Annotated in this window: 45 protein-coding genes and 5 pseudogenes (1 of these 50 only partly in view); 26 read left to right on the plus strand and 24 right to left on the minus strand. The window is 71.0% G+C overall.

Annotated elements, in window-relative coordinates:
- Window positions 1–334: 334 nt before the first annotated feature.
- The 3 genes from ABZ576_RS19255 to ABZ576_RS19265 all read left to right on the plus strand — a co-directional run bounded on the left by ABZ576_RS19255 (window position 335) and on the right by ABZ576_RS19265 (window position 4,449).
- Window positions 335–1,252, plus strand: coding sequence for a hypothetical protein (locus ABZ576_RS19255; protein ID WP_360741637.1), 918 nt, complete (start codon window positions 335–337; stop codon window positions 1,250–1,252).
- Between the two features lie 317 nt (window positions 1,253–1,569).
- Window positions 1,570–4,041 (plus strand): SpoIIE family protein phosphatase, encoded by a 2,472-nt coding sequence (locus tag ABZ576_RS19260; RefSeq protein ID WP_360741639.1) that lies wholly within the window; start codon window positions 1,570–1,572, stop codon window positions 4,039–4,041.
- Between the two features lie 129 nt (window positions 4,042–4,170).
- Window positions 4,171–4,449, plus strand: coding sequence for a GlsB/YeaQ/YmgE family stress response membrane protein (locus ABZ576_RS19265; RefSeq protein ID WP_360741642.1), 279 nt, complete (start codon window positions 4,171–4,173; stop codon window positions 4,447–4,449).
- Window positions 4,450–4,806: 357 nt separating this feature from the next.
- Here ABZ576_RS19265 and ABZ576_RS19270 read toward each other — a convergent pair whose 3' ends face one another.
- Entirely contained in the window at window positions 4,807–6,141 is a 1,335-nt protein-coding gene (locus tag ABZ576_RS19270; protein ID WP_360741644.1) for an MFS transporter, read from the minus strand.
- Window positions 6,142–6,404: 263 nt separating this feature from the next.
- Window positions 6,405–7,187, minus strand: a complete 783-nt coding sequence (locus ABZ576_RS19275; protein ID WP_360742103.1) for a DeoR/GlpR family DNA-binding transcription regulator — start codon at window positions 7,185–7,187, stop codon at window positions 6,405–6,407.
- A 336-nt stretch (window positions 7,188–7,523) separates the two neighbouring features.
- On the opposite strand from ABZ576_RS19275, the gene ABZ576_RS19280 reads away from it, so the two are divergent.
- From ABZ576_RS19280 to ABZ576_RS19295, 4 genes are read left to right on the plus strand one after another with little or no spacing between them, the layout of a single operon-like run.
- Entirely contained in the window at window positions 7,524–9,095 is a 1,572-nt protein-coding gene (locus ABZ576_RS19280; protein WP_360741647.1) for an FGGY-family carbohydrate kinase, read from the plus strand.
- A complete protein-coding gene (locus tag ABZ576_RS19285) occupies window positions 9,088–10,593 on the plus strand; it encodes an FGGY family carbohydrate kinase (RefSeq protein ID WP_360741649.1) in 1,506 nt (501 codons plus the stop codon). The genes ABZ576_RS19280 and ABZ576_RS19285 overlap by 8 nt, the downstream gene beginning before the upstream one ends.
- Window positions 10,590–11,195 (plus strand): histidine phosphatase family protein, encoded by a 606-nt coding sequence (locus ABZ576_RS19290; protein WP_360741652.1) that lies wholly within the window; start codon window positions 10,590–10,592, stop codon window positions 11,193–11,195. The genes ABZ576_RS19285 and ABZ576_RS19290 overlap by 4 nt, the downstream gene beginning before the upstream one ends.
- A gap of 25 nt (window positions 11,196–11,220) precedes the next feature.
- Window positions 11,221–12,270 (plus strand): 2-hydroxyacid dehydrogenase, encoded by a 1,050-nt coding sequence (locus ABZ576_RS19295; protein ID WP_360741655.1) that lies wholly within the window; start codon window positions 11,221–11,223, stop codon window positions 12,268–12,270.
- Here the strand turns inward: ABZ576_RS19295 and ABZ576_RS19300 are convergent.
- Entirely contained in the window at window positions 12,267–12,830 is a 564-nt protein-coding gene (locus tag ABZ576_RS19300; protein ID WP_360741658.1) for a GNAT family N-acetyltransferase, read from the minus strand. The genes ABZ576_RS19295 and ABZ576_RS19300 overlap by 4 nt on opposite strands.
- Window positions 12,831–13,521: 691 nt before the next feature.
- Between ABZ576_RS19300 and ABZ576_RS19305 the strand changes: the two genes are divergently transcribed.
- Window positions 13,522–14,046, plus strand: a complete 525-nt coding sequence (locus ABZ576_RS19305) for a DUF4396 domain-containing protein (protein ID WP_360741661.1) — start codon at window positions 13,522–13,524, stop codon at window positions 14,044–14,046.
- A gap of 211 nt (window positions 14,047–14,257) precedes the next feature.
- Here ABZ576_RS19305 and ABZ576_RS19310 read toward each other — a convergent pair whose 3' ends face one another.
- The 3 genes from ABZ576_RS19310 to ABZ576_RS19320 form a co-directional block, all read right to left on the minus strand.
- Window positions 14,258–15,643: a cellulase family glycosylhydrolase gene (locus tag ABZ576_RS19310; RefSeq protein ID WP_360741663.1), complete on the minus strand. Its 1,386-nt coding sequence runs from the start codon at window positions 15,641–15,643 to the stop codon at window positions 14,258–14,260.
- Window positions 15,644–16,021: 378 nt separating this feature from the next.
- Complete coding sequence (locus ABZ576_RS19315; protein WP_360741666.1) at window positions 16,022–16,441, minus strand: SRPBCC family protein; 420 nt, start codon at window positions 16,439–16,441, stop codon at window positions 16,022–16,024.
- A gap of 54 nt (window positions 16,442–16,495) precedes the next feature.
- A complete protein-coding gene (locus ABZ576_RS19320) occupies window positions 16,496–17,506 on the minus strand; it encodes an aldo/keto reductase (protein ID WP_360741669.1) in 1,011 nt (336 codons plus the stop codon).
- 317 nt (window positions 17,507–17,823) lie between these two features.
- On the opposite strand from ABZ576_RS19320, the gene ABZ576_RS19325 reads away from it, so the two are divergent.
- On the plus strand, window positions 17,824–18,408 hold the full coding sequence (locus ABZ576_RS19325; RefSeq protein WP_360741672.1) for an SMI1/KNR4 family protein: 585 nt from the start codon (window positions 17,824–17,826) through the stop codon (window positions 18,406–18,408).
- Window positions 18,409–18,633: 225 nt separating this feature from the next.
- A complete protein-coding gene (locus tag ABZ576_RS19330; RefSeq protein ID WP_360741674.1) occupies window positions 18,634–19,278 on the plus strand; it encodes a dihydrofolate reductase family protein in 645 nt (214 codons plus the stop codon).
- A 19-nt stretch (window positions 19,279–19,297) separates the two neighbouring features.
- On the opposite strand, the pseudogene ABZ576_RS19335 reads toward ABZ576_RS19330, so the two are convergent.
- Both ABZ576_RS19335 and ABZ576_RS19340 read right to left on the minus strand, forming a co-directional pair.
- A pseudogene (locus ABZ576_RS19335) lies at window positions 19,298–19,438 on the minus strand (IS630 family transposase); the annotation flags it as partial.
- A gap of 173 nt (window positions 19,439–19,611) precedes the next feature.
- Window positions 19,612–20,586, minus strand: coding sequence for a hypothetical protein (locus tag ABZ576_RS19340; RefSeq protein ID WP_360742106.1), 975 nt, complete (start codon window positions 20,584–20,586; stop codon window positions 19,612–19,614).
- Between the two features lie 368 nt (window positions 20,587–20,954).
- Between ABZ576_RS19340 and ABZ576_RS19345 the strand changes: the two genes are divergently transcribed.
- Together ABZ576_RS19345 and ABZ576_RS19350 are read left to right on the plus strand one after the other, a co-directional pair.
- A complete protein-coding gene (locus ABZ576_RS19345; RefSeq protein ID WP_360741677.1) occupies window positions 20,955–23,195 on the plus strand; it encodes a glycoside hydrolase family 9 protein in 2,241 nt (746 codons plus the stop codon).
- Between the two features lie 85 nt (window positions 23,196–23,280).
- Window positions 23,281–23,490, plus strand: a pseudogene (locus tag ABZ576_RS19350) (hypothetical protein); the annotation flags it as partial.
- A gap of 65 nt (window positions 23,491–23,555) precedes the next feature.
- Here ABZ576_RS19350 and ABZ576_RS19355 read toward each other — a convergent pair.
- Window positions 23,556–23,777, minus strand: a pseudogene (locus ABZ576_RS19355) (transcriptional regulator); the annotation flags it as partial.
- Between the two features lie 57 nt (window positions 23,778–23,834).
- Between ABZ576_RS19355 and ABZ576_RS19360 the strand changes: the two are divergent.
- The 6 genes from ABZ576_RS19360 to ABZ576_RS19385 all read left to right on the plus strand — a co-directional run bounded on the left by ABZ576_RS19360 (window position 23,835) and on the right by ABZ576_RS19385 (window position 32,341).
- On the plus strand, window positions 23,835–24,551 hold the full coding sequence (locus ABZ576_RS19360; RefSeq protein WP_360741680.1) for a hypothetical protein: 717 nt from the start codon (window positions 23,835–23,837) through the stop codon (window positions 24,549–24,551).
- 97 nt (window positions 24,552–24,648) lie between these two features.
- Window positions 24,649–25,452, plus strand: a complete 804-nt coding sequence (locus tag ABZ576_RS19365; RefSeq protein WP_360741683.1) for an alpha/beta hydrolase — start codon at window positions 24,649–24,651, stop codon at window positions 25,450–25,452.
- Complete coding sequence (locus tag ABZ576_RS19370; protein WP_360741686.1) at window positions 25,452–26,741, plus strand: SpoIIE family protein phosphatase; 1,290 nt, start codon at window positions 25,452–25,454, stop codon at window positions 26,739–26,741. Before ABZ576_RS19365 ends, ABZ576_RS19370 begins: the two co-directional genes overlap by 1 nt.
- Entirely contained in the window at window positions 26,738–27,076 is a 339-nt protein-coding gene (locus ABZ576_RS19375) for an STAS domain-containing protein (protein ID WP_360741689.1), read from the plus strand. The genes ABZ576_RS19370 and ABZ576_RS19375 overlap by 4 nt, the downstream gene beginning before the upstream one ends.
- Before the next feature lie 210 nt (window positions 27,077–27,286).
- Window positions 27,287–27,775 (plus strand): hypothetical protein, encoded by a 489-nt coding sequence (locus tag ABZ576_RS19380; protein WP_360741692.1) that lies wholly within the window; start codon window positions 27,287–27,289, stop codon window positions 27,773–27,775.
- 3 nt (window positions 27,776–27,778) lie between these two features.
- Entirely contained in the window at window positions 27,779–32,341 is a 4,563-nt protein-coding gene (locus ABZ576_RS19385) for a caspase family protein (protein WP_360741695.1), read from the plus strand.
- Window positions 32,342–32,380: 39 nt separating this feature from the next.
- On the opposite strand, the gene ABZ576_RS19390 is transcribed toward ABZ576_RS19385, so the two are convergent.
- The gene (locus ABZ576_RS19390) at window positions 32,381–33,988 is read right to left on the minus strand and encodes an alpha/beta hydrolase (protein ID WP_360741698.1); all 1,608 of its coding nucleotides are present in this window, start codon (window positions 33,986–33,988) and stop codon (window positions 32,381–32,383) included.
- 497 nt (window positions 33,989–34,485) lie between these two features.
- Here ABZ576_RS19390 and ABZ576_RS19395 point away from each other — a divergent pair, with 497 nt between their 5' ends.
- Complete coding sequence (locus ABZ576_RS19395) at window positions 34,486–35,028, plus strand: sigma-70 family RNA polymerase sigma factor (RefSeq protein ID WP_360741701.1); 543 nt, start codon at window positions 34,486–34,488, stop codon at window positions 35,026–35,028.
- 325 nt (window positions 35,029–35,353) lie between these two features.
- A complete protein-coding gene (locus ABZ576_RS19400) occupies window positions 35,354–35,905 on the plus strand; it encodes an ATP/GTP-binding protein (RefSeq protein WP_360742109.1) in 552 nt (183 codons plus the stop codon).
- A 62-nt stretch (window positions 35,906–35,967) separates the two neighbouring features.
- On the opposite strand, the gene ABZ576_RS19405 is transcribed toward ABZ576_RS19400, so the two are convergent.
- Entirely contained in the window at window positions 35,968–36,315 is a 348-nt protein-coding gene (locus tag ABZ576_RS19405; protein WP_360741704.1) for a 2'-5' RNA ligase family protein, read from the minus strand.
- A gap of 273 nt (window positions 36,316–36,588) precedes the next feature.
- The gene (locus ABZ576_RS19410) at window positions 36,589–37,050 is read right to left on the minus strand and encodes a pyridoxamine 5'-phosphate oxidase family protein (RefSeq protein WP_360741707.1); all 462 of its coding nucleotides are present in this window, start codon (window positions 37,048–37,050) and stop codon (window positions 36,589–36,591) included.
- A gap of 177 nt (window positions 37,051–37,227) precedes the next feature.
- Here ABZ576_RS19410 and ABZ576_RS19415 point away from each other — a divergent pair, with 177 nt between their 5' ends.
- On the plus strand, window positions 37,228–38,412 hold the full coding sequence (locus ABZ576_RS19415) for a cytochrome P450 (protein ID WP_360741710.1): 1,185 nt from the start codon (window positions 37,228–37,230) through the stop codon (window positions 38,410–38,412).
- A 165-nt stretch (window positions 38,413–38,577) separates the two neighbouring features.
- On the opposite strand, the gene lanL is transcribed toward ABZ576_RS19415, so the two are convergent.
- From lanL to ABZ576_RS19445, 6 genes and pseudogenes are all read right to left on the minus strand, one after another.
- A complete protein-coding gene (lanL, locus tag ABZ576_RS19420; RefSeq protein ID WP_360741713.1) occupies window positions 38,578–41,109 on the minus strand; it encodes a class IV lanthionine synthetase LanL in 2,532 nt (843 codons plus the stop codon).
- 14 nt (window positions 41,110–41,123) lie between these two features.
- Complete coding sequence (locus tag ABZ576_RS19425; protein ID WP_360741716.1) at window positions 41,124–41,306, minus strand: SflA family class IV lanthipeptide; 183 nt, start codon at window positions 41,304–41,306, stop codon at window positions 41,124–41,126.
- A gap of 331 nt (window positions 41,307–41,637) precedes the next feature.
- Window positions 41,638–41,952, minus strand: coding sequence for a DUF4235 domain-containing protein (locus ABZ576_RS19430; RefSeq protein WP_360741719.1), 315 nt, complete (start codon window positions 41,950–41,952; stop codon window positions 41,638–41,640).
- Entirely contained in the window at window positions 41,906–42,442 is a 537-nt protein-coding gene (locus ABZ576_RS19435) for a DUF3618 domain-containing protein (RefSeq protein ID WP_360741721.1), read from the minus strand. The genes ABZ576_RS19430 and ABZ576_RS19435 overlap by 47 nt, the downstream gene beginning before the upstream one ends.
- Window positions 42,439–42,810, minus strand: a complete 372-nt coding sequence (locus ABZ576_RS19440; protein WP_360742113.1) for a phage holin family protein — start codon at window positions 42,808–42,810, stop codon at window positions 42,439–42,441. The genes ABZ576_RS19435 and ABZ576_RS19440 overlap by 4 nt, the downstream gene beginning before the upstream one ends.
- Before the next feature lie 207 nt (window positions 42,811–43,017).
- Window positions 43,018–43,151 (minus strand): annotated as a pseudogene (locus ABZ576_RS19445) (ATP-binding cassette domain-containing protein); the annotation flags it as partial.
- Between the two features lie 253 nt (window positions 43,152–43,404).
- On the opposite strand from ABZ576_RS19445, the gene ABZ576_RS19450 reads away from it, so the two are divergent.
- Window positions 43,405–43,752, plus strand: coding sequence for an STAS domain-containing protein (locus tag ABZ576_RS19450; protein WP_360741723.1), 348 nt, complete (start codon window positions 43,405–43,407; stop codon window positions 43,750–43,752).
- Between the two features lie 138 nt (window positions 43,753–43,890).
- Here the strand turns inward: ABZ576_RS19450 and ABZ576_RS19455 are convergent, their stop codons facing one another.
- A complete protein-coding gene (locus ABZ576_RS19455) occupies window positions 43,891–46,935 on the minus strand; it encodes a CHAT domain-containing protein (protein WP_360741726.1) in 3,045 nt (1,014 codons plus the stop codon).
- A 445-nt stretch (window positions 46,936–47,380) separates the two neighbouring features.
- Between ABZ576_RS19455 and ABZ576_RS19460 the strand changes: the two genes are divergently transcribed.
- Together ABZ576_RS19460 and ABZ576_RS19465 are read left to right on the plus strand one after the other, a co-directional pair.
- Complete coding sequence (locus ABZ576_RS19460; RefSeq protein WP_360741729.1) at window positions 47,381–48,238, plus strand: hypothetical protein; 858 nt, start codon at window positions 47,381–47,383, stop codon at window positions 48,236–48,238.
- Between the two features lie 526 nt (window positions 48,239–48,764).
- Window positions 48,765–50,321: a pectate lyase gene (locus ABZ576_RS19465; RefSeq protein WP_360741732.1), complete on the plus strand. Its 1,557-nt coding sequence runs from the start codon at window positions 48,765–48,767 to the stop codon at window positions 50,319–50,321.
- A 283-nt stretch (window positions 50,322–50,604) separates the two neighbouring features.
- On the opposite strand, the gene ABZ576_RS19470 is transcribed toward ABZ576_RS19465, so the two are convergent.
- Window positions 50,605–52,743, minus strand: a complete 2,139-nt coding sequence (locus ABZ576_RS19470; protein WP_360741735.1) for a cellulose binding domain-containing protein — start codon at window positions 52,741–52,743, stop codon at window positions 50,605–50,607.
- A 417-nt stretch (window positions 52,744–53,160) separates the two neighbouring features.
- On the opposite strand from ABZ576_RS19470, the gene ABZ576_RS19475 reads away from it, so the two are divergent.
- On the plus strand, window positions 53,161–53,493 hold the full coding sequence (locus tag ABZ576_RS19475) for a putative quinol monooxygenase (RefSeq protein ID WP_360741738.1): 333 nt from the start codon (window positions 53,161–53,163) through the stop codon (window positions 53,491–53,493).
- Window positions 53,494–53,880: 387 nt separating this feature from the next.
- On the opposite strand, the pseudogene ABZ576_RS19480 reads toward ABZ576_RS19475, so the two are convergent.
- Window positions 53,881–54,156 (minus strand): annotated as a pseudogene (locus tag ABZ576_RS19480) (LysE family transporter); the annotation flags it as partial.
- A gap of 85 nt (window positions 54,157–54,241) precedes the next feature.
- The gene (locus ABZ576_RS19485) at window positions 54,242–55,132 is read right to left on the minus strand and encodes an alpha/beta hydrolase (RefSeq protein ID WP_360741741.1); all 891 of its coding nucleotides are present in this window, start codon (window positions 55,130–55,132) and stop codon (window positions 54,242–54,244) included.
- A gap of 421 nt (window positions 55,133–55,553) precedes the next feature.
- Between ABZ576_RS19485 and ABZ576_RS19490 the strand changes: the two genes are divergently transcribed.
- Complete coding sequence (locus ABZ576_RS19490) at window positions 55,554–56,105, plus strand: hypothetical protein (RefSeq protein ID WP_360741745.1); 552 nt, start codon at window positions 55,554–55,556, stop codon at window positions 56,103–56,105.
- A 72-nt stretch (window positions 56,106–56,177) separates the two neighbouring features.
- Here the strand turns inward: ABZ576_RS19490 and ABZ576_RS19495 are convergent, their stop codons facing one another.
- Together ABZ576_RS19495 and ABZ576_RS19500 are read right to left on the minus strand one after the other, a co-directional pair.
- Window positions 56,178–56,903: a hypothetical protein gene (locus ABZ576_RS19495; protein ID WP_360741748.1), complete on the minus strand. Its 726-nt coding sequence runs from the start codon at window positions 56,901–56,903 to the stop codon at window positions 56,178–56,180.
- Between the two features lie 104 nt (window positions 56,904–57,007).
- A protein-coding gene (locus ABZ576_RS19500) for a LuxR C-terminal-related transcriptional regulator (RefSeq protein ID WP_360741751.1) crosses the window boundary here: on the minus strand, window positions 57,008–57,671 show its end. Its footprint extends 2,387 nt past the window's final position; the window shows 664 of its 3,051 coding nt (coding positions 2,388–3,051); its start codon lies off the right edge, out of view; the stop codon is at window positions 57,008–57,010.

Genomic DNA, 57,671 nt, shown 5'->3' on the forward strand with positions numbered 1-57,671 from the left:
TCCTGCACCGTCGACTCGGCCATCGTGTCGATCTCCATCCCGCACACCGCTGAGGACGTTGCCGCCGCCGGCCCGGATGTCACCCGGCCCTGTCGCCGCCGACGAGAAGTCATCGGCCTCTGCGGCGACGCGACTTGCCGCGACCAGCGGCACGACCAGCCCTGGCCGGCCACGACTGCGCGTCCTGGTCTCGGCGTTGCCGCACGTTCTCTTGTGCATGCCCGGCTGCTCACTTCTCCCGGCTGGTCTGCCGGCTGGTCTCCCGGCGGGGAGACGGCGTCGGTGGCCGGCCCCAGCAGATCGAGCTCGTACAGCCCCGATTGGACTCCTCGCGATGACCGAGTACCACGTCGCCACAGACCATCTGGACCCCGACACCTGCGAGGTCACCACCACCTACCTCGGCACCTGCACACAGGAGCGCGCCGACGAGGTCCGCGCCATCGCCCTCCTGCCGGACACCGGCCGCTGGGTCAAGGACCACCCGCGCCAGGCCGGCGCCTTCGTCGTCCTCCGCGACGACGGCGATCTGGACGTGTTCGTGCCGACCGACGCGCCCGAGTTCCGTATCGACGAGCCCGGCCCGGGCGCGGACACCGGCGATCCCGAGAGCATGCCGCGCGGTGCCGCCGGACCGGCCTACATATCGGGTGCCGTGAAGTTCGGCTCGCAGTCCATCGGGGGCGCCATGGACCATCCGGAGTCCGGGCCGCGGATCACCTGGCACACCACCGAGTCCCCGGCCGGCGCCTCGTACTTCAGCTCGGTCGCCCTGTACCTGATCCGCGTCGCATCCGAGCCGCAGGTCATCTACGACCCGAAAACCGACAGGATCGGCCAGTTCGGCCCGCTGAACAGGTCCGCCCGAGCGCTGAGGAACGACGGCGGCCGCCGCACGAACCGTGAGGGCAAGGTCAACATCCAGGTGGAGGTCCTCGGGCGCGCGGCCAGCCCGTGGACGAAGGGGTTCGACGCTTCGAAGAAGCCCAACTTCCGGAAGGTGCTGGCCGCGGGCCGCGCCTGGGGTGTCCCCGACAGCTGGCCGGCCGGGAAGCCGCCCGCCTACCCCTCCGGACAGTCGCCCCGGTCCCGCACGGTCTGGCAGTCCAAGCCCGGGCACTATGCCCACGCACAGGTCCCTGGCAACGATCACGGCGATCCGGGCTCCATCGACATCAGCGTCGTCCCGGGCAAGGCACCGGCGACCCCGCCGGTGGGCTCGCCTGCGGAGGTGTCGCGTGTGCGGAGCTGACGTCGGCAGCGCCATGACGCTGGGTGAGCCGCCGGGGCGGTCGATCGCGGTGGGGGTGATCGGGTGGTGAGTGGTACGAGCGTGTCGGCCGGGGAGGCCGTTGCGCCGGATGTCGTGGCGGGCCGACTGTCCGCGTTCCGATGCCGTCTCACGCCAGTCGGCGGTCAGCTGGAAACGGCGCCCGCAACGGCCACCACCCGGTCGGGTGACACCGCCGCCGTCGCTCTTCTCCGCTGATGCCCTTCTCAAGGATGGATCCGCTTCAGATCACCGCGCCGAGCTGGGCATCCGTGCTCTGACCTGCGCACACTGGAGGTATGCGCGGGTTGCCCGCAGACGGGGTGGCGGAGCGTGAGGACGTGCTCGCGGCCGCCGTGGTGGAGGCCGTCCAGGGCACGAGCGCGTACGCGGGAAGCATCTTCCTGCGTTCCCGCGACCGCCGGTCGATCGTGCTCGCCGCGACGTTCGGCGTGCCGCCCTCGTTGCTGGGTGGCTGGCGCCTCATCGCGGCGAGCAGTCCCATCCCGGTCGCCGTGGCCTACGCGTCCGGGCGCACGGTCCACCTGGCGAACGCCGAGGAGACGGTGCGGCGCTATCCGCAGCTCGCTGTGGCCCTGCCGTACGCCTTCGGCTCCTGCTCGGTGCCGGTGCGGGCGGGTGGCGGGGAGCTCTTCGGCTCGCTGGCGATCGTGTGGCCCGCTTCACCGGGCAGCGAGGGACTGTCCAAGGCGCAGCGTCGCCAGCTGCGGAACGTCGCCTGCCGACTCGGTGCTTTCCTGGCCGAGCACAGCACCCGTACCGGTGTTCCGGTCGAGTGTGAACCGGGGACGCCGGCCGTCGAGGTTCCCCCTCACTCGGCGGCGGCCGTGCGCGTGGGCCTGTTCGACTGGAACCTCGGCTCCGGCATCCTCGACGTGGACGACGCGTTCTGCGCGATTTTCGGTCTGGATCCCGGCGCTTTCGACGGACGCCCCGAGACACTCGCCTCGTGCCTGCACCCTGGTGATCGTGCCGCCTTCCGGGCCTGTGCGCGCGAGGCGGGCGGGGGTGGGATCACCGCGCGGCGCCTGCGCGTACGGAAGGGCGGCGACGGCGGCGACAGGTACCGCCCGGTCGAGTTGTGGGGCCGTGTGCCGGAAGGGGACGGCGTAGGCGCGGCCGCTCATCTGGTGGGCGCGGTCGTGGATGCCGGAGCGGGGGTCGCGGCCGTGGCGGCAGTCGAACGGCTGCGGGACGGACTGTTCTCCCTCGCCCCCGACGGGCGTGTCACCTACGTCAACCGCCGTGCGCTGCGGCTGCTGGACGTTTCCGCCGACGAGGTGATCGGCCACTGCCTGTGGGACGTACTGCCGTGGCTGTCCGACCCCAGCGTCGAGTACCGGCACCGCTCCGCGATGATTTCGCAGGCGCCGTCCTCGTTCCTGATGGGCCGGCCGCCAGACCAGTGGCTCGCGTTCTTCCTGCACCCGCAGCCTGACGGGGTGACCGGCCGGGTGGTTCCCACCGCCCCTCCCCCCTCGGCCGGGACGGCCCCCGCGCTCCCGCCGGCGTCCGCGCCCGCCACCGCTCCGGCGCGCCTGGGGGCGATGTACCACGTGCTCCAGCTCAGCAGCGCACTGACCGAGGCGGTCACCACACACCAGGTCTGCGAAGTCGTCTCCGACCAGCTCCTGCCCGCTTTCGGGGGCCAGCAGATGGCGATCTATGTGGTCCGCAACAACGCGATGCACCTTCTGCACCACACCGGCCACCACGAGACGTTCCTCGACTGGCTCGAGGGTTTCCCCCTGCATGCCCGTATGCCCGGGACGGAGACCCTCACCTCCGGCGCTCCTCTCTTCATCGAATCCCAGAGGGATCTCGTCAGGGGCTACCCAGGCATCCCCACAGGAGAGGTGAACTCCTGGGTGTACCTGCCCCTGATCGCCTCCGGCCGCCCGGTCGGCACCTGCGTCCTCGGCTTCGACGCGCCTCATCACTTCACGGAAAAGGACCGCGGCATCCTGACCGCACTCGCCGGGCTGATCGCCCAGGCACTGGAACGAGCACGGCTGTACGACTCGGAGTTCGCCGTCGCGCACGGCCTGCAGCAGGCGCTCCTGCCGCACCGCCTGCCAAGAGTTCCGGGCATCCGGACCGTCGCACGGTACCTGCCCGCCACCAGCGGTATGGACATCGGCGGGGACTGGTACGACGTCATCCCCACCGGCAGCGGGGTCCGTCTCGTGATCGGTGACGTGGAGGGGCACAGCATCGCCGCAGCAGCCACCATGGCGCAGTTGCGCAGTGCGGTACGCGCCTTCGCGGCCGCCGACCACGCACCCGGCGACGTGATGTCGGGCGTCAACCGCACCCTCATCGACCTCGACAGCGACCTGCTGGCCAGTTGCTGCTACATCCAGCTCGAAGCCCACCGCGAGTACGGCTGCGCGGTCACCGCCGGCCACCCCGCTCCCCTGCTCCGCCTCCCCGACGGTACGACGACCGCCCTCGGCCTTGACGTCGGAACGGTTCTCGGCGTGGACCACGCGAGCGTCTACGTCCCCACCCGTATCGCTTTCCCGCCGGGAGCCGTCCTCGTCCTCTACACCGACGGCCTGGTGGAGAAACCCGGAACCGACATCGGCGTGGGGATCGACCGCCTGCGCGTGTCACTGGCCCACGCCCTCGCGGACTCACTGGACGAACTCGCCGACCGGCTCCTGCACCACGCGCGCGGCTCCGCGTACCGGGCCGACGACATCGCCCTGCTGGTCACCGAGCACAGCTCCAGCCCGCCGGCGCCGTAGCAGGCGCGGGGTCGCCGCGCGCCGCTCTCGCCGGTGACGAGGGTTCATCCAAAGAAGACGTTTGTTCCGCGGCAATCGGTATAGACGGTGAACTAACACAGCCTTTATGCGACGGGATGGAGAGACACTATGGGCATCATCGCGTGGATCATCATCGGTCTGCTCGCCGGCGCCATCGCCAAGGCCATCATGCCGGGCAAGGACCCGGGCGGCATCATCATCACCATGCTCATCGGCGTCGCCGGCGGCCTGCTCGGCGGCTGGCTCGGCAAGGTGATCTTCGGCGTCGACTCCGTCGACGGGTTCTTCGAAATTTCCACCTGGATCGCCGCGATAGTCGGCTCCCTCATCCTGCTCGCCCTCTACCGCCTCATCACCGGAAACCGGCACACGCACCGTCACGCGTGACCCGCTGGACGCCATACGCGTCCAGTCCTTCCCGGACGGCTCCCCCCTGGTTCCCAGGTCGGGAGCCGTCCGCGTGTCCGGACCGGGGGGCCCGGGGGGCGGGCCCCGCGTGCTCGGGAGCGCCGGCACGTGGCGGTATGGCCAAGCCGGCCGCTTTCACTGTCCGAAGCGTCGAATTCCGGCGAGTTCGTTCGTACACATACGGCTTTTGACCGGCCCCGGCAGGTGAGCGCTGGCCTCGCTTTCACCGGTCACACGACCTCGGCTCGCGAATGAACAGACAGCGTTGGGCCGCGTGTTCCGGTCGCGCAACGGCAAAGCGCGCGGAGAGCCCGGGGGCGGTGTGGGACGTGGCGGTTACACCGTTTCCGCGCTCGCCTCGACAGGCGTCGACGCGGGGCCGTCGGGGGTGGGGGCCGGCTCGGGCAGGGTGAGGAAGAGAGTCAGGAAGGCGCTCGCCAGGTAGAGCCCGGCGAAGATCCACATCACGCCCTGGACGCCGACCGGTCCGAGGAAGACGCCGACCACGGCGGGGCCTACGAACGTGCTGGCCCCGGCCCCGAGGTTGAGCGCCGACATGGCCTGGCCCTTGTGTTCCGGTGCCAGGGAGGGCATGAGCGCGGAGAGCGGTACGTAACCGGCGAGGGTGGCACCGAAGAGACTCACCAGCACCATCGCCAGGAGGAAGTTGTCGCCCGCGGCCACCGTCCCGTAGTAGAGCAGCAGCGTGGTGACGGCACAGCCGACTCCGCCGAACCAGGCGACGGTCCGCTGCCAGCCGAGGTGGTCGCCGACGAGGCCGAAGATCAGGTTGAAGAAGATGTTGGTGGCGAACATCGCCGACAGGAGCTGGAGCCACTCGGTGAGTGAGAAGCCCAGCGTGTCGGTGAAGAAGACGGGGAGGAAGACGAGGAAGCCGAACTGCGCCGCGGTGTTGACGGTGCGGACCACCGCGCCGGTGCCGATGCGGGGGTTGCGCCAGACGATGGAGAGCGAGCCGAGCAGTGTGGCCACCGGGCGTTCGCCGGCGGGCGCGAGGCGCTTGCGGCCCGTGGGCTCGCGTACCAGGAGCAGAGCGATCACACCGCCGGCCACCACCAGGGCCAGTGAGAACCACAGGGTGCGGTAGGTGCCCCACCACGGCACGGTGAAGCTGGCGACCAGAGAGCCCAGGGTGGGAAGCCCGCCGGTGAAGGCGAACCAGAACCAGCCCACGGCCGAGCCGAGCCGGTGCCGGGGCGTCACCGCCGTCACCCAGACCAGGAAGCCGTAGGCGAAGAGTGGATAGCCGAAGCCGCGTGCGCCGTAGCTGATCAGCAGCAGCCAGTAGTGGTGTGCCGGTACGGCGAGGCCGAGGAAGACGATCTGCAGTGCGGTCCAGATACCGAGGCCCAGCATCATCACGCGGCGCGGGCCCCACAGGTCGGACAGCGCCCCGGAGAACCAGGCGGAGACGCTCGCCGCCACGCCGTACACGGTGAACAGCAGCGCCACGCGTTCCTTGGAGACTCCTTCGTCGAGCAGGTAGGGAGAGAGGAATCCCGATTCGACACCGTCACCGATCATGAAGATCAGGACGCCGAGGAAACCCCAGCAAAGGGCCTTCGGAATACCGGCACGATCCAGCAGATTCCGCGGCTTTGTTCTGTCGGACGGTGGAGTGGAATTCAGGGGGACGGACACGGCGGCCACCTTCTTGCGTATATGAGGAGAGCGGAGTGCCGTAAGGCGTGGGAAAGATGAAAAGACCGCTCTCGGGCGGGGTCAATCCGTGTGGGAGAAGACCACGCGATGCTCGTACGCAGTGGCGTGAAATCGCCGTTCCCCGAAGCCGTGACTGATCCGGCCGCGGAGCGATAGCCGCAGCTCAGGCAGTACGTCGGGATGCCTGAGGGCGTTGCGAGCCGAGTGACAACCGTGTGACGTTCACGTGGCGTCGGGTGCCGGTGTGCTGCTCACGGCCCGGCGATCGCGCGGACTTCGACGCCGTTGTCGCGCAGTCGGCGTACCTCGGCCGCCGGGGCCGCGTCATCGACGACGACCAGGTCGAAGTCGGTGAGCGGAGCGAGTGCGTACAGGCCCTGATTGGCGAACTTGGTGTGGTCGATGATCAGTACCCGGCGGGTGGCGGCCGCCATCATGGCCCGTTTCACCTGCACCGTCTCGGGTGACATGTGGTAACACCGTCCCCCTGTGACCGCAGTGGTGGACATGAACAGCACGTCCGCGCGGTACGACTGCACGCTCTGCGCCGTGTGCACTCCCATGAAGGCGTCGTACGCCGGGAAGTAGGTGCCGCCCAGGGCCACCAGTGCCACACCGGGTTCACGGGCCAGTGCCGAGATGGCCGGCAGCGAGTTGCTGATCACTGTGATGGGCGTGTGGTCCGGTACGTGCCGTACCAGGTTCAAGCAGGTCGTCGAGTCGTCGATCATGACGACCTGTCCGGGTGCGAGCTCGGCGGCGGCGGCACGCACGAGCAGCTGCTTGGTCTGCACCATCGTCGTCAGACGTTCACTGGTGCTGCCGTGGAACTGGGTCGAGGGCAGACAACTGGCCCCACCGCGGACCTTGCGCAGCCATCCCTGGGCCTGGAGGGCGTCGAGGTCACGGTGGATGGTCATGACGCTCACGCCGAACTCGGTCGCGAGGTCGGCGGTGCGCACGAACCCCTTGCTCGTGACGAGGTCCCGCAGCCGGTCCCGGCGCGCCTCCTGGGCGTCCGTCCGGGCGTCCAGACCAGCCATGACGGCCGCTCCTTCCGGGAGTGGGCGGGCTCCCCGGCCGAACCGGAGGGGACGAGTCAGAAAGAGTGGGTGTGAAGCTCACACGAACATAACACGCCGGGAGCGGTTCACCGCCAGAGTCGTGCCGGTCGGGCCGTGGTCGTACGAAGGGGCGCACGGATCCGGGCCGGTATCTCACACCTCTCGCCGGGGTGACTGCGGGATAATCACCGTGCTGATTGACGTCACCTCCCGGTGGGCGTTTCCCTGATTGCCGCGAGCCGTAAGCGGCCTGGCGCCGTCCGGGCCCCCAGGCGCGGCCTTTGTGAAGGGGCAGGTATTGCAGTCATGGCGGTTCTCACCATCGACGTCGGGACCTCGGTCATCAAATCAGTCGTGTTCGACGACCAGGGCCAGGAAATGGCGGTGTCCCGCATCGGCACCGAGGTCCTGCGGCCCCGTCCCGGCTGGGCGGAGCAGGACATGGACGCGGTCTGGAACGGGGTCGTCTTCACCGTGCGCAGCGCCCTGTCCCGGCTCGGTCCCGCCGAGGAACCCGTGTGGCTGGTGAGCTTCACGGCGCAGGGCGACGGCTGCTGGCTCGTGGACGGGGACGGACGTCCCACCGGCTCGGCGATCCTGTGGTCCGACGGGCGCGCCGGCGACCTGCTCACCGGCTGGCAGGCGGACGGCGTCCTGGAGCAGGCGTTCCGCCGCAACGGCTCGCTCACCTGCAGCGGCATGCCGAACGCGGTGCTCAGCTGGCTGGCCGAGCACGACCCGGAGCGACTGCGGCGCTCCCGCACCGCGCTGACGGCGGCCGGATGGCTGTTCCTGAAGCTCACCGGCGTCACCGCCGTCGACGAGTCCGACGCCTCGGCGCCCTTCCTCGACCACGGCACCGGCGCGTACGACCCGGTGATCCTCGACCTGTTCGGGATGGAGTGGGCCGAGCCGCTGCTGCCGCGGATCCTCGGAGAGCACGAGCGCATCGCCGAGATCACCCACCGCACCGCCGCCGAACTGGGCCTGCCCGCCGGGCTGCCCGTCGTCATGGCCCCCTACGACATCGCCGCCACCGCTCGCGGCGCCGGAGCCGTCGATCCAGGTCAGGCGTGCGCCATTCTCGGCACCACCCTGTGCACCGAGATCGTCGCCCGCGAGCCGGACACCACCGGGGAGCCCTGCGGCATCAACATCGCCTACCGCGGCCGGGAACGTGTCCTCCGCGCGTTCCCCACCCTCTCGGGCACCGAGGTGCTCGACTGGGCCTGCCGCACCCTGGGAGTGGAGGATCCCGCCGCCCTCGGCAGGCTCGCCTTCGGGGCCGAGGCGGGCGCGGGAGGGCTCGCGTTCATGCCGTACCTCTCGCCGGCCGGAGAGCGCGCCCCGTTCCTCGACCCGCGTGCCCGCGGCGCCTTCTGGGGTCTCTCCCTCGACCACACCCCCGCTCATGTCGCCCGAGCCGTGTTCGAGGGCCTGTCCGTCGTCGTCCGCGACTGTCTGGCGGCGTCCGGGACGGACGTCCACGAGCTGCGGCTGTGCGGCGGCGGATCCGCGAGCGACGCCTGGTGCCGGCTCATCGCGAACGTGACCGGAGTACCGACGGCGCGCAGCGCCGACACCGAGCTCGGTGCCAAGGGCGCGTTCCTCACCGGTCTGGTCCTCACCGGGGCGGAGAGCAGCATGCACAGTGCCGCCGCCAAGTACGTGCGGATGCAGACCAGTTGGGAGCCGGACGTCCAGACGGCCGCGTTCTACGACGGCTTCTACCACGCCTACCTCACCTGGCGCGACGCCGCCCGCTCCCTGGGCTGGACACCGTCGCCCGCCTTCGCTCCGGCACCCGCGGCCGAGGACGCCTCCCTCCCCGCCCCGGTCGTACCCGCCACGCACACCCCGGAGACCCCGCATGTCTGACGCCCTGTCTCCCGACGCCGTCCACATCGGACTCGACCTCGGTACCCAAAGCGCCCGGGCGGTCGCCGTCGACGGTACCGGCCGGCTGCTGAGCGCCGCCTCCCGCCCGCTGAACAGCCGCCGTGACGGCGTCCGCCATGAGCAGGAGCCCGAGCAGTGGTGGTCCTCGCTCGCCGCCGCCTGCCGCGAGGCCCTGACGGGCATCGCCCCGCAGCGCATCCGCGGCCTGGCCGTCGACGCCACCTCCGGGACCGTGCTCCTGGCCGACGCCGGGGGCGCCCCGATCACCCCGGGGCTGATGTACGACGACCGCCGCGCCGACACGTACGCCGACCGCGTCAACGCGTCCGGCGCGGGCGTGTGGGAGAAGCTCGGCTACCGGACCATGCAGCCCTCCTGGGCCCTGCCGAAACTGCTGTGGCTGCTGGACGACCTGGCCCGGCCCGGCGCCGCGGGACTGCCCAGCGGCACCCGCCTGCTGCACCAGGCGGATCTCGTCACCTGGCGGCTGGCCGGACACCAGCTCGCGAGCGACGCCAGCCACGCCCTGAAGACCGGCTACGACCTGATCGACGAGCGGTGGCCCGAGGCCGAACTCGATGCGCTCGGCGTTCCGGGCGAACTGCTCCCCGATGTCGTACGACCGGGAACGGTCATCGGTACCGTGTGCGCGCGGGCCGCCGAGGCGACCGGCATTCCGGCGGGCGTCCCCATCACGGCCGGCATGACCGACGGCTGCGCGGCGCAGATCGGCGCCGGGGCGCTGAGCCCCGGAGCGTGGAACTCGGTGCTGGGCACCACGCTGGTGTTCAAGGGCGCGAGTTCCCACCTCGTCCGCGATCCCGGCGGCGTGGTCTACTGCCACCGCGGCCCCGGCGGCACCTGGCTGCCCGGCGGCGCCTCCAGCAGCGGGGCGGGCGTGATCGCCCGCCGTTTCCCCGGCTCCGACCTCGATACGCTGACCGCGCGGGCCGCCGCGACCGGAGGCACCGCCGTCGTCTACCCGTTGGCGGGAGCCGGTGGCGAACGCTTCCCCTTCCGCGCCCCGGATGCCGTGCCGTTCACCCTCGGTGCGGCCTGTGGCGAAGCGGAGGAGTTCCACGCCTGCCTGCTCGGGGTGGCCTTCGTCGAACGGCTCTGCTTCGACTACCTCGACCACCTCGGCGCCCCTGTCGGCGGTCCGCTGACCTTCACCGGGGGCGGCGCCCGCAACCGGTACTGGTCGCAGCTGCGCGCCGACGTCCTGGGCCGCCCTGTCGGTATCCCGGAGCAGGCGGAGAGCGCCGTCGGCATGGCCGTACTCGCCGCCACCGCCTCGGGCGCCACACTGGACGAGGCCGCGACCGCGATGGTGCGCCTGCGGGAGGACCTCCGGCCGGACCTCGCCCGCACCGCCCGACTGCTGCCGGTCTACCTGGACTTCGTCGACGAACTCGTCCGCCGCGGTTGGCTGGAACAGTCCGCGGCCGACCACGCGCACGGAAAGGCCGCCCAGTGACCGACTTCGTTCTCGTACGCCATGGGGAGACCGTGTGGCACGCGGACAACCGTTACGCCGGCCGCACCGACGTGCCGCTGACCGCCCTCGGCCGGCGGCAGGCCGCCGAACTGGGAGAGTGGGCCGCCGGGCAGCACCTGGACGCCGTGCTGTGCTCACCCCTGTCCAGGTCCCGGCTGACCGCCGAACCCGCCGCGAACGCGCTCGGCATGCCCCTCTGGGTCGATGAGCGCCTGTACGAGGTGGACTTCGGGCGGGGCGACGGGCTCACCCGCGCAGAGATGGCCGAGGTGTTCCCCGACGCGCTGGCCGCCTTCCTCGACGACCCCGTCACCCACCATCTGCCGGGGGGAGAGGATCCGGCGGCGGCGGCCGAGCGGGCGGTCGCCTGCCTGGAGGAGACCGCGCTCAAGCTCCCCGACGGGCGCGTCCTCGTGGTGGCCCACTCCACTCTGCTGCGCCTGGTGCTGTGCCGGTTCCTCGGCATCCCCCTGGCCCGCTACCGCCGGGTCTTCCCCCGTCTGCACAACGGCGCACTCACCGAACTGCGGCTGCGCGACGGCCAGGCGTCCCTGCTCCGCTTCAACGCACCTGTTCACTGATCCTTCGCCCTCCGGGAGAACCACCGTGCCCACCACCGTCCTCGCCGCCGGCGACCACTTCGTCCTGCCCCGGCTGCTCGAACAGGAACTGCGCGCCGCCGCCCGCGACGACGTCGAACTCGACATCCGGCAGCTTCGGCTGCCGTGGCCGCACACCCCGTTCGGCAAGGTCGCCGAGGTCGATGAGGCGTCCGGGACCGAAGAGGAGATGATCGAGGCGCTGCGCGGCGTACGGATCTGCGTCACCCAGATGGCGCCCCTCACCGAACGCGTGCTGGCCGCCTGCCCCGACCTGGAACTCTTCTGTGTCAGCCGGGGCGGACCGGTCAACACCAACCTGGAGGCCGCCACCCGCCACGGCGTCGCCGTCTGCTACGCGCCCGGCCGGAACGCCGTCGCCACAGCCGAACACACACTGGCGCTCATCCTCGCCGCCGCGCGCGGGATCGGCGACGTCCACACCGACCTGAGGAACGGGACGTGGCGCGGGGACTACTACGACTACACCCGCTGCGGCGTCGAGATCGAGGGCTCGGTCGTGGGCCTGGTCGGCTTCGGAGCGATCGGATCGCGCGTGGCACGCGTCCTCGCCGCGATGGGCGCGACGGTGCTCGTCCACGATCCGTACGTCCGGCCGGAGTCGGTCGCCGGCGTGGCACGGCTCGTGTCGCTGGACGAGTTGCTCAGCCGCTCCCGCATCGTCTCCCTGCACGCCCGTGTCACGGACGAGACCCGAGGCATGATCGGACAGGCCCAGATCGAGGCCATGCCGCAGGGCTCCGTCCTCGTCAATTGCGCCCGCGGCGCCCTGGTCGACTACGACGCGGTGTGCGACGCCCTGGACTCGGGGCATCTGGCTGCCGCCGGCTTCGACGTGTTCCCCGTGGAGCCCGTACCGGCCGGCTCCCGTCTGCTGTCCACCCCGGGCGTGATCCTCACTCCTCACATCGCCGGCGCCAGCCGCGAGGTCGCGCACAAGGCGGCCCGGATCGTCGCCGCGGAGGCCGGACGATTCCTTCGCGGTGAGCCGCTCGCCCACTGCGCCAACCCCATGGCCGGCCCGGTGTCGCTCTAGTGCACCGGCATCTCACCGCAGCGTGACGGTTGGGAAGGATCGCTCTGGAGCACGATGACCAGGTCGAGGACGGGTCCCGTGCTTTCGACCGGTGTGGCGTCGAGTTTCTCCAGGACATGGAGCATCGGCATGTTGCCGGCCGCCACCGTGGCGGCCAGTGCGTGGTGTCCCACGCGGCGGGCGACGGTCGCCGCGTGTTCGGCCAGCGCGGTGCCCAGTCCATTGGTCTGCCACGCGTCCTCGACCAGGATCGCGAGTTCCCCTACTCCTTGCTGATCGGTGTGCATGACGTTGGTCATGGCGATGATGTGGTCGGTACGTCCGGCCGGGGTGGTCACCAGGGTGGTGCCGCGCTCCGGGCTGGACAGGTGACGCCATTCGGCGGCGGTGAGTCCGGACTTGCCTGCGTGGTATCGCAGGGCTCGGGTGACCGGCGAGCAACGGCGGTGCATTTCCTGGACGGGTACGAGGTCGACGGGGGCCGCCTCCCGGGTCCGGGTGGCGGTGCCGTCCGTCAGCGTGATCGAGTATGCGGCGTCTCGTCGGCCGGCGTCGGGCATCGATGTTCTCCTCGCATTGCGATCGTGACTGTTGTGCCGCGGACCCTGGAGTGTCAACGCGGCCTCGCTACCGCAGCAGTCTTTTGCCGCCGACAGGCCGACTCAAGGCGACTTCGCGTCACGTCGATTGCACTGCGCTTACAGATGACCACGCAGTGAAGTGGAAAATGAAGGAGTTGTGGTCGCCGCCGGCGCCGATTGTGAGCGTGGTTCGCGCGATCTGCCAAGGATTTCGGGCCGACCGGCTGTGGCGAGCCCCACGGGTTCCGACTGGCGTAGGCGCAAACGTTGCCGTAGCCATCCGGGCAGCCGCGTGCCTCGCACTCCTCCCACGGCCCGGGGAGGCCGGCCCCGGTCGCCGTGTCCGCCTCGCCGCACGCTGTCCGGCCACCCCGACCCGGCGGACCGCCGCGCAGGCCGGCGCCGGGTCAGCACCCGCGCTCGGCGGGGACGAGAAGTCGGCACCGGGTCGGCGCCCACTCTCTGCGGGGACGAGAAGTCGGCACCGGGCCGGCGCCCACTCTCTGCGGGGACGAGAAGTCGGCACCGGGCCGGCGCCCGCTCTCTGCGGGGACGAGAGGTCGGCGTGCCCGCCGTGGAAGCCCCCTTGGGGAATACCCCCAGGGGGTATATGGTTCCAGGTGTGGGATCCGGGAACGGGTCACACTGGACGGGAATGGGGATGAACGTCATGGATCACACCGCTCACCACACCACGAGCGCGCAGGACCACGCCGCCCACGAGGGCCACCACCGTCACGCCCACGGCGGTCACGGGGCCGGGGCGTCCTGGCCGACTGCGGCGAGGGCGACGCTGCACTGCCTGACCGGGTGCGCCATCGGCGAGATCCTCGGCATGGTCATCGGCACCGCCCTCCTGTGGGGCAACGTGCCGACCATGGTCCTGGCCATCGCGCTCGCGTTCGTCTTCGGCTATTCGTTCACCCTGTTCGCAGTCCGCCGGGCGGGCCTGGACTTCAAGACCGCGATCAAGGTCGCGCTCGCCGCCGACACCGTCTCGATCACGGTGATGGAGCTCGTCGACAACGGCATCATCGCCCTCGTGCCCGGCGCGATGGACGCCCACCTGTCGGACGGGCTGTTCTGGTCGTCACTGCTGGGCGGTTTCGCGGTCGCCTTCGTGATCACCACGCCCGTGAACAAGTGGATGATCGGCCGAGGCAAGGGCCACGCCGTCGTCCACGCCTACCACTGACCACTCACGCGAACGTGCCCGGCACACCGTGCGGTGTGCCGGGCACGTTCGCGTCCCAGGGGGTTGGCCGGAGGCACACCGGGGGCTCGTAAGGCGGCCGACCTGGTCCTCGACCCCGACAAGCTCACCCGCTGCATCGATCAGTGCACCGCCTGCGCCCAGACGGGAGCGCTCCCTCTTTGGGAGCGCTCCCAATTGACGGGTCGGGCCTTCAGCTGGTGGGGAAGGCGTCAGAGGTACTGATGCGGCTCTTGATCAGCGCCCCGGACTCGGTCAGCACACCGCTGCTGCTGTAGTCGGATCCGTTGCAGGTGCCGGACTTGAAGGCCGCGCTGCTCTCGTTGGCGTCGGAGTAGGTCCAGTTCGCGTAGCTGATCTTCAGTTGGTCGAGCAGGTCCAGCCAGGCCGTGGTGCTCGCCCGGTCCATCGCTCCGCCGCCGGTGGCGCTCACCGTGCCGAACTCGGTGACGAACAGCGGGAGTTTCGTGGCCGCCCGGCTCACCGTGGCACGGTAGTTGTCCTTGTGGCTCGCCGCGTAGAAGTGGAACGCGTACATGATGTTGGTCGCGTTGACCGGGTTGTTGACGACCTCGGTCTCGTTGGAGCCGTCCGAGACACCCAGCGAGGACCAGCCGCGGGTGCCGACGATGACGACGGCGTCCGGGTCGGCGGCCCTGATCACCGGGATGACCTGCTCGGCGTAGTTCTTGATGGCCGTCCAGCTCACCCCGTTGGGCTCGTTGGCGATCTCGTAGATCACGTTCTTCTTGCCGGCGTTGCGGGCGGCGACCGAGGCGAAGAACGTCTTGGCGCGGTCGAGGTTGTAGTTCGGGTCACCCGGCGTCAGGGTGTGGAAGTCGATCAGTGCGTACATGCCGCGCGCCTCGGCCATGTCGACGTAGCTGTTCACGCGGCTGGTGAAGCCGGCCGGGTCGGTCTCGTAGCCGCTCTCCTGCACGTACATGGCGATGCGCAGCAGGTCCGACTTCCAGTCCTTCGCCAGCGCGTCCAGGGACGCGTTGTTGTAGCACTTGCTGAACCACTGGATGCCGTGCGTGCTCATGCCCCGGAGCTGGATGGGGCGGTTGTACTGGTTGCACAGGTTCACGCCGCAGACGTGGAGCTGTCCGTTGACGCCGACGGGGGTGGTGCCGCCCGGTGCGGGGTCGGTCGGCCCGGGCTCCTCTCCCCCGACGGACCCGGTGCAGGCCACGCCGTTGAGCGTGAAGGCCGTGGGCGTGGGGTTGGCACCCGAGAAGGTGCCCGTGAATCCCAGGTCGGTCGACGCGCCGGTGCCCAGCGAGCGGTTCCAGTCGACATTGGTGGCGGTGAGCGTCGTGCCGGACTGCGACCAGGTGGCGTTCCAGCCCTGGGCCAGTTTCTGTCCCGCGTCCGGCAGTGTGAACTTGAGCGTCCAGCCACTGACGGGGTCGCCCAGGTTGGTGATCTTCACCCCGGCCTGGAAGCCGCCCGTCCACTGGCTGGTGACGGTGTAGTCCACCTTGCAGCCGGTGGCGGCCACCGCCTGGGGACCGGCCACGGCCATGAGACCCAGGGCCGTCGCACAGGTGGCCAGTAACGCCAGTATGCGTTTCACAGCATCTCTCCTCAGCGAAGCGGAAGCCATTTGGGAGCGCTCCCAAAGTCCGTCGGCCCGAGACCGTACACCGTCGCATCGACTCTCGTACAGGCATGCGCCAGGGGAACTGTGGGGCGATGCCGGCGGCCCCTGCTCACCCGGGCGGTGCCGAGCGCCCGCGGATTGCCGCCGGGCGCCGAGGAGTTCTCGGTCCTTTCGACAGGAGGTGCGGCGGCGCGAGTCCGGCCTGGGCGCCGCAAGCCGCGTCGGCGCTGTTGCAGCGGGGTGACTGCCGCACCCGTGGCCGCAACCCGAGGGCGGCTTCGCCCGCCAGGCACCGACGGCCGCGGCCCGGGCACGCGCGAGGCGTGTCCGGGCCGTGCGAGGCTGCGGATGTCAGGCGGCGAGTGCCTGGTGGAGAGCTTCGAGGCCGTCCGCGTAGATGCCGGTGAAGAGGTCGACGACCTCCTGCTCGGTGGCGCCCCGGGGGTTGAAACGGCCGGACCACTGGACCTCGGCCACGTCGTCCCGGCCCGGGACCGTGTGGATCCGGAGGGTGGCGACGTAGCCGTCGACGGGGAACGGCGCCTCGAGGATGACGTAGCTGTAGTGACGCTCGGCCTCGTCGAAGCCGACGAGGCGCTCGATGATGACGTCGCCGTCGGGGTTGGCCAGACGGCGGACCCGGCCGCCTTCGAGGGAGGTGCTCTCAGCGATGTAGGGAAGCCAGTCCGGGAGGCTGTCGAAGCCGCCGATGAGGTTCCAGACCTGCTGGGGAGAGGCGGGGACGATGCGGGAGACGGACGTGGAAGCCATGGTCGTGCTCCTGTTGCTGTGCGTGGAGAGGAGAAGGGAGCCGGGGCGTGGGGCTCAGGCGTCGGTGGGGAGCGGGGCGGCCGGGCTGACCAGTCCGGCGGCGCGAAGCTCGGCCCAGAACGCCGCGGGGATCGTCTCCCTCAGGGCGGCGGTGTCCTCGGCGATGCGGCTGGGCCGGGTGGCGCCGGGGATGACGGCGGCGGAGGCGGGGTGGGCGAGGGAGAACTGCAGGGCCGCGGCCTTGATGCCGACGCCATGCTTCTCGGCCAGGGCCTTCAGCCTGCCGACGCGCTCGATGATCTCGGCAGGGGCCTGCTGGTACTCGAAGTGGGTGCCGCCGGCGAGGACGCCGGAGCTGTACGGCCCGCCGACGACCATGTCGACGCCCTGCTCCTGCGCCATGGGGAGCAGGCGGGTGAGGGCGTGCTCGTGGTCGAGGAGGGTGTAGCGGCCGGCGAGGAGGAAGCCGTCGGGCTTCGGCTCGTCGAGGGCGAGGGTCAGCTCGATGGGCTCGGTCTTGTTGACACCCAGGCCCCATGCCTTGATGACGCCCTCGTCGCGCAGCCGGGACAGCACCCGGAAGGCGCCCGTGCGGGCCTCCTCGAACTTGCCCAGCCAAGCGTCGCCGTGGAAGTCCTGGGCGATGTCGTGCACCCAGACGATGTCGAGCCGGTCGGTTCCCAGGCGCTTCAGGCTGCCCTCGATGGAACGCTCGGTGGCCTCGGCGGTCCACTCGTGCAGGATCTTGTTCGGGTTTCCGTGCTCGAACAAGCCGCCCTTCTCGCCGAAGTCGGGCACGTCCGTCTCGTGCTCGTCGAGGATGACACGGCCGACCTTGGTGGACAGCACGTACGCGTCACGCGGCTTGGCCGACAGGACCTGGCCCAGCCGCTCCTCGGCGAGGCCGGCGCCGTAGAAGGGGGCGGTGTCGAAGAAGCGGATGCCCTGGTCCCAGGCGGCCTCGACGGTGGCGCGGGCCTCGTCGTCGGGGATCGCACGGAACATGTTGCCGAGCGGCGCGGTGCCGAAGCCGAGGTGGCCGGGAAGGATGTGCTTGAGGGACATGCGAATGCCTTTGCGAATGGGGGGCGGAAGGGCGGGTACCTCCGCCGTGTGAACGCCGCAGCTGTGTGCAAGCGGACCTTTCGGACGATGACGTTACTTGCATACGCGGGTTAAAGGCAAGCGCGGGTTAATGCGATTGCCTGGTATCTGTGCTGCCGGTCATGGGGCCGCCGCGCGGCGGTAGCCCCTGGCAGCGCCGAGGAGGCGCCGGGCCGCAAGCGTCACGGACACGATCGACCGCAGCCGACACGATCCGGTACGCCGGCTACCGCGTCCCACGCCCGGGCTGTGCCGTCGGCGGCCGGCTGGGATCTTGGATGATGTCCGGCATGAACACGGAAACATGGGACCCGGTCGAGTTGGCCGCCCTCCGCGAGATCATCGCGTCACACGCCGAAGCGGCACCGCCGGCAGGCTGGGAGGCAGTGCGATCCTTCGAGGCGGAACACGGCATCGTGCTCCCCGAGCCCTACCGCACGTTCGTGGCGGAGATCTGTGACGGACTGCGTGCCGGACCGCCGTACTACGGCCTGCTGCCGCTCGCGCAGACACCCCCGGACTGGGGTCAGGACCGTCCCGATCGCCTGCTCGCCGAACCCTTCCCGCTCACCGAGGCGTGGCTCTGGGAGGACGACGAGACCGAACTGCCGGAGCAGGAGTTCTCGGCCCGGACGAACGCCGTGTTCGACCACGGCTCGCTGCTGCTGGGCACCGACGGCTGCGGAATGTACTGGCACCTGATCATCACCGGCCCGCAGCGCGGCAACGTCTGGCAGATCGCCGGCGAGGGCGCCATACCCTTCGGCACCCACTCCCCCGACGCCCTGATGCCCGGCGAACCCGGCTTCACCGGGTGGGTGACCCACTGGGCGGAGGGCCACTCCTGGTTCGGGGACGTTTAGTGCTCTGACCGTAATGGTTCGACGGGTCGGCGGTTGGAACGGCTGGATGGGCGGTGATGTCCGTTGCGGTGCATGTGAGTGGTCGCGGCGGCCACACCGCCAACAGGGCGGCTTGCTGACTCGTCTTGGAAAAAGTTGTGGGTCGCTGTCGATCTGGCCACGTCCCGTTCGACGTCATGATGTGCGGCGCCTCGCCCCACGATGACGCGACAGGACCGAGGAAACATGGATCAACTGCTGAGAGTCATGAACTTCAACGTCTCGAGTGACGGAATCGGTGCCGGTGAGCACCAGAGTCTCGAGCGGCCGTTCGGCCACGACCATCCCGAGAAGCTGTTCGCCTGGGCCGGAGCCACAGCGAGCTGGCCCATGCGCACGGACCCCGGGGGGAACCGGGGCCTCGACGACTACTTCACGCGAGACTTCGCACGCAACATCGGCGCCGAGATCATGGGCCGCAACAAGTTCGGGCCCCAGCGCGGGCCCTGGAACGATCATGAGTGGCGCGGCTGGTGGGGGGAGGAACCCCCGTTCCGCACCCCGGTGTTCGTCATGACCCACCACAAGCGTCCGTCGTTCACCCTCTCCGACACCACGTTCCACTTCGTCGACGGCGACCCGGCCACGGTTCTCGAACGGGCGCGGGAGGCGGCGCAGGGCAAGGATGTCCGGCTCGGCGGCGGGGTCACCACCGTCCGGCAGTTCCTTGATGCCGGCCTCGTCGACACCATGCATGTGGCGGTCTCGCCGGTGCAGCTCGGGTCCGGACTGCGACTGTGGGATTCCCCCGATGAGCTGCTCGACCGGTTCCATCTGGAGGTCGTGCCCAGCGCGAGCGGCGTGACGCACCACCTGTTCTGGCGAAGGTGACGCCAGGGCCCGCTCGAGTTCAGGCCGCGGCCGTGAGGGGGCGTCCGCCCCAGCGGATGCCCTTCTCACCGCGGATGCGGGCACGTTCCTTGCGCTGGGCGGCGAGCACGTCGGGGTGGCGGGCGTTGTCATTGCGCCAGCGCAGGTAGCGGTGCGGGGCGAGTTCCGATACGCGGCCCAGGACACGGCTCGGTCTGGACCGGCCGGCCGCCGGCACTGAGCAGCAGGTCGTACCGGCCGGGGCGCTCATGCGTTGCGGTCCGTTCCGGCCGGCCCGGTGGCACGGACGGCCGCGGTTGGGTGCGCCGGAACGGGGCCGCGCCGGACGCCGGTTCACGAGGCCCGGCGCAGGGGCAGGACGGCGGCCGGGCCGATGGAGCCGGGGCCGAACTTGTCACGGATACGGTCCGTGACCTGTTCCGCGACGAGGCGGGACTCGCGTGTGCCGTCCAGGCTGATCTGCTGGGCGACCCGATCACCGTCGACGAGGTCCTCGGCCCGCAGCACCATCCCGGTCAGCCTGGCGCGCTGCAGGCCGGCGGCGTCCATCAGCCGGTAGGCCGCGATGCGCAGGTCCTCGTCGTGGGCCGAGGGTTCCGGCAGGCGACGGGTCTTCTCCCAGCTCGTACCGCCCGCGAACGTCAGCGTCAGGGTCAGGGCCCGGGCGGCCTGGCCGCGGCGGCGCAGGAGCGGTCCGAGCTGGACGACCAGGTCGAGCAGCGCGGCCCGGACCGTGGCGCCCTCCAGGGCGTGGTGGGCGAAGCGGTGGCGTACGGCGGCGGAGGCGGGCAGCGATGTGGGTACGACGGGCCGGGGGTCGGTCCCGCGGGCGCGGTCGGCGGCGAGACGGCCGGCCTTCTTGCCCAGCAGGCGCTGTACGGTCGCTGGGGAAACCGCGGCGAGCAGGCCGATCGTGTGGATGCCGTAGTCGCGCAGCACGGCTGCGTGACGGGGGCCGATGCCGTGCAGGGCCTCCACCGGCAGGGGTGCGAGCCAGTCGGCTGCCTGCTCGGGGGCAATGGCCAGCACACCTCCGGGACCGTCGATCCGGGCGGAGGCGGTCGCGGCAACCGTGATCGTCGGGCCTATGCCCACCCGGACATCGACGCCCAGCCGTGAGACGGACCTGATACGGAGAAGCTCACCCAGGTGTGCCGGTTCGGTGCCGTGATAGCGGAGGGCGCCCTTCAGCTCGACCAGAGCGCAGTGGGGAGGGAGGGCCTGGACCACCGGGGACAGACCGGCCAGCAGCTCCAGCACCTCCCGGTATACGGCTTCCGGCAGCCGGTCCGGGCAGCGCACATGCATCACCGTCGCTCGCCGGACCTGCGGTGTTGCGTCATCCACCGTCCTCACCTCCCACCCCTACGTTATCGAACGAATAATCGAACACGCGACTGTGAACGCAGGACACGGAGAACACGGTCATCCGCGTGTGACTGATCGCGACAGTTGCCCCTTGAGTACGCCAGCGGCACCTGAGCGCGACAGCCGGCCCACAGAGGCCGGCTGGAGGGGGAACCGCCTGCGACGATCCCGGAAGGCTTCACCGGGCACAAATCCGTCGCGTCCGGACCGTTGACGGGGTGTCATGCGCGGGCAAGCATGTCTCGCGTCCGAATCTTGGGAGCGCTCCCACGCTCCAGGCGCACCCGCACGTCCCGAGGAGCCCAGAAGTGAAACGACACTCAACCGCCGTGCTGACCCTCACCGCCCTGCTGGGGACGGCGCTGACCGCGCTGCCCGTGCAGCAGGCCGGTGCCGAGGAGGTCGAGCAGGTCAGGAACGGCACCTTCGACACCACCAGCGACCCGTGGTGGACCAGCAACGTCACCGCGGGCCTGAGCGACGGCCGGCTGTGCGCGGACGTGCCCGGCGGCACCACCAACCGCTGGGACTCCGCGATCGGGCAGAACGACATCACGCTGGTGAAGGGGGAGACGTACCGGTTCTCCTTCCACGCCTCCGGCATTCCCGAGGGGCACGTCGTGCGGGCGGTCGTGGGCTTGGCCGTGTCGCCGTACGACACCTGGCAGGAGGCGAGCCCGGTGCTCACCGAGGCCGACGGTTCGTACTCCTACACCTTCACCGCGCCCGTCGACACCACCCAGGGCCAGGTCGCCTTCCAGGTCGGCGGCAGCACCGACGCCTGGCGGTTCTGCGTGGACGACGTGTCCCTGCTCGGCGGGGTGCCCCCGGAGGTGTACGAGCCGGACACCGGACCCCGGGTGCGCGTCAACCAGGTCGCCTACCTGCCCGCCGGGCCGAAGAACGCCACCCTCGTCACCGACGCCACCGCCCGGCTGCCTTGGCAGCTGAGGAACGCCCAGGGCACGACGGTCGCCCGAGGCCTCACCGTGCCGCGCGGCGTGGATGCCTCCTCCGGGCAGAACGTCCACTCGATCGACTTCGGCTCCTACGGCGGGCATGGCACCGGCTACACCCTCGTCGCCGACGGCGAGGCCAGCCACCCGTTCGACATCGACGCGGCGGCCTACCGCCGCCTGCGGCTGGACTCCGTGAAGTACTACTACACGCAGCGCAGCGGCATCGCGATCCGCGACGACCTGCGGCCCGGCTACGGCCGCGCGGCCGGCCACCTGAACGTCGTCCCCAACCAGGGCGACGCGAACGTCCCCTGCCAGCCGGGCGGGTGCGACTACACCCTCGACGTCACCGGCGGCTGGTACGACGCCGGCGACCACGGCAAGTACGTCGTGAACGGCGGCATCGCCACCTGGGAGCTGCTGAGCACCTACGAGCGGTCGCTGCTGGCCCGCACCGGCCACCCGGCCGCCCTCGGCGACGGCACCCTCGCGCTGCCCGAGAGTGGCAACAAGGTGCCGGACGTCCTCGACGAGGCCCGCTGGGAGCTGGAGTTCCTGCTGAAGATGCAGGTGCCCGCCGGGCAGCCGCTGGCCGGGATGGCCCACCACAAGCTCCACGACGAGCAGTGGACCGGTCTGCCCCTGCTGCCCGACCAGGACCCGCAGAAGCGGGAGCTGCACCCGCCGACCACCGCGGCGACCCTCAACCTGGCCGCGACGGCCGCCCAGGCCGCCCGGCTGTACCGGCCCTTCGACAAGGTGTTCGCCGCGCGAGCGCTGACGGCCGCCCGCACGGCCTGGCAGGCCGCCCTCGCCCACCCCGACCTCCTCGCCGACCCCGATGACGGCACCGGAGGCGGCGCCTACAACGACGACGACGTCACCGACGAGTTCTACTGGGCCGCGGCCGAGCTCTACCTGACCACGGGGGAGCGGCAGTTCGCCGACCACGTGCTCGACTCCCCGGTGCACACCGCCGACATCTTCGGCCCGACCGGCTTCGACTGGGGCCACACGGCCGCCGCCGGCCGGCTCGACCTCGCCCTCGTACCCAGCCGGCTGCCCGGCCGCGACCAGGTGCGCCGCTCGGTGATCAAGGCCGCCGACACCTACCTCGCCACGCTGACCGCCCACCCCTACGGCATGCCGTACGCCCCCGCCGGCAACCGCTACGACTGGGGTTCCAGCCATCAGGTCCTCAACAACGGCGTGGTTCTCGCCAGCGCCTACGACCTCACCGGCGCCGCCAAGTACCGCGACGGGGCGCTGCAGGGCATGGACTACATCCTCGGGCGCAATGCCCTGAACATGTCCTACGTCACCGGCTACGGCGAGGTCAGCTCCCACAACCAGCACAGCCGCTGGTACGCCCACGAGCTTGACCCCACCCTGCCGAACCCGCCGTCCGGCACCCTCGCCGGCGGTCCCAACTCGAGCATCCAGGACCCGTACGCCCAGTCCAAGCTCACGGGCTGCGTCGGCCAGTTCTGCTACATCGACGACATCCAGTCCTGGTCGACCAACGAGACCGCGATCAACTGGAACGCGGCCCTCGCCCGCATGGCCTCCTTCGCGGCCGATCAGGGGTGACCGCCCGGCACGCCTGAGGTACCGCTCGGTACCGCACTGACCTGGGACATCTACGGGCCAGTACCCGAGCGGTACCGCGAAGGACATGCCAGCCCTCACTGTGGAGTTCAGCGATCGCGAGCTGGAGGGCCTGCGGCAGATCGCCAGGGAGCGCGGCACGTCAACGAAGGCGCTCGTGCGCGAGGCGGCCGCCGCCGACACTGCGCGCCACCCGGCGCTGCAGGAGGGAGCGGAGGCGTTCTGGAGCTTCTCAGCCTCGCACGCCGACGAGTTCGCGGAGGCGTTCCCCGACGACCTGTGCGAGCGACGCGGGACGCTGCCCGTGGTTCCGGTGTGGCAGCGGTCTCTTCGCAAGAGGGATCAGCCGGGCAGCGGGCCGTCGGCATCGGTGCTGGTGGCGGTGGGGGCCGAGGTCGGGGCGTTGGCCCAGGAGGCGAGGATGCGTAGAGCGTCGTGGGAGGGGGAGCCGGGTTCGGCGGACCAGACCACGAGCTGCTGGTCGGTGTCGGTGGTGGTGGCGAGGGCGTCCCAGTCGAGGGTGAGCTCGCCGACGACCGGGTGCCTATGTGTCTTCGTACCGACGCCGCCCACCACGTCGCGGGCCGGATGATTGATGCCGGGGACTTGGGGGTCGGTGACGTGCTGTCCATCGCGTGCCCCTTCACGGTTACCAGGGTCGAGCAGGGTGTCACGTGGGACCACGTGTCGGTGCGATGGCCGTGGTGGGAGATAGACACCGACTGCGAGTTCGCGCAGTGGAACGGGATCGTCGCGCTGGGCGTGGCCGGCGGCGGAAGCGCCGCACCCGAGGTGACCGCCGAGCTGTTCCGGACGGACCCTCCGCCCGAACAACTGAAGGCCGGAGACGTGTGCCGGGTCGGCGTGCCACCCACCGTGGTGCACGTGACGGCCGTCGACCACCACGATCCCCCGCTCGAAACCGCCTGGCTGCCGCGGCCCACCCAGACCGTGACCGTGCTGCGCCGAGGCCTGTCCTACCGCGAGTTCCCGGACGAGAGCCATCTCGACGGCACGGGGTACACCATCCATCCGGGCGACGGGATCCCCTTCACGTTCGAACTGCTGATGCGTCCATACGCGGCACTCCAGGTGGGCGACGAGGTCGCCGACCACGCCGGCCGGGCATGGCGGTTCGACGGCCCCTGGAACTGGACCGCCTTCGATGGAGAGCCGGCCGGTGCGGGCCCCGCGTGGCCGCTGGTCCTGCTCACCCGGGCAGGGACGCCGTGCTCCGTCGAGGACGCCGAAGCGGTGTCCGCGAGCACGGCGAGCGGTTCGCACCAGCAGACGCTCCGCGACTGGATGGCACTCACCGAGGCCTCCCCCACACCCTGACCCTCGGCACGCCGGGCTGGTGGGGCCGGCCAGGCGGGACGTGGAGGGATTCGGGGCCGTGTCAGGACGGGCGCGCGGGGCTGTGAGAATGGCGGGCATGGATGTCGCGCGCAGGAACAATGTCAACGTCACCGGAAATCCGCAGGGGCGGACGGTGGTGCTGGCTCACGGGTTCGGCTGCGATCAGAACATGTGGCGACTGACGCTGCCCGCCCTGGTCGACGACTACCGGGTGGTGCTGTTCGACTACGTGGGTTCGGGCCGCTCGGACCCCTCCGCCTTCTCGGAGAGCCGTTACGGCTCCCTGGAAGGCTACGCCCGGGACGCGGTGGAAGTGTGCGAGGCGCTCGACCTGCGCGATGCCGTGTTCGTGGGGCACTCGGTCAGCGCGATGATCGGAGTGCTGGCGGCTCGTACGGCTCCGGAGCGGATCGGTGCGCTGGTGATGGTGGCTCCGTCGCCGCGGTACATCGATGACGAGGGCTACCGGGGCGGGTTCAGCGCACAGGACATCGACGAACTGCTGGAATCCATGGAGTTCAATTACCTGGGCTGGTCGGCCACGATGGCCCCGGTGATCATGGGAAACGCGGACCGGCCGGAGCTCGGCGAGGAGCTGAAGAACAGCTTCTGCGCCACCGATCCGGACATGGCTCGCGTCTTCGCCCGGACGACCTTCCTGTCCGACGCGCGGGACGACCTGAAGAGTGTCACGGTGCCGACGCTGGTGCTGGAGTGCGCGCACGACGTCATCGCCCCGCGGGAGGTCGGCGCCTTCGTCCACCAGGCGATCGCCGGCTCCACTCTGGTGACGCTCGACACGACCGGGCACTGCCCGCACCTGTCGGCGCCCGAGGCCACCAGCAGAGCCATCAGCGACTTCCTGGCGGGCCTGCGGTGATGTGCCGCACCGGCCAGGAGTCCGATCCCCACGACTCGGGCGACGCCGACGAGGGCGTGGCTTCGGACGCGGCGTTCGCGGCGCTGCTCGAAGACAGCGCCGAGGACCTGTACGAGAGCGCGCCGTGCGGCTATCTGTCCACTCTGATGGACGGCACCATAGCCAAGATCAACCGCACGCTGCTGGACTGGCTCGGTCTGGACCGGCGAGCGGTGGTGGGGCGTCTGCGGTTCCCCGACCTGCTCACCGTGGGCGGCAAGCTCTACCACGAGACGCACTTCGCGCCGCTGCTGCGGATGCAAGGCGAGATCGGCGGAATAGCCCTGGAGCTCAAACGGGCCGACGGCGGCCGTATGCCGGTGCTGGTCTCCTCCGTGATCAAGCACGGCACCACCGGTGAGCCCCTGATAATCCGCACCACCCTCTTCGACGCCAGGGACCGCCGCGCCTACGAGGAGGAACTCCTGCGCGGCAGGAAAGCCGCCGAGGAGGCACGCAGGCAGGCGGAGGCCGACCGCGCGCGGCTGCAGGACGCCCTCGCCGTGCTCCAGCGGTCCTTGCTGCCCGACACCCTGCCGCCGGTACCGGGGATGGAGACGGCCGCCCACTACCACACCGCCTCCCCCGACCAGCTCGGCGGCGACTTCTACGACGTCTTCCCCATCGACGGCAGGCGCTTCGGGTTCTTCCTCGGCGACGTGTGCGGCAAAGGCCCCCAGGCCGCCGCCGTCACCTCGCTGACCCGCTACACCCTGCGCGCCGCCGCTCTGCACGACCCCGACCCCGTCTCCGCCCTGACCACCCTCAACCAGGTCCTCCACCAGCGGTACACCGGCGGGGACCCCCGCTACTGCACCGCCGTCTTCGGCACGCTCGAACCCGACCCCGCCACCGGACACGTCGCCGTCCACCTCGCCTCGGGCGGTCACCCCCCGGCCCTGATCCTGCGGGCCGACGGGACCGCCGACTTCCTGCGCACCCCCGGCGGCCTCCTCGTCGGCATCCTGCCCACCGCGAGATTCACCGCAGCCACCACCACCCTCGCCGCCGGCGACACCCTCCTGCTGTACACCGACGGCCTCACCGAAGCACGCATCGGCGAAGACCGCACCACCCTGTACGGAGACGAAGCCCTCCTCGCTTTCGCCACCGACCACGCCGGCCGGTCCCCGCACGCGGTCATCCAGGCCCTGACACGCCTGCTCGACAGCTTCGGAGACGGCCTCGACGACGACACCGCCCTGCTCGCCCTCGGCGTCCCCGCCGCCCTACCCCAGACCACACCATGAGCCCGCTGAAGATCACCGCCCGAGAAGCCGCCACCGGTCCCGTCCTGGGCATCGCAGGCGAACTCGACTACGCCAGCGCCCCCGAACTGCGCGAACGGATAACCACTCTCGCCCTCCAACCCGGCCAGCGCCTGGTTCTGGACCTGGCCGACATGGACTTCTGCGACTCCAGCGGCATCACCGCTCTGATCGCCGCCCGCAACCACGCCCATGCCGCCCGGGCGGACATCGCCCTCGCCGCCGTGCCCCCCAACACCCTGCGCATCCTGCGCATCGTCGGCCTCGACCAGGTCTTCACCCTCCACCCCGACAGCGACACCGCCACCCGCCCCTGAGCCACGAGGTCCTGCTCACCACACCCGGCGGTCCTCGCACCGCTCGCGGTCGCCCGTGGCCGTATGCCGGGCGGGGTCGGCGCACCTGTGCAGCCGGGCACCGGGGCATCGCCGCGCCCGGGTAAGTCTGGCGGAACTCCCGTCTGGGACAGACCAGTTGATGCTGATAGGGTCGTCTGGCTCAGGAACCGCTCCCGTCACGGAGGCGAAGTGGAGATCACTCTTTCCGCGAGCGATCCGGACGGTGGGCGAGTCGCGGCCACCAGCGAGCTGCACCGGTGGTTGCAGCGTCAGCCGGAGTTGCGCGGCCGCCTCGTACGGCAGTCGGCGACCGCACCTCCTCCCGGGACCATGGGCGCGTCCGGAGAACTGGTGACCCTGCTACTGGCACCCGGCGGTCTCACCGCCGCCTTGGCGGCGGCCGTCGTGGCCTGGCTGCAGAACCGGCGCGGCGACCAGGTCGTCACCATCACCCTGCCCGACCAGACGCAGGTCACGGTCTCCTCCACGAAGGTGCGCGGCCTGACCGCGCAGGCCACCGGTGACCTGGCCCAGCGCGTCGCGGCGGCGATCGACCGGTCCGGGACGAGCCCGGAGGGTGACACCGAACGCGGTGCGCCGGGAGACGGGGCGGCTTCCGAGGAGGGGGACTCGCCCCGGCCGGCGCAACCGGCGGGAGACCGCACGGACAGAGCCTGAACCATGGCGGGGACGAACGGGGCGGACGCACGCGGCCTGCTGGGCGACGACTGCCGGGCCCTGGTGGTGGGCACGGGCGAGCACGTCGACGGGGCGCTCCTCGTCGGCCTGCCGAGCGCGCTGCGGACGGCCCGGGCTCTGGCGGACACCCTCACGTCGGCCTGCGGGATGGCCGCCGGCCAGGTGCGTCTGGTCACCGATCCGCCATCGGCCGCCGACGTCCTCGGCCCGCTGGAGCAGGCCATCGCCGAGGCGCGAGGCGGAGTCCTCGTCTTCTGCTTCGTCGGCCACGGACTCCTGGGCCCGGGAGGGAAGCTGTATCTGGCCACGAGCACGACCCCCTCCCACGACAACACCGTGCACGCCGTGCCCTACGCCGAGATCGAGAACCGCCTCGCCGACGCCCCGGTGCGCCCGGTCGTGATCCTCGACTGCTGCTTCTCCGGACTGGCCGAGGCCGCCGGTAGCGGGCGACGCGAGGACCCCTTCCTCTCCGTACGGCCACACGGCAGCTTCCTGCTTGCCTCGGCCACCCACTACGCGGCCTCCTTCGCCCCCGAGGGCGAGCGGTACACCCTCTTCGGCGGCGAACTGCTGCGGCTGCTGCGGGACGGCGAGAGCGGAGGTCCACGCTGGTTCACCCTGTCCGACGTCCACCGCCACCTCGACCGCCGTTTCGAGGACTCACCCGCCCGGCCCCACGCCGGCAGCGTCGGACGACTCGGCGACCTGGTCCTCGCCGCCAACCCGCGTTACATCCTGCCCGCCGCCCCGGACACGGGCCCGGCCCCGCAGCCGAGCGACGGGCCCTGCCCCTATCCCGGCATGCGGCCGTTCCTGCCGGAGCAGCGCCATCTGTTCCACGGCCGCGAGGAACTGACCCGGCGTCTGCTGGACCGGGTCGCCGCGACGGACCCGGGCGACCCCGTCGTCCTGGTCGGGCCCTCCGGTGTGGGCAAGTCGTCGCTGCTGCGGGCCGGCCTCGGTGCCGCGCTCGAAGGCACGGACCTCAAGCCGGTGCTCCTGGTGCCCGCCCCGGGGGCGCTGCCCTTCCGGACGCTGGCGGCGGCCTGGGCACGAGCTGTCGGCCGGCCGTTCGGCGAGGTGGAGCGCGACCTCGGCGCCGGACGGTTCACCGCACCGGCCGACCGCCGCGCGGCACCGCGCGTCCTGGTGATCGACCAGCTGGAGGAGATCTTCACCCACTGCCGGGACACCGAGGAACACCGGCTGTTCACCCGCGCCCTGACGGGCACGGGGGACGGCACGGGCCCGCGGGTGGTCCTGGGCCTGCGTGCCGACTACCTCGGCCAGTGCCTGCGCGATCCCCGGCTCGCCCAGGCCGTCAGCGCCGGCCAGTTCGCCGTACCGGTGATGAACGACGACGAGCTGCGCGCCGCCATCGAGGAGCCCGCCCGGAGCGCGGGACTGCGCTGGGAGGACGGACTGCCGGACCTGTTGCTGCGGGAACTGGCACAGGAGCGCGTCGGCACCGGTGACGCCATCGCCCTGCCGTTCCTCGCCCACGCCCTCCAGGAGACCTGGCACCGGCGGCGCGGCGCCGAACTCACCTTCGCCGGCTACCAGGCGTCCGGAGGCATCCGCACCTCCGTGGCGCGAACCGCCGAGGACATCCACGACGCGCTCGACGCCGACGGCCGCGAGCGCCTGCGTGAACTCCTGCTGCGGATGGTGCACCTGGTCGACGCAGAGGGCAGAGCGGTACGGCGCCGCGTACCCCTGGAGGATCTGCACGGCGCCGATGACCTGCTCGGCCGGCTGGCCGACGCCCGGCTCGTCGTCGTGGACGACGGTGTGGCCCAGCTCTGCCACGACTCCCTTCTCCACGGCTGGCCCCGGCTGCGGAACTGGATCAACGCGGACCTCGACGCCCTGCTGGTGCGCCGCAGGCTCGCCCAGGCCGCCGAGGCCTGGGCCGAAGCGGGCCGGCCGGCGAGCGGCCTGTACGCGGGGAGCCACCTCGCCGGTGCGCGGGCGGTACTGGAGGACGACGGTCACACGCTCGGGCTGCGCCCGGTGGAACGGGATTTCATCGCGGCCGGCGAGCGCGCCGAGCGCCGCCGCAGGAGGCTGACCCGGACGGGACTCGCCGTCGTCCTGGCCCTGGCCCTGCTGGCGACGGCCCTGGCCGTGCTCGCGCGCAGGGCCCAGGGCGACGCCGAGGCGCGGGAGACCCGGCTGATCGCGGAGCAGGTGGCGAGACAGGCCGACGCGATGCGGAAGCAGGACCCGCAGACGGCGCTGCGGCTGAGCCTGGCCGCGTACCGCACCGCGCAGACCCCCGTCACCAGGTCCGCCCTCTACTCCGCGTACATCTCGACCGCGCCCGTCGACCTCCGAAACGGTGTCGAGCAGCCCGTGCTCAACGTCGCCTACCGGTCCGACGGTGACGTCCTGGCCACCAGCCAGCGCGGCGGGCGAGTCCAGCTGTGGGACATCACACGCCCCGCCACTCCCCGCAAGGGTGCGGGCGTCACCCCGGGCACCACCGCCGTCCTCGCCTTCCAGCCGGGCAGCCGCCTGCTCGCCGTCCAGACACAGGACCGCCTGCTGGTGTGGGACACCACCGACCCCCGGCACCCCCGGAAGAAGGCGGAGCGCCGCACGACCCGGGGAACGACGTACTCCATCGCCTTCAGCCCCGACGGCGGCACCCTGGCGACCGGCTCGGACGAGGGCCGACTGCGGCTGTGGGACATGACCAGGGCCGACCGGCCCCGGCTGCGCCACGAGACGTCGGTCGGAAAGGACCTCCAGCTCATCTCGGTGGCGTTCACCCGCGACGGGCGGCATCTGCTGAGCGGCAACGGCAAGCCGGAGAACGAGACGTCGGGCCACGCCGCGGTCAGGCTGTGGGACGTGCGCGATCCGGACCGCCCGGTGCTGCGCGACACCGCCGCGGCCGACACCGTCATGGCCGTGGCCGCGCACCCGCGCAGGGACCTGGCGGTGGCCACCGGGGCGAACGGCACGATCTCCTGGTGGCGGATCGAGGACGGCAGACGACTGCGCCTCGTCGAACCGGAGGAGGAGAGCTCCTTCCCGGCCGGCTGGGGCGGGGTCGGTATCGAAAGCGGCATACCGTCGCTCGCCTTCCGGAAGGACGGCGAGGTCCTCGCCGGTGCCGACAACGAGGCCGACGAGCCGAAGATGCTGCTGCGCAAGGTCGGGGCGGAAGACTCCCTCTACGACACCCGGTCGGAGTTCGGCGAGCGGCCGGCGGGCGAACCCGTCCAGTCCGTCGCCTACAGTCCTGACGGCGCGTACATCGCGGCCGGGGACATGGGCGGCTCGGTGCGGATGTGGCCGGAACATCCCCCGGCGCCGGCGTTCCCCGGTGATCTCGCGGACACCGACCCCGGCACCGAGGCGATCAGCCCCGACGGCCGCTACCTCCTCAGCCAGGAGTACGGGGAGGACTACACGGTCACGAGCCGCGTGTGGAACGTCGGCTCGGCGACGCGGCCCAGCCCGGCCTTCACGGTGCCCGGACCGTGGCACGCGCGGTACTTCCTGCCCGGCAGGAAGAAGCCCCCGGTACTGGTGTCCCACTCGTTCGAGAGCGGAACCAAGAAGCACACATTCCGATTCTGGAGCTTCGACAGCACCGGCGGTCGCCCCCGGCACGGTACGGACATCCCGCTGGCCACGGACGACGTGGTGACGGCCGTAAGTTCCGACGGCACACTGTTCGCCATCGGTGCGGAGGACACCCGCCGCCTTGAGGTGTGGGACCTGAGCGACGTGCGCAGACCGGTCAGGCGTTCCGTGATCGACGCGCGGACCGATCGCAGCCGCGGCCAGCCGTGGTTCCTCGACAACCGGTTCCTCGTCACCACGGAGCACAGGGGGGCTTCCTGGGACCTCCGCCTGTGGGACCTCGCCGACCCCGGCAACCCGCGCAAGGGAGCCACGGTCCGGGGCGGTGCGGACGGAGCGGGCCTGGCCTACCTGGGCGAGTCGCACACGCTGATCGTGGAGGGGGGTGCGGAAAGCCTGCGGCTGTGGGACATGAGTGATCCGGACCGGCCTGCGGAGGGGGGCGTACTGCGCGGCACTTCGCAGGGGTACTACCCGGTCACCGGCGGACGCCTGGCGACCCTGCTGCAGGACGGATCCGTGCGCTTCTGGGACATCGGTGACGTCGACCGTCCCGAGCGCCAGGAGACCCTCCGGCTCGACCACACCGTGAAATCCATCAAGGTCACCCCGGACGGACGGCACGTCGTGACCCGCATGGCTCTCGGCGGCCAGTTGCTCGACACGCCCGAGGAGTACCGCATCTGGGACACCGAACCGGACGGACGGTGGCGCAGCCCCGCCCAGACCAGCCTGGCGGGCGTGTCCGACATGCAGGTTCTCCCGGGCAAGGCGTCACAGATGGCGGTCGTGGCCGAACTCGACAACGAACCATGGACGTTCCTGCTGGACCTCGACAGCGAGCGCGTCTACGAGAAGCTGTGCCGCACTCATCCACTGAGCGTCCCCGAGAGCCAGTGGAACACCCTGTTCCCCCACTTGTCCCACCGGGCCTCCTGCGGCTGAGGCGCTCCTCGGTGGGACGCAGCACTGCGGGCCGAACGTCTAGCGCGTCTCCTCGGAGGCGGCCGCTCGGTGGCAGGTCGTGTTCTTGTCGAGGGTGCCGTGCAGCAGGTAGGCGTCGACCCGGTCATTGACGCACGGGTTGCGTTGGGTGGTGACGCTGTGCGCCCCGGAGTCTTCGACCGTGAGCAGGCCCGAGCTCTGGAAACGCCGGTGGAGTTCGGCGGCTCCCGCGTAGGGGGTTGCCGCGTCCCCGGCGTTCTGTACGAGCAGGACGGGTGCAAGCTGCTTGGTGCCCTTGACCTCGATCGGAGTGTGCTGGGCGCTGGGCCACGTCGCGCAGGGCAGATTCTGCCGCGTGCTGTACCAGGCCATGAACGGGTCCTTGGCGTTCAGGCGGCTGGCATCCTCGTCCCAGCGGTTCCAGTCGGTGGGCCACTGGGCGTCGGCGCAGTTGACGGCGGTGTAGGCGGCTACGGAGTTCTCTTTGGTGATGTTGCCCTTGGTGTCGGAGAGTTTCGTCCCGGCGTCGTCGACGAGCTTCTTCGGGTTCCCTGCCTCGTACGCGCTCCACGCCTCGGCCCTCGGAGCCCACATCTCGTCGAAATACACGACTGCCTGGAACGAGTCGATCAGCTCGCTGGGGCCGATGGTCCCACCGATCGGGTGCTGCTCGGCTGTGTCGAGCAGCTTCTCCCACCGGTCTCTGACCTCCGCCTGCGTCTCGCCGAGGTGGTAGTCCGCGTCGTGTTGGGCGACCCAGGCGGTCCAGTCGCTGAAGCGTCGTTCGAATCCGGGAATCTGGTCCTGGTGCATGCCGTACCAGACCTTGGCCGGCGCGGGATTGACGACCGAGTCGAGCACCATGCGCCGCACTCGGTCGGGGAAGAGAGTGCCGTAGACCGCCCCGAGGTAGGTGCCGTAGGAGACGCCCAGGTAGTTCAGCTTCGGTTCGCCCAGGGCCGCTCGGATCACTTCCATGTCGCGCGCGGTGTCCGGTGTGGTCAGGTGCGGCAGAAGCGCACCGCTGCGCTTCCGGCAGCCCTGGGCGTACGCCTGCGCGTCGTCTCGCATGCGCTTCTTGTCGTCGGCGCTGTGGGGGACGGGGTCGGGTTTGGGGCCCTTGGCGAATTCCTGCGGGTCGGCACAGGAGACCGGTGCCGAGTGGCCCACCCCGCGCGGGTCGAAACCGACCAGGTCATAGGCGCCTGCGACGTTCGCCCACACCCTGGGGTTCAGCCCCTTGAGTGCCGTCACGCCCGAGCTGCCGGGCCCGCCCGGGTTGAGCACGAGCGTGCCCTGACGTTCTTGTGCTTTACCGGGGCTGGGGAGCCGGTCGAGCCACAGCTTGATGGTCGGGCCGTCCGGCTTCGCGTAATCGATGGGAACCGTCACCGATCCGCAGCGGAAGTCCGTGTACAGGCCCCACTCGGACGGGCACGCCCGCCAGTCGATGCCCGCCTTCGCCGCTCGTGCGGCGACTTCCTGGACCCCGCGGCTCTCGGCTTCGGTGTTTTCTCCCGGAGGCAACTTCTCGGCGTGCACCTCAGGGGTGCCTTCCCCGTCCTTCTCAGCGATACCCGCCACCGTGACGACACCGATGGCGACCACTACCGCGCTCGCCCCGGCGACACCGACCAGCCCTTTCACGGCAGACTCCTTCCCCGACGCCCGGCCCAAGACGTCTGTGCAGTGAACTTGGCCTTCCGGTGCCGCGGGCAATCCGTCGGGGCGATAGTTCACCGGTACGGGCTTGGGGGCCGGCGCTTCAGCGACCGCCGCATGCCTCTCGCCGGCGTCGCCGCCGGCCTCTTCCGCGACAACGGTCGGGTGCACGGTCCCGGCGGGGACCCTAGACGGTGACGGTCCCCCGGCGCTCTGACGGGTGTGTGGACTACGTACGGGGAGAACGGCGGTCGGAATGGGTGAGCACACGTGGCTTGTGGTCTTCATGGGGTTGCCCGTGTTGGGCGCGGTGTCGGGCGCTATCGCGTACCGGTTACGGGAGCGGGCCCGCTGGACCGCTGTGACGGCTGTGCTCAAGCAGGGGCGTCGCGGGACGCGGGTGCGTTTCAAAGCGGTCGACGGCCGTGGCGGAGCGACCACGGAATGGGAGATCACCCTCCCGTCAACGGTGGGGAGCGACGATGAGCCCGGCCGGTGACGAACCGCTGCCGGGGTCGGACGGTGCAGCACGAGAGAGGCAGATCGAGGATCTGTACGCCGCCTTCCACGAGGAAGTGCTGCGCAAGGCCACGACCGCTGCCGCAGGGTGCACCGCTGACGCCTGGGACGCCACCCAGCACGCCTTCGTCCAAGCGTGGCAGCACCTCCGGCGGGACGACATCGGCAACTGGCGGGGCTGGTTGGTGAAGACGGCCGTGCGGCATGTGGTGTTCCATCGCCGTCGCCATGCCCGCCAGCTGCCGCTGCACGACACCGACCCTGTGGACAGCCAGGTTCTGCTGGAGGACCACGTGGTAGTCAAAGAGACCTACCAGGACATCCTGGGGGCGATCGGGCGCCTCAGCGAACGACAGCGCCAGGCGATGGTCCTGGTCCACATCGCCGATTGCTCGACCGCCGAGGCGGCCGCCGACATGGGGGTGTCCCCCAGCACCGTACGAAACCTCATCCACCAGGCCCGGGCTCGGCTGAAGTCCGCGATCGGGGAGGCGAACCATGACTGACGACGCCACCACGCCGCAGGACCACGCTCTCGACCGTGCTCTCGAAGACACCGAGGCCGCCGTGGGGCAGGCCCTGGGTGCCGTCTTCGACTCCCGCGCCGGCCTCGAACAGATCAAGCAGCGGATCCGCCAGGTGGCGCAGCGGCCCAGCCCGTCGCAGCCGGTGGTCCGGGCCGGGCTGGAGGCGGAGGAGGCCCCAGACGGTCCGGCCGACCGGCCTGAGGCGTCGCGCCATCCCGGCACCGAAACGCTCGTTCGGGATCGACGCTCAGGCCATGACGCTTCCTTCTCAGCGTATGACGCGTCCCCGGACCAGCCCGTTGCGCTGAAGATTCTGGTGGCCGGCGGTTTCGGCGTGGGCAAGACCACCTTCGTCGGGGCGGTCAGCGAGACCGAGCCGTTGTCCACCGACGAGGTGCTCACCCCGACGCACCTGGGCATGGACGACAGAACCGTTGTCGATGGAAAGACCACCACCACGGTGGTCATGGATTTCGGGCGCGTCACGCTCGATGACTTGGTCGTGTATCTCTTCGGCACACCCGGGCAGGACCGCTTCGGGTGGGTGTGGGACGACCTCGCCACGGGTGCCCTGGGTGCGATCGTGCTCGCCGACACCCGTCGTCTGGAGCTGTGCTTCGCGGCCGTCGACTACTTCGAGCAGCGTTCCCTCCCGTTCGTGATCGGCGTCAACTGCTTCGAGGGAGCGGCCCGCCACACCGCCGAGGACGTCCGCCAGGCCCTCGACGTCGGTCTTGACGTGCCGGTCGTGCTGTGCGACGCGCGCCGGCGCGGGTCCGTCACGCAGGTCCTGGTCGAGGCCGTGTGCCACGCGATGCCGGAGACGATCGCACAGCGCGAGGGCGTCAGGACCTGACGCCCTCGCCACCTGCGTGCACGTCACGACCGCACTCGGAAAGAGCCCGTGCCCTCACCTTGTCACTCCCCCGGGATCGAGGTGAGGGCGCGGGTGTGCGAGTCGTACAGGCGTGCGGCGACGAAGCGGCCGCTCACGGGCTCGTGCAGGCCGGGAGGGAGCAGCTGGTCGTCCGGTACGTTCCACGCCGGTCGGCGGCTGCGGCCGAGGGTGATGTGCGGCTGCCAGGTGTGCGGCAGGAGCAGGGGGTGGTCGCCCGCACAGTGCGCGGCGGCGAGCACGTCGTGGACCGCGGCGTGGACGGCGAGGAGTTCGGGCTCCCGCCGGACACGCCAGGCCAGCACGTTCGTACGACCGGAGAAGCGGACGAGCCCGTCGAGGACGGCGGGACAGTCGAGGCCCTCCAGCACCCCGCACAGCTCCCGATGCGCTGCCGCGGTCAGGTCCCTCGGCCGCTGCGAGTGTCAGATGGGGCCGGTTGGTCGGATGACCGTGATGCCTCTGACTGGGCTCTCCTCGCGCGGCCAGATGGTCCCAGACGTGCAGGACTCCGTCCTCCGTGCCGGGGTCCAGCAGCAATTCGACTGTGATCATCACTTCTCCATCAGGCCGGGCGAGGCATGTACGGCAGCCGCGAGCGGACCGCTGACAGGCCATAGGGCGTGGACGAAGAGTGGGTCTCGCTACCCCAGCCACGCACCGTCACGCATCACGACCCGGCCCCGCAGTTCCGGTACTCCGCGCCAGGCGCGCACTGTCTGCGGCGCTATCCGCAGGTACAGATGGGGAGTCTCCTCCCTACGCGGATCCCAGCCGAACTTGCCCGCGAACGCATCCGCGGCATCTTTGGGCACTTCCCGCGTGGAACAGCACGTCGCCTCTCCTTGCAGCAGCACGACGTCGACGGTATCCGGCAGTGCCAGGCGTACGCGCGGTTCCTCGCGTACGTTGCGCGCCGTCGCGGAGTTGACGCCGGTGCACATCCACACGGCCTGTCCGTCCCACAGGAACCACAGTGGCACCTGATGCGGGCCGTGGTCGGGGTGGGACGTCGACACCCATATGTCGCGCTCGGAGCAGAGCCGTTCCACGGTGTCCCGCCTGCGCTCCGCCGTGTCGCGGCGAATGATCTCCTCAGCTTGCATGGGTGTCGACCTTAGCCAGCAGGTTCACGGTGCGCATGGGCCGCAAGCCTTAGGCCCGGAGGCGGACCGCCGCCCGTGGTGGAGCACCCCTGCGGCGGGCACTTTCCGGGTGGCGTGCGCGTTGATCGGGTACCGGCGTCGTCCGGTGCCTCGTTGGAGTCGGTAAAGGGGAGTCACATGCGTGAAGTGGTCGACCTGACGGAGTACGGCGACGCGCTGCGCCGGGACCCGCACCCGGTCTACGCACGGCTGCGCGGACAGGGACCCGTCCACCGGGTCCGGCTCGCCACGCCGACCGGGGCCTGGGAGACCTGGCTGGTGGTGGGGTACGAGGAGGCGCGCGCCGCCCTCGCCGACCCCCGGCTGGCCAAGGACACCGCCAAGATCGGCGAGATCCCGCTGGACGAGCAGCTGATCGGCAAGTATCTGCTGACCGCCGACCCGCCACAGCACACACGCCTGCGCAGCCTCGTCACGCGCGCCTTCACCATGCGCCGGGTGGAGGAACTGCGCCCGCGGATCCAGCGGATCACCGACGAGCTGCTCGACGACATGCTGCCCCGCGGCCGCGCCGACCTGATCGGCTCCTTCGCCTACCCGCTGCCGATCACGGTCATTTGCGAGTTGCTCGGCGTGCCCGAGATGGACCGCACCGAGTTCCGCGAGATCTCCACCGAGGTGGTCGCGCCGAGTGGCGAGGACAGCGAGCGCGCGGCGATCGTCCGGCTCGCCGACTACCTCACCGAGCTGATCGAGGACAAGCGCCGCGCCGGGCGCACGGGCGATCTGCTGAGCGACCTGATCCGCACCACCGCGGAGGACGGCGACCGGCTCTCCGCGGAGGAACTGCGGGGCATGGCCTACCTGCTGCTCATCGCCGGCCACGAGACCACGGTCAACCTCATCGGCAACGCCGTCCTCGCCCTGCTCTCCCACCCCGCCCAACTGGCGGCCCTGCGCGCCGACACCACCCTCCTCGACGCGGCGGTGGAGGAAACGCTGCGCTGGGAAGGCCCCGTGCACAACGCCACCTACCGGTACGCCACCGAACCGCTGGAGATCGCGGGCGCTCGGATCGGCCAGGGCGAGGGCCTGCTGGTCGGCCTCACCGCCGCCCACCGCGACGCCGCCCGGTACGCCGATCCCGACCGCTTCGACATCCGCCGCGACACCCGTGGTCACCTCGCCTTCGGCCACGGCATCCACTACTGCCTGGGCGCACCTCTGGCCCGTCTGGAGGGCGGGATCGCGATCGGTACGCTCCTGGAGCGCGCTCCCGGCCTCGCCTTGGACGGCGAGCCGAAAGAGTGGCTGCCGGGCCTGCTCATGCGTGGCCTGAGAAGCCTGCCGGTGCGCTGGTAGCGGCGCACCCGCGCCGCGACGGCGGCGCCGTACGACCGGACGGTGGTACGCGACGGTGACGGTGCACGGCCCTCCGCCGCACCACGCCCGCCGGCCGACGGGGAGTTCGCGAGGGGTGCCGGCCGACGTGGCGGCGGAAGACGCCCGCGGCGCCGGTGGCAGCGGTCAGGCGACGAGGCCGAGCCGCGGACCGCCCCGGTCGTGCAGTCGTCTGAAGAAGGCCAGCACGCCCGCGGAGCCGCCGGCCCAGGTGGCACTCGGCCGGGTGAGACCGGTGTCCGGGAACACGGGCCGGGACCAGGTGCCGCCGCTGCGGCTCAGGATGAGCAGGGCGATGGTCTGCGCCGCGTCCCGGAACTCCTCGGACGCGGACGCTTCCGCGACGTCCAGCATCAGGTCGCCCACTCCGGCCAGTCCGCAGCACTGCGTGACCAGCGGCATCCGCGGTGCCAGTGCGGCGCAGGCGCGCGCGGCCCGCCGGGCGAGGTCGAGGTATCCGGGCTCGTCGAGGAGTCCGGCGGCCCGGACGAGTACGGTCCCGATGCCGGCCAGGCCCCGGCACCACGAGCCGTAGCGGCGTGTCGCCCCCGGCTCGGCGGCCGCCGCGATGATGTCCGGTGTGACGGCGGCCAGGTGCGCGGCGGCCTTCGCGGAGCGGCTGATCGCGTCCGGGTCCCCGGTCGCATCGCCGTACTCGAGCAGGAAGCAGGCGACGCCCGCCTCGCCGTGCGCGATGCCCTCGCGCAGGGCGGCGCTCCCGGCCGTGTCCTGACCGGCCGGGGTCAGTCGGGCGGTGCCGGACGCCAGCATCCGGTCGCAGTCGGCGGCGACGGCGAGGTGCCGGTCCGCGGTCTGCCGGTGACCGGACCCGAGGGCGTGTCGGGCGAGCAGCAGCCGGCCGAGGCCGATTCCGGCGGCGCCCGCGATCAGGTCCGCCTCCGGCGGTCCGCCGTCCGGTGCGCGGTCCGGCAGGACGGCGTACCCGGCCTCCGCTTCCGTCCCCCACCCGGCCTCCACTCCCGCCTGCGCGAGGAAGAGTTCGACGCCGGTGCGCCCCGTGTAGAAGCCGGGTGGCAGGTTCCTGGACTGTTCCGCCGTCCACTGTGCCAACGCGGTGACGGTCGGACGCACGTCGGGCCGGTGCGCATGGTGGAGGAGTTCCAGGCCGAGTCCCGAACTCCCACCGTAGACGTCGATCGAGGTGGGGACGTTCCGCTGTGCGGCCCGTACCGGATCCACGATCGCCCGCGCCTCCCCGACGCAGAACGCGGTCGTGTGCTCGATGATCTCGTCCAGCAGGTCGCTGTCGATGCGGGGGCGCGCGGGCCGGCGTGCGGTTCCGGCCGTGCCGGTGCGCAGGCGGTCGGCGGCGGCGGTCCGTACGGCGGGGTCGAAACTCAGGAGGCCGGTGATCGACGACCGGATCTCCCGGTGGGCGCGCCCGGGCAGTGCCCATGCCAGGCAGGCCAGGGTCCGGTCCCGGTTGACTCCGTGGTCGGTGTCGACGATCACGGGGTCCATGCCGGTGGCGGCGAAGAAGAGGGTCGTGCCGAGGGCGTAGTAGTCGTCGGCGGGGACGGCCGGTCCGCTCGCGTGCAGAACCGGCTCGCTGTATCCGGGGGTCGCCCCTCCCGGCCCGGCGCCGTCCCGCTCGCTGATCCCGAAGTCGATCACGTGGCAGTGGCCGGGGCCCAGGTCGTCGAGCACGACGTTGTCGGGCTTGAGGTCGCGGACGACCACGTTGCGGCCGTGGATCGCGTCCAGGACGCGCAGGAGCCGGGAGGCGAGGTCGGACAGGGCGCGGGCCGGCCGGGTGCCGTCGTCCCGGTAGGGGCCGCTGCGCAGGACTTCCCTGCGCAGGTCACGGTCGCCGCAGCTGCTCATCACCAGGTACTCGTCCGACTGGTGAGCGAAGTAGTCCAGCACGCGGGGCACGCCGCTGACGCCGTCGAGCGCGGTGAGGACCGTGCGCTCGTTGCGCAGCCGGTGGCGGGCGTCCCTGCCGGATTCGTCCTCGCCCACGAAGGCCCTCGCCTGTTTGACCACCACCGGCCGCCCGAGAGTGCGGTCGACCGCGCGGTAGACGTTGCCCCGGGGTGAGCGCGCGATGCCGGCGGTGACGGTGTAGCGTCCGCCGCCGACGCCGGGCGCGGACGGCTCGTCACCGTGTCGGGTGCCGGCCGCGAAGGGGTCCTCGGCCCAGGGTGGGCACCGGTAGCGGCCGACGGCCAGGCCGTCGAAGATCCGGCCGTCCGGCCCGGTCATCACGGATTCGAGCCGCCCGCTCCGGCCGGTGCGGTAGTCGCCCGTGAAGGGGCCGTAACGGTAGTAGACCGGGGCCCGCGGATCGACCCGCCGGTCGCTGACGACCCGCGGGCCCTCCCGGTCACGCAGTACGGCGACGAGCTCCCGGGCGACCTCCACCACGGCATCGGCCGTGGGGTACACGGTGATCGCCTTGCCGACGGCCGCGGCGCTCACCGTCCCGGAGTTGAGGCGGCGCAGCGTCTCCGGGTCGCGGGCGAACTTCGCGTGGCAGACGTGCCGGGAGAGCACCGGCAGGACGAGCCGGGTCACGGCGTCGAGGTCATCGGGACGCGCCGAGACGTGCAGTTTCCAGCCGTGTTCCATAGCCGGCATCCGCGGATCGTTCAGGTACGACCACGTGTCGTCGGACCAACCGCTGCGGCCGGCCATGGAAACGGCCACTGTCAGGAGTTCAGGTCACAGGCGAAGCGGGTGGTGGCGGTCACCCAGGGGTCGGCGAGGCACGCCGTGTGCTCGCGGTCGCCGCGGTCGTCGTCCTCGAACGCGATCGCCTCGTCGTCGATCTCCAGCGGACCCGCGTCGCGGATTCCGTCGGCTGTCAGAAGATCCGGCACGGCTACGGGCATGTGACGCCTCCATCGTTTGTCGTGCGCTGAGGAGCAGGCAATGGCCGACGCGGGCCGGTGGGCCCGCTGGGCCGGACACTCGCTTAACAAAGGTAAGGAGGGCTCCAGTCGCTGACAAGGGGTCAGGTGGCACCGCTCCTACCAGGTCGGCGGGGAGCGCGTCGCCGAAGCCCAGGGGATCCCCTGCCCTGCGCACCCGTCAGCAGGGGTACGCAGACATCCTCACGCGCTGAATTCTCGCCCTGGATTCTCCGGCCGGGTGCGCTCCCTCCGGCACGCCAGCGGGGGTGCCGGTGTCCACGACGCACCGGCACCCCCTTCGCATCCGTCGTCAGCCGGGCCAGGTGCCGGTCAGGCGACGTGTCGCGGTGGCGCCGGCCCGGTCGACGGCGGCTTTGACCCCGGCGAAGATCGCGCCTTGCAGGATGGCGGGGAGCAGCACCTCTGTCCGGCCGCGCTCCTCGTCGGTGGCGTCCGGTGCGTCCTCGTCATGGCCGAGCACTTTCCACGCCTGCTTGAACAGGGCGCCGGCGAGCATGCCGGTGACGGCTCCCAGAGCGAGTCCGACCGGTTTGTAGGCGATCTTCGACGTCGGGAAGTCATGCCTTCGTGCGGCGGCGGGCCAGCCACACCAGGACGGCCACACCGGCCGCCGTCAGCAGCAGGTTCCGGTTGTCCCGCGCCAGCTGGGCCCCCTGGGCCGTCTTCTGCCGTACCGGCTCGGGCGCCTTCTCCTGCCACATCTGACCGGCTTGGGCGGCCTTCGCCAGAGCCTGCTCGGCCTTCTCCTTGACCGGGTCGGGCAGCCTCTCCTGCGCCTGGTGGGCCAGGCCGGTTGCCCTCGCCTTCAGCTCCTCGGCCTTGACCGCGGCCTGCTCCTTCAGCTCCTCGGCCTTGGCCGCGGCCTGCTCCTTCAGCTCCCCGGCCTTGACCGCGGCCTGCTCCTTCAGCTCCCCGGCCTTGGCGCCGGCCTGCTCCTTGACCTCCGCGGCCTTCTCCTGGGCGCGCGCCTTGACGTCGGCCTTGGCCGCCAGCGCTTCGACCGTCTGCCCAAGCTCTTCGCGGGTCTGTTCCACCTGCTCGCGCAGTTCGTCGGGGCTGGAGGCGGTGGGCTCGTCGTGGGGCGGCTGGGTCATCGCTGTGCACTCTCCTTGATCTCGGCCACGTCGGCCTTGACACTGTCGACCGTCCGCTCGGGCGTGGGCGGCGCGGCCTGGTCGACCTGCTTCTTTCCACTCATGGCCATTACCGCGGCGATCACACCCAGCACCGCGGTGACGATCAGCGCCGCCGCCCACACCGGCAGCGGTACCGCCAGCGCGGCGATCGCGGTGGCCACCAGCGCCTGGAGCATCAGGAAGCCGACCACCCCGGCGCCGCCGAACAGTCCGCCGCCTTTGCCGTAGCGCTTGCCCTTCTCCTTCATCTCCGCCTGTGCCAGCCTCAGCTCGCCGCGCACCAGCTCCGTCAGCTGCTGCGACGCCCGCTGCACCAGTTCACTCATCGGCTCGGTGCCGGTGGTGTGCGTACTGCGGTCGGGGCCGGCAGGGGGTGGCTGCATGGTCGACACGACGATCACTCCCGTCCGTTTCTGGTTCCGTGCGACGGGCCGCGTTGCAGCACGTCTCCGTGGTGAGGGCGCGGGTACCCCGAACGGACCGGATCAGGGCACGCGATCGGCGCAAAGCTGGAGGGAGGGGGCGGCCCTGGTGATCCCGGTGAGCAGCCGGGTCAGCGTGGACTTCCCGAGCCGTTCGCACCGGCGATCGCCGGGACCTGGCCGCGCTTGCGGGCGAGGAAGACGCCGTCCACGGCCCACCTGAATCACGGGCGTGGTTTCCCCGGTTCACACTGAGGGGGTTGACCCAGTTCACACTAAAGGGGCTGGAAAAGGCCCGCTTGCCTGTGCGACGCTCGCAGGACGACCAGCCTGGTCTGGTGAGAGGCCCCGCGCCAGCCTCGAAGGTCACCGGTGGGTGACCGGGGCGCGGTACGGGTTGTCTCGCTCGGCTGTACGCGGCCCCATGCCGCGTGCTTGATGCCCTTCCCTCTGCGGAGGGGCGTGATGGGCTCGACCCCTGAATCGAGGGGCGAACCAGTGAGCGACTTCACCGTCATCACCCGGCAGTACGCCGACCGCACCGTGATCACCGTCAGCGGCGAGATGGACCTGCTGACCTGCCCTCAGCTGGCGCAGGCCTCGACGGTCATCCCGTTGAACGGCAAAACGCTGTACCTCGATCTGTCAGACGTCCCCTTCATGGATTCCAGCGGACTGAACCTGCTCGTCCTGCTGCGCCGCCGCCTTCACGCCGAAGGCGGCCTCCTCGCCATCACCGGGCTCCAGCCCCAGCCCGCACAGCTGCTGAAGCTGACGGGCGCCTACGAGCTGTTCGCGGCCGACACCGTGACCGCGGCCGGCTCGGAGGAAGCACTGACCGCTTGACCAGCCGACCGGTTGCAACGACCGGGAAGCGTCGCGGCCTCGGGCGCCGTACCCGCACAATTCGTCGTCCGTTGGTGGGTGGTTGTGGCTGCCGGAGCAACGACGTCTGCGTCGGTCGGCTCCCCCACTGTGCAGTGATCAGGGGCCCACGTGGACGTACGGCGCCCAGAGCAGCACGGCTTCCGGGCGTTGCGCCCGTACCGCGGCGATCGCGGCGTGGAGGGCCGCCGCGGGGTCTCGGGTTTCCTGGTGGGCCAAGTGCTCGTACACGAGGTCCGACACGGCAGGGGCGAAGGCATCGTCGATGGACCACAGGGTGCCGATGACATCACGGAACCCGGCGACTTGGAGGGTCGCGGCGAGGCTGAGCGCTTCGTCGGCCAGGACCAAGCCGCCGCGTGACGTCTCGCAGGCGGACAGGAACGCGAATTCGGCGTGCGGAACGCGCAGGCGGGCGATGTCCGACAGGGTCAGCGGACCATCGTGCAGGATGAGCGCGCCCCGGGACGGTTGCGCCGGGTCCTGTGTGCCATGGCACGCGAAGTGGGCCCAGGAACATCGGTCGAGAGCTTCCAGAACCGTCCGGATGGTGGCGGCGGAGCCGGTGAGGAGCCTGGTGTCCGGATGCCGTCGGCGCAGCGCGCGTGTTTCCTCCTCGGCGGCCGGGAGGTCCGGCCAGTGCGGCGTGCACGGCAGAGAGACGGCGAGACGGTGCGTGTCCGGCCTGCTGGGTCCATGCGGGCGCTTGCGGGCGTGGACCAGTGCCCGCAGGGTGGGTGTGTAGGAGGAGATCACTCGGTCGGGAACGCTGTCACGGCCGCCGCTGGGGAGGTGGTGTCCCGCCGCGTGCAAAGGGAAGACCGTGAAGAGACCGGTGGGGCACCACCACAGACGCGGCGGTTGCTCGTCACCGCTCTTCGGCTCGCTGTGGCCCGATGCTTCCAGGACTGGCACCGCGACGACGTGCCACAACCAGGTCAGGGTGTCGACGACCACCTCGTGGGCTCGCAACGGCGACTGATCGGGAGCGAGGGCATGCAGGAAGGTGACCACCCGTGCGGCGACTTGTCCATGCTCGACCTCCAGAGGCACCGCCTGGACTCCGGTCTCGGTCAGGACGAGGGCGCAGCACCCATGACGACTGGCGATGAGCACGATCACCGGACCGCGCGCCGCCGCCTCGCGCAGGGAGGCGTACGAGGGCGAGCGCAGGAAGCCGGCCAGTTCGGGCAGCCGGCGGATGGCGGAAAGGATCTCCTCACGCTCGTGGGCCAGCTCTGCCCGTCGTGCGTTCGCACGCCGACGGTCCTGCGGGGTCCATGAGGCCGTCTGGTAGGGGCTGTCGGGCAGTTCTTCCAGCTCTTTGAGGACCTGGCTCAGGCGGTCGGCGAGGTGGGGCGCCTCGGCACGGAGTGCTTGCTGGTCGGCCCGTGTCTCCAAAGCCTGTGCGAGCAGGATGCCGCGGCCCTGTTCGAGGAGTTCGACGGCGTGCTCGTGCTCACCGGCCCGTACGGCACAGGCCGCAGCGTCGGTGACCACATCGGGGAAGGCGGAGATCAGGCTTTCCTGGTCGGAGCGCTCCAGGCCGCGCCAGGCCACCAGCTCGAGTTGCTCCAAAGCGAGTTCGTAGAACGTCATGGCGGCCTCGAAGTCCTGCGCGTCCGCTGCCATACGGCCGGCGGTGGCGGCCGCCAGCGTTCGGGCCCTGGCCGGCGCGGACGGTACATGGCATGCCTCGCGCAACGCTTCGGCGGCCTGCTCACGGTACGTGGGATCGTGTTCGATCTCGAACCGGTCCCGCAGCGCCAGTCCGAGCATGATCAGGGTTTCGGTGCGATCAGGATGGTCCTGGGCGAGCAGATCCGTGACCCGTCGCAGTACCTGTGTGGCTTCGGTCAGCGCTTCGGGTGCGGAGGCGGCACCGGCGTACGCGGTGAGAGACCGGGCCAAGGCCCGCAGCAGGTCCGGTTCCAGGTATCCGCCGGCCAGGGATTCCCTGACCGCTGATCGGCCCACTTCGACGGCTCGGGCCAGGTCGGCCGGATCCGCTTTGTTCTCGTAGCGGACTTGCAGCGCGTGGACCAGCAGGTACCGGCATCCGGTTCGGTCCGGATGCCCTTCGGGGAGGAGCGTCAGGACGCCGTGGAGCGTGGAGACGGCAAGATCGAGTCGGTCCTTCGCCGGGCCATCTGCCGGACCCGTTTCCGGTGCCTTGGCCGAAGGGACGTCCTCGGAGTGACCGCCCAGGAGTGCACCTGCCAGGTTGATCAGTCGACTGGGTGCGTCGGGGTGGCCGCGAGGAGTGATGCGCACCGCCTCGCACTGTGCCTCGAACGCCTCGTCAGCCTCGTCCGTGCGGCCGGTGCACTGAGCCCTGAGCGTCAGGGCCGTGCTGAGATTGGTCAGGTAGGCGGCACGGTGAGGGTCGTCGTCCGGCGCCTCGTAGGCTGCCTGGCGCAGTGCCAGGACCGCCATGTCGATCATGTACCGATCGCCGGTTCGCTGGAACGTGCGGATGGCGATGTGCCCCAGCCCCGAGGACACGGCCCTGAAGTACGGATCGTCTCTCGGGACCATTCCCCCGGCCTTGACGGTGACGACCAGGGCCCGCTCAAGGGCATCGGCGTCGTCCGTGAATTCGTAGGCACGGGTGAGGACGTTGCCGAGAACGGTGAACGCTTCCGCCTTGACCAGGTCGTCCCGCGGGTTGGCCCGCGCCGACAGCAGACAGAGTTCCGTGGCGTCCCCCAGGAGGCTCACGTCTCCCGTCACCTCCGCTTTCTTGAGGAGGTTGACGGCATGGGCCGTGTATCCGGCAAGTTCGCTCGGCGACGGATCACGGCAGGCCACAGAGCGCATGTCCGCGCTGATCCCATGCAGTTCCTCAGGCAGACAACTCGGAACGACCTGGTACGCCACGCGATACAGGAACCCGGCCCGCTTCGTGTCCTCGCACCGTTCGCGGTCTGCCCGGTGGTAGTGGAAGGTCGCCAGCAGCAGAGCGACGTTGAACCGTTGCGCGACCTCCGCCAACCGCAGCGCGGGGGCCAGCCAGTCGATCGCGTGAAACAGGCGGTCGCCGAGCCGCTGCGCCTCCGGTGTCCGCAGAACGTCCGGATCACCGGAGGAGGAGTACGCATCGATCAGATCCTCCATGGCGAAGGCGAGACGCTCGATCTCCATGATGCCCCCCGACACCCGTCGCTCCCTGTTTGACTGAAGCTATCTCTCTTTCTCGGCAGAACTGCCACTATGGCGCGAAAGGGTGCAAGGGGGGTCCGGTGGTGGATCGAACCGCGGAAGCTCGCGAGTGGGAGTCGTTCTGCACGGAGCTGCCGCGCGTGCGTGCGCTGGCCCGGGAAACAGGATGGTACGCGGAGCTGGAACGTGCCCTGGAACGGTTGCGCGACGGCACCCAGACAGTCGCGGCCGTAGCGCAGTGGGCCCGCGACAACTCGCCCGTGCCGGTGCGCAGGCGGGGGTACACCCCTGTCCCAGGACAGCAGACCGCACCGCCGCCGCCCGGCTCGTACACCTGCCCGGGCAGGCGATGCCCGCGTTCGGAACGCCGCAAGCCCGGCGCCCCCCTGCCCGAGTGCGCCGCGTTCGATGAGCCGATGTCCTTCGGATGAGCTCCTTCCTGTCAGAACTGGGCAAAAAGCTCGCCGAACGCTGGATGACCTCGCTGGTCCTGCCTGGCGCGCTGTTCACCGCACTCACTGTTGCGGGCCTGGCGCTCGGACACCGCGACGCACTGGACCTGCGCCGGCTGAGTCGCGCCGCCGAAGGCTTCGCGGCGCGCTACGACCACCGTCCGGCTGCGGCCGCCGTCCTGGTGGTGGTGGCTCTGGCAGTCGGGTCACTGGTCGGGTTACTGGCGCGCGGGCTCGGTTCGGTGGTCGAGAAGGTCTGGCTCATGGCCGGTCCGCGATGGCTGACGAGTCCGCTCGTCCATCGGCGCCAGAACCGGTGGGAACGGGCGCGCGCCGTCGCGGCCGGGGGTGCCGGGGCAGACCTGGCGGTCCTCGTCGAGGCCCGCAACGCGATCGCCCTCACTCCGCCGGCCAGATGGACCTGGATCGGTGACCGGCTGCGGGACGTGAGCGTCCGCGTCCACGGTCAGTATCAGCTCGACTTCTCTTCCACTTGGCCCCGCCTGTGGACACTGCTGCCTGCCGACTGTCGCAACGACCTGATCACCGCACGCCAGGCGATGACCGACGCTGCCACGGCGGGGGGCTGGGGTGTGCTCTACCTGTGCCTGGGCACCCAGTGGTGGCCGGCGGCACCTGCGGGGGCCGTCCTGCTGCTCATGAGCTGGAGCCATGGACGTGACGCGGCCGGCACTCTGGCGGATCTCACGGAGTCGGCGGTGGACTTGTACGCCGCCGATCTCGCCCGTGCGCTGGGAGTCGAACTCCCCCTCGGCTACGTCACGCCTGCCGTGGGCAGGCTGCTCAGCGAGCGATTCCGCAAAGGGGCATGAGCGAGCAGTCCGAGCTGAAGATCAGGTCTGCGGGCCGACCCGGTCGTGCAGCGCGGCGTGCCGGCGGGGAACAGGCCGAGGCGCACGCGGTGCCGGCGTGCAGGCCGACGCCGGCGCCTGACGCGGCCGCAGGCGACGTCGGCTGGGATGACGGCCCCCGCGTCGGCACTGGCCGGAGCGTCGACCGGGGCGGAGTCTGACAGTCCACCAGATACCTCAGGCCATCACACGTGTGGCGGAGTCTGCCGACGCGCCGTCCGGCCGCCGAGCCCCGCGAGTACGTCGTGCTCAGGCGCCGAGTGCGTAGAAGCGGTTTCTATCGTCCCCCGCCGGGAGCCGCCACCGATCGGAGTGACTCCTTCCGTAACTGTCCGAGACCTTGCCGTTAACGAACGGCCAGCCTATCCTCGCGACGCAGAAAGCGCTTTCCCTCTTGCTGGGCACGTCAGCACCGCATCACAGCGCCAGGAGCACGACCCAGACTTCGAGCCGCATTCGGCGGCGAACGACCGAGTGGGAGACGACGATGAGACGACCAGTCGCCATGCGACTGTACGCGGCCCTGACCACGCTGGGAGTGGCCGCCGCGGCCGGGATGGCCGTGGCGGTGCCCGAGGAGGCGTCGGCCGCCACCGCGGGCGCCACGGGCTACGCGACGCAGAACGGCGGAACCACCGGCGGCGCGGGCGGGCAGACCGTACGGGCCACCACCGGCACCGCGATCCACGCGGCCCTGTGCTCCCGGGCCAGCAGCAGCACCCCCCTCACCATCCAGGTCGAGGGGACCATCAACCACGCCAACACCAGCAAGGTGTCCGGCAGCAGTTGCAACACCGCCGACGGCGTCATCGAGCTGAAGCAGATCAGCAACGTCACCCTCGTCGGCGTCGGCAGCGGGGCCGTCTTCGACCAGCTGGGCATCCACATCCGCGAGGCCAGCAACATCGTCATCCAGAACGTGACGGTGAAGAACGTCAAGAAGTCCGGCTCCCCCACGTCCAACGGCGGCGACGCCATCGGCATGGAGAGCGACGTCCGCAACGTCTGGGTCGATCACGCGACGCTGGAGGCCTCGGGCGGGGAGGCGGAGGGCTTCGACGGGCTCTTCGACATGAAGGACAACACCCAGTACGTCACCCTGTCGTACAGCATCCTGCGCAACTCGGGGCGCGGCGGTCTCATCGGGTCGAGCGAGAGCGACCTGTCGAACAGCTACATCACGTTCCACCACAACCTGTACCAGAACATCGACTCGCGCGCTCCCCTGCTGCGCGGCGGCACGGCCCACATGTACAACAACCACTACGTGAGCCTGAACAAGTCCGGGATCAACTCCCGGGCCGGCGCCCGCGCCAAGGTGGACAACAACTACTTCGAGGACTCCAAGGACGTCCTGGGCACCTTCTACACCGACGAGCTGGGCTACTGGCAGGTCGCCGGCAACATCTACGACAACGTGAGCTGGACCAGCCCCGGCACCGACAACCACCCGGCCGGCCCGAACCCGCAGTCCAACACCACCGTCGCCATTCCGTACGCCTACACGCTCGACGCCGCCGGTTGCGTACCGGCCATCGTGAGCCAGACCGCGGGCGCCGACAAGGGGCTGCGCGTCTCCGACGGCAACTGCACACCGCAGACGCCGACCCCGACCCCGACCCCGACGCCCACCCCGACTCCCACGCCGACTCCCACGCCGACACCGACGCCGCCCGGCGGGACCAACCTCAGCATCGGAGCGGGCTCCGACGGCTCCAGCAAGGCCGACGGCACGAGCTACGGCAACGTGCGCGACGGTGACCTGAGCACCTACTGGTCGCCGGTCGGCACGACCGGCTCCATCTCCATCAAGTGGGGCTCCCCCACCACCGTCTCCTCGATCGCCATCCGCGAGTCGTCCGGCGCCACGGGCCGCATCGGCTCCTGGCGCGTCCTCAACGGTGACACCGGGGCGGTGCTCACCTCCGGCAGTGGTGCGGGCGTCATCTCCCTTCCCCGGACGACGCTTTCCAAGGTCACCTTCCAGATCACCGGCGCGAGCGGCACCCCGCAGGTCGCCGAGTTCGAGACGTACGCCGGGTAGGTGCGTGCGTACCGCCGCCGGCCCCTCGGTGCCGCGGATCTCGACGTCGACGGCGTGGCGTCGGTCAGCGGCTTCGGGGGGTAGGTGTGCGGCACGGGGGATGTGGTCGACCGCGTGCGGTCCGGGCCGAGTTCGACGGCGCCGGAGCGGTCCGCCGGTAAGCGCCCGGGAGCAGGTCGCGCATGCGCCCCGCTCCCGGGCGGACCGGTGCCGGGTGGGAGGTCCCGCCGGCCTGAACCCGGACGGGCTCGTTCCCGGACAGGCCGGTGCCCGGTGGCTGTCGTCAGCCGCGGGAGCAGACGGTGCCGTTGAGGCGGAAGGCCGTCGGGTCCGGGTTGGGCCCGTCGTTGGCGCCGACGAATCCGAAGGAGGCCGTCGATCCACCGTCCGGGGCCAGCGGGCCCGCGCCCTCGGGGGCCGTGACCCGCACGTGCCGGCCGGTCTGGTGGAAGGTGGCGTTCCAGCCGGAGGACACCGACTGGCGGTCGGCCGGCCAGTCCCAGTCCACGGTCCAGCCCGTGATCGGGGTATCCGAGAGGTTCCGTACGGTCACCGTGGCCACGAAGCCGTTGCCCCAGCTGGTGTCACGGTGGTAGGTCACCGCGCAGGTGGCGTCCGCAGGGGTGCCGGTGGTGAAGGTCAGCGGCAAGGACGGGGCGGAGAGCCGTCCGGAGGCGTCCGCCGCCAGTACGTTGACCGTGTGCGTGCTGCCCGGTGGCAGGTTCCGCAGGGTCACGGACGTACCGGTGGTGGTTTCGCCGACCAGGCGGGTGTGCGCGCCGTCGCGCTCCTGGACCAGGTAGCGGGCGGCGCCCGCCGCGCCCTCCCAGGACAGGCGTGCGGTGGTGTCGGTCACCGCCTCCAGCCTCGGGGTGCCCGGGGTCCCGGCCGCCGAGGCCCCGGGACCGGTCCCGGGCCGGGGCTCGAGGGTGACGGTCAGCAGCGCGTACGGCGGCACGGTGACCTGGGAGGCGGAGGCTGCCTCGCCGGTGACTTCGGTGATGTCGCTGTCGCCGCGTGCGTAGCGGCTGACCACGGGTGCGGCGCCGGACGGGGTGAAGCCCGCGTACTCGAGGTCCACGGTCCGAGCGGCGTCCGGGTTCTTGTTGACGAGCAGGACGCTCAGACGTCCGTCGCGGCGGAGCACGGCGTGTGCGGAGACGTCTTGGGCGGAGGATTCGGTGGCGACCATGGTGTCGCCCGCGCTGCCCAGTTCGCTGGTCATCTTCATGCCGTAGTAGGGGTGGAACGGCGTGTTCGGCGCCGGCTCGCAGACGTCACCGGTGCAGGTGCCGCTGGAGAGCATCCCCATGTCGCCGTAGTCCGTCTCGCCGTCGACGGTGGTGATCTGGCCGGCGCCGTTGTGGGTGTCCCACCAGTCGACGGTGAAGACGCCGTTCTCCAGGGCCGTCATCATCGCGTCGGCGGCGAACAGGCCGTTGGGGCGAGCGGTGAGCCGGGCGCCACCGGTGTTGGTGTTGATCTCGGTGAGGGCGATGCCGATGCGCGGTGAGTCCGCGCCCGCGTACCGGTCGAGCTGGCTGCGCACTTCACGCAGTTCGCCGGGCAGTCCGGCCAGCCTGTCCATGGCGTCGTGGGCGGTGGTGTCGGACCCGCCCGCGTACCAGTGGACGCTCACGAAGTCGATGACGTCGGTCACTTCGGAGAGCACCGTGTGGTTCCAGTCGCCGGCGTCGCCCCCGGCGACCACGCCGTCCGGCCACTGGCCCGGAGTGGTGAGGACCGCACCGATCTTGACCGTCGGGTCGACGGCCTTCATGGCCGCGGCGTAGGCGCGCACCTGACGGGCGTACTCCCGGGGGCTCTTGTCCTCGTGCTCGTCGTGTTCCCAGCCGCTGCCGTAGTGACCGTTGCCGTAGATCTCGTTGCCGATCTCCCAGTACTTCGCGTCGTAGTCCTTGGTGACGTTCGCGTACCGGACCCAGTCGGCCGCCTCCTCGGGCGTGCCCGAGCCGTAGTTGGCGATCAGAATCGGCTGTGCGCCGGTGGCTCGCACGGTGCCCATGAAGGCGTCGAAGCCGGTGCCCGGGGCGACGTATCCTCCGGGCGCCGTGTGCGTCTTCCAGTGGTAGATGTCGGCGTAGGAGCCGCCTGGGTAGCGCATCGCCCCGACATCGGCCGCCTTCATCAGGCCCGCCACCTCGGGATCGTTCATGTGCGAGTCCCAGATGGCGGCGTTGACGCCGCGGGCGGTGCCGGACAGCCTGCCCAGCGCCGCCTGGGTGTTGACCCGGACACCGGCGTCCGCGACGGCAGTCTCCTGCGCTGCGGCGGGTGCGGCGGGTGCGACCCCCGCCAGCGGGGACAGCAGGGCCAGCGCGGCGGCCAGGACGGTCGCGCCGCGCGCGAGGGGGCGAGCGCCGGCACGGGCCGACCGGCCGGATCTGTGCAGTGGTGGCATGGGGGTCCTCCCTCGGAGTCCGGCGGAACGGGCGGCCTGAGAGTGCAGGACCGCGCCGCCGGGCAGGCGGAGCGCCGGCGCGGCAGCGGACCGTTCCCCGCCGGCGACACGGAAAGCGGAGCGTGGATGCGGTGCTGTCGTGCGCGCGCGGGGTGGTGGCCGAATCCGCGCGTGGGAGCGCTCCCATGATGGAAGTGGTCTGACGTCCTGTCAACGCTTCACGGGGAGCCTGGTGATGATGTGCAGGACGGGATGCGGGGCTGCGCTGCGGTGGGGGACCCGCCGCCTGTGGTCGGGCACGTGGTAGTGATGGAATTGGATCAAGTGGTCCTCGGTGACGGCCGACTGCGTCGGGGCCCGGGCGGTGCCGAGGAGTCGACTGATGCACAGCAAGCACTTATGGAGAGAGGAAAACCGATGATCTTCATCACCGCCAAGTTCCGCATCCGTCCCGAACACGCCGACCGGTGGCCGGCGATCACCGCCGACTTCACCGAGGCAACGCGCCGGGAGCCCGGCTGCCTCTGGTTCGACTGGTCCCGCAGTGTGGCGGACCCGACCGAGTACGTCCTGGTCGAGGCCTTCCGCGACGACGAGGCAGGGGCCGCCCACGTGCAGTCGGCGCACTTCAAGGCCGCACAGCAGGAGCTGCCGCCTTACCTCGTCGAGACGCCCCGCATCGTGAACGCGACCATCCCGCAGGACGACTGGTCGCTCCTGGGCGAGATGACGGTTGCCGAACAGCCGTAACGGGCTCTCCCTCGGCGGGTCGGCGGTCGCCGGCACCACTCCCCCGCGCCTGTGACCCGAGTGGCGAAGGGGCGGCGGAGATGCCGGTCGAGGGACAACGGGCGGCGGATGCCGGGCAGGGGACAACGGGCGGCGGATGCCGGCCGAGGGACACGGACGCCGGCTCGGATACGGCCGCCACGGGCTCGTCCCGGCCGGATCCGGCAGCCGCTCGTCCACCCGGTCGCGTCTTTCCGTGATCCGCGGATCGTGCACCGCCACCTCGGTGCCGGCAAGTCGGTCCGTACGGCCGGTCGCCGGCGGGCCAGTCCGTACGGCCGGTCGCCGGCAAGTCGGTCCGTACGGCCGGTCGCCGGCAAGTCGGTCCGTACGGCCGGTCGCCGGAAGTCAGTCCATGCGACCGGTCGCCGCCACGGTGACGCCGAGTCCCATCATCGTGAACCCTCCGACGCCGCCGATGGCCGCGAGCCGCCTGGGAGAACGGGCGAACCACTCCCGCGCGGTCGCCGCGGCCAGTCCCCAGACGCTGTCGAAGACGAGGGCCATCACGTTGAACACCGCTCCGAGCAACAGCATCTGCGCGATGACGCCGTCCCGGTCGCGGTCGACGAACTGGGGCAGCACCGCGGCGAAGAAGACGATGGTCTTGAGCCGCGCCATGCCCGGGCGGAGAAGGAGTAGGCGTTACTCGCGTATCGCTTACGTGGGCGTCCTCGGCCCGCCCTCGGGCTACCGGTGAACCGATGCCTCAGTCTCTGCCCGTGTGCGCGGCGACGGCCTCGGACAGCTGCGCCCAGATGTTCCGTGTCGGCGCGATGTGCCCGTAGCCCTGCAGGACGAGCAGTTCGGCACCCGGGATGGTGGCGGCGAGGCGGCGGCCGTGCTCGACCGGAACGATCGGGTCGTGACTGCCGTGGACGACGAGAACCGGCAGGTCGAGCCCGGCGAGGCGGGGCGCCAGGTCCTCGCCCGAGGCTCCCACCGCCAGCGGATGGTGGTCGGGGCGGCCGGGAGCGACCGCCCGGTCGTAACCCTCGGCGGCGAGCTCGCGCAGCCGTGCCTCGTCGCGGACCGGCCCGGTGCACAGCAGGAACGTCCTGAACTGGGCGTCGATGACCGCTTCCCGCGTGGTCGGGGGGCAGGCGGCCAGTTCCTCGACCAGTGCGGCGGTTCCCTCCATGAAGGAGGCGAACGGCGGCGGGTCGAAGAACGAGGGTTCGCCCGACAGCCTCCGCACGACTCCGGCCAGTGCGGAACTCGTCGACATCATGGTCGCGGAGCGCACCCGCTCCCGGTGGTCCAGGGCGAGGAACTGGACTATCAGGCCGCCCATGGACACGCCCATGACGTGCGCGGACTCGATGCCGTAGGCGTCCAGGACCGCCGTGGCGTCCCTGGCCAGGTCCCGGCAGTCGTAGGGGGACTCCTCCCAGTCGACAGGGGTGGACTTCCCGATGTCGCGCTGGTCGAAGCGGATGACGTGGTGACCTCGCGCCGCCAGGTCGCGGCAGAAGAACTCCTCGTAGTGGATCACCGGGGCGGACGCCCCCGTGACCAGCAGGAGGGCTGGATCGGTGGGGTCCCCGAAGTCCTCCGTCCACAGCTTCAGTTCACCGACGGACACCGTTTTCTCGGCCATGCCTGTTCGTCCTCCGTAGACGTTCTTCACCGGCGCCTCCCGGTACGAGCCGGCCGGCACCGTCGTTCGGCGCCAGTCGGCAGTGCGTGCCGTCCGCGGCGCATTCACAGCATCACCGGGCCGCCCGCAGCGGTGCTGAGTAGGCGCTACTCGAAGGCGGACGTGTCCGAGCCGTCCGCTCCACCGCCGGGACCGGTCCGACCGGCTTGGCGCGAAGCGGAGTGAGACCCGGCGGACGGGCCGGGTGTGCCGGTGAGACCGGCGGACGGGCCGGGTGGGCCGGTGAGACCGGCGGACGGGCCGGGTGGGCCGGCTGGCCCGAGAGGAGATGGTCCTCGCCTACATCCCAGGGCGGAGCCGGTGTGTCTCACTCAGCAGTCGCGTCCTTTGACGTGGTGGCGCCGAAGCACTGGGAGACAACTTGAGGAAACTGACACGGACGGCCGCGCTGGCGGTATGCGTCGCGGCGGGCGCGGGGCCGGCGGTCGTGCCGGCGCACGCGGCGGCCGGCGAACACCCCGGCGCCGTGCACACGGTGCAGAGCGGGCACGTCCTGGCCTGCCACGGCCAGAGCGGCGAGCGGTCCGTCGCCGTGGAGCTGTACGGCAACTCCTTCTACGGCAATGTCGTCTCGGTCTCCGTGGAGGGACCCGACGGGCAGTACGGGGGCGGCACGAACCCCGCTTCGCTGTTCGGGGACGGCACGGTCGCCGCCGACGTGCCGCTCGAAAGACTCGGCGAAGAGGGCGGCGACGCCGTGGGCACCGCGTCGGTCGGCGGGACCTACACCGCCGTCGGAGACCCGGTGCGCGTCCACGACGTCTACCGCGAGCCGGGCTGGAACGTCGTCTCGACCGGGACGAACCAGCGGCTCGCCGCGAGGGTCACGGTCGCAGTCTTCGGTGAGACGGTGTCCTTGACGTGCGGCGACGCGTTCGCCTTCGACCTGAGGGTGACGAAGACGCCTTCCTGACCGGTCAGGTGCCGCACGGCGGTACACCGAAGCGGGTGGGGACGGCCGGTCCCCACCCGCGCGGCCGCGGTGTCAGCGGCTGGTGCGGTGGTAGCGGAAACGGAGTTCGAAGGTGCCCTCCAGCGTTCCGGTCGCCGGGTCGAAGCGCCGCAGGGAGGCGATCTCGACTCCGGTCCCGCGGACCCCCGCGAACTCGCCCGTGCCGCCGAGGATGACTCCCTTGCCGTCGCTCCGCGGTCCTGCCGTGGTCTCCGCCTCCAGGGAGCCGGTCCACGGTTCGCCGCTGTCGAAGGCGGGCTTGAAGACCTTGGCGGCGACTTCGGAGGAGTTCTCGATCTGGTCGAGTACGAGGCTTCCCCGGCCGGGGAAGAACAGCGTCCACACGGTGTGCGTGAGCAGCTTGCCCGTCTCGAAGTCCGTTTCGGGCAGCACCTCCTCGATCTCCGTCGCGAAGCCGACGACCTCGCCGTGCTTGTCGCGGATCTTGCCGCCCAGGGCGAAGGCCTTCTGCAGGCGCGGCTCGGTGAACTTGGCGATCCCCTCGGGGAAGACGCCCAGCGGCAGGTCACCGCGGTGCGTCTCGAAGACGCCGTCCTCGGGGACCTCGGCGTAGAAGGACTCCTCGATCCAGCCCGGTCCCGCGGCGCCCTTCCCGCCGGACCGGCCGGGTGCGTCCCGGCCGGTCCCGTCGGCCGCATGGGTCAGTGCCGGGACCGTCACCGTCACCAGCGCGGCAACCGCCACACCGATGATCGCGCGTCGCCCACGCCGGCCGAGCCGGCCACGTAGTGCAGTCATGAACACTTCCTCCGACGCATCGCTTGTCTTTCCGTCGTACAGAAGTCTTCGCGACCGCTCGTCGGCCTCCCTGAGTCATCGGTACTCCACCTGGGCCGGGCCCGTCAGACGCCGGCGGACAGGCCGGCGGAGGCAAGCTGACCGCGGTGCTTGATCCCCAGCTTCCGGTACACCGCCGACAGGTGCACCTCCACCGTCTTCGTCGTAACGAACAGCTGCTGGGCGACCTGGCGATTCGTCAGTCCGGTGGCCGCCAGACGCGCCACCCTGGCCTCGCTGGGCGTCAGCGCTTCCGGGCCGGTCTGACGGGGCGTGCGGGGGCGTCCGCCGGCCGCCCGCAGTTCGGTGCGGGCGTGTTCGGCCAGGGGCGGGGCACCGAGTCGGTGGGCGAGCTCCATGCCCTCCCCGAGCAGGGCGCGGGCCTCGGACCGCTGGTTGGACCGGCGGACGGCCGCGCCGAGAGCCACCAGCGTCCTGGCGTGTTCCAGCCGTGCCGAGGACGGGCGCAGCAGTTCTTCGGCCTCCCGCAGCAGCCCGATGCCCTCTGCTCCGGGGGTGAGCAGGCCGACCGTGCGCAGGGCCCTGCCCTCGGCCCGGGACGAGGCCCACCGGCGGGCGCGGTCGAGTTCCAGCCGTGCGTACCGCAGGCCCTCGTCGGTGCGGCCCAGCGCGTGCAGGCAGGACGCGGCGAGCGAGCGCCACGGGAGGACGGCCGGGTTCTGTCCGCCGCTGCCGGTGAAGTCCGCGCCGGCGTCGAGGACCGCCCGG

Source organism: Streptomyces sp. NPDC013455, from assembly GCF_040632975.1.
Classification (GTDB): domain Bacteria; phylum Actinomycetota; class Actinomycetes; order Streptomycetales; family Streptomycetaceae; genus Streptomyces.

Coding starts and splice junctions, on each gene's coding strand:
- ABZ576_RS19435 (WP_360741721.1), bottom strand. CDS start 42,442: ATGACCCAGCCGCCCCACGACGAGCCCACCGCCTCCAGCCCCGACGAA.
- ABZ576_RS19395 (WP_360741701.1), top strand. CDS start 34,486: ATGAGCCCGGCCGGTGACGAACCGCTGCCGGGGTCGGACGGTGCAGCA.
- lanL (WP_360741713.1), bottom strand. CDS start 41,109: ATGGCCGGCCGCAGCGGTTGGTCCGACGACACGTGGTCGTACCTGAAC.
- ABZ576_RS19460 (WP_360741729.1), top strand. CDS start 47,381: ATGAGCTCCTTCCTGTCAGAACTGGGCAAAAAGCTCGCCGAACGCTGG.
- ABZ576_RS19365 (WP_360741683.1), top strand. CDS start 24,649: ATGGATGTCGCGCGCAGGAACAATGTCAACGTCACCGGAAATCCGCAG.
- ABZ576_RS19280 (WP_360741647.1), top strand. CDS start 7,524: ATGGCGGTTCTCACCATCGACGTCGGGACCTCGGTCATCAAATCAGTC.
- ABZ576_RS19300 (WP_360741658.1), bottom strand. CDS start 12,830: ATGCCCGACGCCGGCCGACGAGACGCCGCATACTCGATCACGCTGACG.
- ABZ576_RS19340 (WP_360742106.1), bottom strand. CDS start 20,586: ATGCATGTGCGCTGCCCGGACCGGCTGCCGGAAGCCGTATACCGGGAG.
- ABZ576_RS19440 (WP_360742113.1), bottom strand. CDS start 42,810: ATGAGTGAACTGGTGCAGCGGGCGTCGCAGCAGCTGACGGAGCTGGTG.
- ABZ576_RS19465 (WP_360741732.1), top strand. CDS start 48,765: ATGAGACGACCAGTCGCCATGCGACTGTACGCGGCCCTGACCACGCTG.
- ABZ576_RS19315 (WP_360741666.1), bottom strand. CDS start 16,441: ATGGCTTCCACGTCCGTCTCCCGCATCGTCCCCGCCTCTCCCCAGCAG.
- ABZ576_RS19415 (WP_360741710.1), top strand. CDS start 37,228: ATGCGTGAAGTGGTCGACCTGACGGAGTACGGCGACGCGCTGCGCCGG.
- ABZ576_RS19455 (WP_360741726.1), bottom strand. CDS start 46,935: ATGGAGATCGAGCGTCTCGCCTTCGCCATGGAGGATCTGATCGATGCG.
- ABZ576_RS19385 (WP_360741695.1), top strand. CDS start 27,779: ATGGCGGGGACGAACGGGGCGGACGCACGCGGCCTGCTGGGCGACGAC.
- ABZ576_RS19330 (WP_360741674.1), top strand. CDS start 18,634: ATGGATCAACTGCTGAGAGTCATGAACTTCAACGTCTCGAGTGACGGA.
- ABZ576_RS19370 (WP_360741686.1), top strand. CDS start 25,452: ATGTGCCGCACCGGCCAGGAGTCCGATCCCCACGACTCGGGCGACGCC.
- ABZ576_RS19425 (WP_360741716.1), bottom strand. CDS start 41,306: ATGCCCGTAGCCGTGCCGGATCTTCTGACAGCCGACGGAATCCGCGAC.
- ABZ576_RS19255 (WP_360741637.1), top strand. CDS start 335: ATGACCGAGTACCACGTCGCCACAGACCATCTGGACCCCGACACCTGC.
- ABZ576_RS19265 (WP_360741642.1), top strand. CDS start 4,171: ATGGGCATCATCGCGTGGATCATCATCGGTCTGCTCGCCGGCGCCATC.
- ABZ576_RS19375 (WP_360741689.1), top strand. CDS start 26,738: ATGAGCCCGCTGAAGATCACCGCCCGAGAAGCCGCCACCGGTCCCGTC.
- ABZ576_RS19320 (WP_360741669.1), bottom strand. CDS start 17,506: ATGTCCCTCAAGCACATCCTTCCCGGCCACCTCGGCTTCGGCACCGCG.
- ABZ576_RS19495 (WP_360741748.1), bottom strand. CDS start 56,903: ATGACTGCACTACGTGGCCGGCTCGGCCGGCGTGGGCGACGCGCGATC.
- ABZ576_RS19285 (WP_360741649.1), top strand. CDS start 9,088: ATGTCTGACGCCCTGTCTCCCGACGCCGTCCACATCGGACTCGACCTC.
- ABZ576_RS19485 (WP_360741741.1), bottom strand. CDS start 55,132: ATGGCCGAGAAAACGGTGTCCGTCGGTGAACTGAAGCTGTGGACGGAG.
- ABZ576_RS19410 (WP_360741707.1), bottom strand. CDS start 37,050: ATGCAAGCTGAGGAGATCATTCGCCGCGACACGGCGGAGCGCAGGCGG.
- ABZ576_RS19305 (WP_360741661.1), top strand. CDS start 13,522: ATGGATCACACCGCTCACCACACCACGAGCGCGCAGGACCACGCCGCC.
- ABZ576_RS19475 (WP_360741738.1), top strand. CDS start 53,161: ATGATCTTCATCACCGCCAAGTTCCGCATCCGTCCCGAACACGCCGAC.
- ABZ576_RS19325 (WP_360741672.1), top strand. CDS start 17,824: ATGATGTCCGGCATGAACACGGAAACATGGGACCCGGTCGAGTTGGCC.
- ABZ576_RS19470 (WP_360741735.1), bottom strand. CDS start 52,743: ATGCCACCACTGCACAGATCCGGCCGGTCGGCCCGTGCCGGCGCTCGC.
- ABZ576_RS19260 (WP_360741639.1), top strand. CDS start 1,570: ATGCGCGGGTTGCCCGCAGACGGGGTGGCGGAGCGTGAGGACGTGCTC.